We start from the raw sequence: 57,671 nt of genomic DNA, 5'->3' as shown, positions 1-57,671 counted from the left end.
CAATGAAATCGCTGATGCCTCACTAGATTATCAACCGAGTAATGGCGAAAACTAACGTTTTTTAGTCAAACCTGCTCTTAGGCGGAATTGGTTGTCAGGGTTAGGTTATTTTAATGGACGGTTGCATGGTATTTTTAAGTGATTCTGCTACACTGTAGCCTATCAATTTTGGTGAAAAAACGATAGGAAACACCATGTCTAGCGAATCACTTAATAGCCCAATCCCCCCATCCACTGGGGAAAATATCACCCAAAAATCGTTACTTATTTTTGACTTGGACGGTACGTTGATTGATAGCGTGCCAGATTTGGCTGACGCCGTCAATGCGATGCTAACCACGCTTGGCAAAGCCAACTTTAGCGAACATGTCATCCGCAACTGGGTGGGCAATGGCGGCAAAGTGCTAGTGCAACGTGCCTTATCAGGCTCACAAACTATTGACCCCAATCTCACTGAAGACGATACCAATCAGGCGCTTGCCCTGTTTTTTGACTACTACCATCAAAATACCTGTGTCAGAACCCAGCCTTATGTAGGGGTGAGTGAAGGGTTGCGTCAGCTTAAAGAGCAAGGCTATACCCTCGCTATTGCCACCAATAAACCCATTGATTTTGTTCCTGCGATTGTCGAAAAATTGGGTTGGCAAGCCCTTTTTGCCTATATTTTGGGTGGCGATAGCTTGCCTGCCAAAAAACCTGACCCGATGCCGCTACTGCACGTCTGTGACCAATTAGGCTTTAGCATCGCTCAAAGCTATATGATTGGTGACTCCAAAAACGATATTTTGGCAGGGCAAAATGCGGGCATGGATACCTTGGGATTATCATACGGCTATAACTATGGACAGGATATTCGTGACTATCACCCGACCCATACCTTTGATGACTTTGCTACGCTGACTGAGTTTTTGAGTCATGCACGAGTTTAACTATCATCTCAACTTTGACACGCTGAATTTTCGCGAGCATCCAGCGTTGTATCGGGTGGGACGCGGTGAGCAGGGCGTATTATTGGTAGAGCCGTATAAATCCGAGATTTTGCCGCATTGGCGATTTGCTACGCCAGAACTTGCGCACGAGAGCAGCGATACCATCTATGCGATGTTTTTGGACTACCTTGCTCAAGGGGATTTTGTCGGTGCTGATATGGCGCGTAAATTTATCCAAATGGGTTATACGCGCTCGCGTCGTTATGCCAATCACAAAGGGGGCAAAAAATATGACGGCGCTGTCCCTGACGCTAAAAAAGGACAAAGTGGCGCGCATGGGCGTGAGCAATTGCCACAGCAATCACAGCAGCTTGAATCCGCGCAAATCAAAGCCCAATCCGCGCAAATTTTTAAGCAAAAATGGGATGAATGCCGAGCCAATGCGGATTATAAAGCGCTAAAAAAACAGTTTGAAGCCAAATACGTCAACGACACCCAATACGATAACCTGCCGCCCACATTTTTTCGCGAGCATCCGTTTTTATAGGCTAGTTGTATGGTGAGTTAGCACGAAAATTAGGCATTCGTTAATTGACTACGATAACTTAATGCCTCTGTCAGATGCGGTGTCTGAATATTGTTACTACCTGCCAAGTCCGCAATCGTGCGGGCGACGCGAAGGACGCGATGATAGCCGCGCGCGGACAGATTCAGCCGACTTTGTGCCATTGCCAAAATACGACTTTCTGCATCGCCAAGCGGCGCAAATTGGTCAAGTTCACTGGGGGAGAGTTCATTATTGGCTTTGCCCTGTCTGGTTTGCTGACGCTGATAGGCTTGTATCACCCGCTCACGCACTACCGCAGAAGACTCACCCTTCTGTGCTGATTGCAAATCACTGGCAGGCAGGGCAGGCACGGTAATATGCAAATCAATACGGTCCAGCAAAGGTCCTGATAGTTTTTCTTGATAGCGTTTGATTTGCTCAGGTCGGCACTGGCAGCGACCTGATTTATCCCCATAGTAGCCACAGGGGCAGGGATTCATCGCTGCTACCAGCTGAAAATTGGCGGGAAAGCGTACCTGAGAGTTGGCACGGCTGATGACAATTTCTTTGTTCTCAATGGGCTGTCTGAGTACCTCAAGCACCTTGCGATCAAACTCTGGAATCTCATCCAAAAATAACACTCCCCGATTGGCGAGCGTGATTTCACCGGGTTTGGGCGACGAGCCGCCTCCCACGAGCGCCACCGCTGAGGTGGTATGATGGACTTGGCGAAAAGGGCGTGTGCCGTAGTCATAATCACTGTTGGCAATCGAGTAAATACTGGCAACTTCAAGCGCTTCATGGTCGTTGAGCGGTGGCAAAATGGTGGGTAAGCGAGATGCCATCAAGGTTTTGCCTGTCCCCGGTGAGCCACAAAACAATAGGGAATGTCCGCCTGCTGCCGCAATCTCTAGCGCACGTCTGGCTTGGTGTTGTCCTTTGACATCGGCTAAATCTAGCTGATAATTGGCTGATTGGTAAGATGCCTTGTGCTCGGCTTGGCTGAGTTGCTGCTCATTCATCAAGTGTTGGCACACAGCTTTGAGGGTATCGGCTTGCAACACCTTCACGCCATCGACTTTGACCGCTTCATCGGCATTGTCTTTGGGAACAATCAAGGTGCGCTGGTCTGCCTTGAGTGCACGTGATACTGCCAACGCCCCAGCAATGCCTCGTAAATCGCCATTGAGCGCCAATTCGCCAATAAACTCGTACTGCGCAAGCACGGTTTCATCAATTTGACCACTCGCTGCCAAGATACCTATGGCAATGGGCAAATCAAGCCGTGCGCCATCTTTGGGTAAATCCGCGGGCGCAAGGTTGATAGTTAATCTGCGATTGGGAAATTGAAAACCCGAGTTGATAATGGCAGAGCGCACCCTATCTTTACTCTCGCGCACCGCTGCTTCAGGTAAGCCGACCATGGTGACTGCAGGCAATCCTTGCGATAAATGTACTTCAACCATTACGCTTGGCGCGTTTAAACCCACCACCGAGCGCGTATATACTTGAGCAAACGACATTTTTAAAATCCTTTTTCAACCACTTGGCGGCTACCTTGACATACAGCAGGCAGTTTTTTTATGGCAGCAACTAGACAATTTTTGATAAAAAACGACTAAATCATAGCATAATTCATCTATTTTCTCATCATCGGCTATCTATGATGACTATGTTATAATCACAACCAATATTCCGAGAATTTTACGCTACACGCTATACGAGACTATTATGACAGACCAAACTCGCCCTTTATCTGACAGCGAACTGCCCACCTTTGATCGTCCTGTCGAAATCATCGAAAATCCGTATGCCAATGCCAATCGTAGCTACACGACCCAAACCCATTTGTTTAATGAAGCTATCATCAATAAATACAACCGCTCAGGTCCCCGTTATACCTCGTACCCAACCGCACTAGAATTTGCCCCGATTGCTGACGGCATGGAAGCCCGCGTTTTGGCAGAAAAAGACCCACGGGTGCCAGTGTCCTTATATTTTCACATCCCATTTTGTCGCCATCTGTGCTATTACTGCGGCTGCAATAAAATCATCACCAAGAAAAACAGTGATTCAGGCGACTATTTAGCGTATCTTTTTGCCGAAATTCGGCATAAACGCAGCTTGATGCAAGGGGACCCTATCGTCGAACAAGTGCATTTTGGCGGCGGTACACCCACCTTTTTGACCGATGATGAGCTGGTCAAATTGTGGAACTTTTTGCAAACCCAATTTACTTTTAGCGATAAACCTACCGCTGATTATTCGATTGAAATTGACCCACGCGAATTGCGTCCGACCACGCTTGAGATATTGCGTGGACTTGGGTTTAATCGGGTGAGCTTTGGTGTGCAGGATTTGCAAGAAAAAGTACAAATTGCCGTCAATCGCGTGCAGTCAGAAGAATTGATTCGAGGTGTGATGACGGAAGCTCGCCGCCTTGGGTTTCATTCTATCAATATTGACTTGATTTATGGGTTACCGCACCAAACGGTGGATAGCATGCGCAATACGGTTGAGCGCATCATTGCTATCTCACCAGACCGTCTGTCTGTTTTTAACTATGCCCATTTGCCAGAGCGATTTAAAGGTCAGCGTCAGATTAATGAAGCGGATTTGCCAAACCCTGCCGACAAACTAACCATGCTCGGTAATACCATCCATGCGCTGACTGACGCAGGCTATCAATATATCGGCATTGACCACTTTGCCAAGCCTGATGATGAGCTTGCGATTGCGCAACGTGAAGGTAAATTACACCGCAATTTTCAAGGGTATACCACGCATGGCAATTGTGATTTACTGGGGTTTGGGGTGTCGTCGATTAGCCAAATTGGTCTGCATATTTTGCAAAATCCAACGGATTTGAATGATTACCAAAATCTCATCAATGCGGGAAAATTGCCTGCGGTTAAGGTGATTTCTGCGCGCTTGCCTGACTTGCTGCGCCGTTATGTGATTATGAATCTGCTATGCCATGATTATATTGATTTTAAAGATGTGAATGCGCGCTTTAGCATTGACCCGATGACGTATTTTATTGATGAAATCCGCCAACTGGGCGAGATGCAGGCGGATAAACTGGTGGATATGGACGCCAAAGGCATTCGGGTGCTACCAAAAGGGCGACTGCTCGGACGCAATGTGGCGATGGTGTTTGATACTTATTTGGCGAGTAAAGAAGGCAATCGTTTTAGTAAGGTGATTTAAAAGGATTTTAAAATGTTTTCAAAGTTAAAAATGGTTGGTTTAACGATGGTTTTTGGCTTGTATGGTTGTCAGCAAAATACGCTTATAGAAAAAGCTGAAATTCCGCCAGCTTCCACACCAAAACCTGTTGAAATAGGTAAAGAAATTCCCGATTCAAGAGTAGCGACTTTTGTACGCCCCAAACCAAAACCCAATGAAATTCCTACTTGTATGGCAGCAGCATTAAGTGGTCGTTTAAAAGTACAAGGTAGTTGTTTGGTAATAGCGAATGGAAACGATTATACCCAACCTATTTTTGAAAAGAGTTCCATAAATTGGGATGAAGCCAGTAAAACACTTACTTTTGAAGGTAAAAAGTATAAGGAAGGCGATGAAATTCGTGTTGGAGGCGGTGGTTTACCGACTGATGAAACTTACCCAAAAAAAATGAGTATGGGTATTCCTGACTGCCCAAACTCTCATTTATTTCTTGTTTGTTAATAATAGATTTAAGGAATAAAATTGCAAATCACTAATCCAAGCCCAACGATTGCCCAAGCCGTTCACCAATTGCAAATACTGCCGCCTGCAAGTCAGCAAACAGCATTGGATTTTATCAATTTTTTGGTCACTCAAAATTTAGGAAAATCCTCACAGCCTAGCGAAAAACCAAACGCCAATTTGGGCAAATGGTTGGCAAAGGCAGTTTTACCATCAAAGATGATTTTGAGATGACCGAAGAAGAATTTATCAATCTATGAAAAAGCTGTCAAAAAAACTAAAGCCCCATTTTATCGTTGATACGCATATTTTACTATGGCTTGTTTTTAGTCCGCCGGCAAATTTAGCACGTATCAGCCATTTGGCTTAACCCTTCTTTAATTTTTGGAATAAACATGCACCCCATCGACCCTGACTTACTCAAAAAATCTGCCTACTGGCGCGAAGACATCCAGTTCACCCAAGATGTGCTTGGCAAGCCGTTTCACTTTACCAGCACTTGGGGAATTTTCTCGCCCGAAAAACTCGATGAGGGTAGTCTTATGCTGCTTGACTATATCGAGTTCAAAGCCGATGACCACTCAATCGACCTAGGCTGTGGCTATGGCGTACTGGGTATGACGGCCGCCCGCGAATGCCCAAACGGACAGCATTTGCTCATCGACAAAGACTTTGTGGCGGTAGAATACGCCAAACTTAACTGCCAAAAAAATCATTTAAATAATGCCCAAGTTCAGCTATCCAATGGCTTTCGGGATGTTGAAAAAGACAAAAAATTTAGCCTAGTCATGAGTAACTTACCTGCCAAAGCCAGTAAAGAGCAACATTATCTGTATTTGCTCGATGCCTACAATGCGATGGAGAGTGGCGCACGGTTCTATGTGGTGACCATCAACGGCCTGCGGGACTTTATGAAACGCTCATTTACTGAAGTTTTTGGCAATAGCGATAAGCTCAAACAAGGCAAAACCTATACCATCACCATGGCGGTCAAAGACTAACGCCCTTCCGCTAAATTCTGACCGTTTGGGTTTTTGATTTACTGTAGGCTCGTAACCGAATGTACAGGGTTTTGGTGACAGTGGCGACCACCTCATTCTGGTCGTCAACCACCTGTACGTCATAATTGCGGAACACCGCTTTACCATCCTTTGCTAAGGCTTTTATGGTATCGATTTCGGTGTCATCAAGGTGAAAATCGGCAAACACATCGCTTTTGCCCGCTTTAACAAAATCAATGCTCGCCGACTTATCCCATACCACGTACTCATTGCCCAATGCTTGCATCAACAAAATCATCAAAAATGGGTCGGTCATCGAATACAAACTGCCCCCAAACTGGGTGCCGACGATGTTTTGATTGAGTTTGTTTAAGGGTAAACGCACCCGAATATGGTGGTTGGCGAAATCAAGGCTGTCAACACGGATACCCGCCCCAAAATATGGCGGATAAAAGTTAAAAAACTGCTTTAACAACTTGGGGTTATGAAACGGATTAAAGTAATCTTTGGCTTGAGATTGAAAGGTTTGGCTTAGCTTAGATAGCTTGGATAAATTGGATAACATGGCAGACTCGTTTTTAACATGAAAAAAGCATTGCACAACACGCCATTGGCAAGGCAACAATGCTATTGTATGATGGATACAACTGATAGCAAAGCGTGACAAATTAATGGCAAAAGGTAAAGCAAAAAATAATGAAGATGCAGCATTCTGGGAGGCGATTTTGGCTGAAAAAGTGCCATCGCCACCGTGTGAATTGTGTGGACGTGATGAAGTTGAATTAACCCAACATCATCTGATTCCCAAATCCCGCCACGACAAAGCCCGTACCAAGCGCGAATTTAGCCGTGATGAAATGAAAAACGACATCGCCATGCTGTGTCCTGCTTGTCATGCACAAGTGCATGAAGTGTTTAGCAACCAAGAATTATCCAGCTACTACCATACGGTTGAGCGGCTTGCAGAGCATAGCGAGATGCAAAAATTCATTAACTGGATCAAAAAACGCCCCGCAGGACAAACCATTCGGGTCAAAAGCGGCAAAGATTTTTAACGAATGGATTTTTAGCAGATAGTAACTACTTGTGCAAGTTTTTTTACGATTATCATTATACCTTGCCTGCAGCTAGGACATAAGCGATTACATCGCATAATGACTTGTTAGGCGGGTAGAAGGGTTTTGTATCTGGCTGTCCCTGTTAAAGTTTAATCTTACTTGCATTGAAAAGTGATTGAATTAACTTAATATAGTATAAAAATCGTGAAATAGTAAACAAGCAATGCCCAAAAACAAAACGCCCAGTATCGACCCTGCAACCATTGAAATTGCTGCAGCGACTGCCGACCGCAAAGCGCGATTGGATCACTTGATTAAGCGCCTGCCCAACTTACCAGGCGTGTACAAAATGCTGGGCAAAAATGGCGACATCATCTATGTGGGCAAAGCCAAATCGCTCAAAAGCCGCGTCAATAGCTACTTTGCCAAAACCATCGACCATCCCAAAACGCGGGCGCTGGTGCAACGTATCGACAACATCGAAACCATCATAACCCGCTCTGAGACCGAAGCGCTGCTGCTTGAGCAAAACCTTATCAAGCTGCATCGACCGCCCTACAACGTGTTACTGCGTGATGATAAATCCTATCTATACGTGTTTATCTCAGCCGATAAACCTTATCCAAGACTTGCCTATGGGCGCGGTAAAGGCCAGCACCAAAAAGGCAGATTTTTTGGACCTTTTCCTTCGGCGCATGCTGCCAAGCAAACCTTATTAATGATGCAAAAAATGTTTATGGTGCGCCAATGTACCAATGCATTTTTTGCCCAGCGTCAACGCCCTTGCCTAGAGTACCAAATCAAACGCTGTAAAGCGCCATGTGTCGGGCTGGTATCGCCCGAAGAGTATGCCGATGACGTCAACAATACCATTCGATTTTTAAAAGGCGAAGGCACGGATTTGCAAGTCAAATTGGTAGGTAAAATGGAGCAAGCGGCTGAAGACATGAACTTTGAGCAAGCCGCCTTGTATCGCGACCAACTGTCGATGCTACGCGAAGTACAAGCCAAGCAAGCAGTATATACGGTCAAAGGTGAAGCTGATATCATCGCCATCGCCAGTCAAGCGGGCATTACCTGTGTGCATGTCATGAATGTGCGTAATGGGCAGGTTTTGGGTGGCAACAATTATTTTCCTGATGTGGATAGTGAAAACGATATAGCGGATAACTTGTCTGAGTTTGTCAGCTCATTTTATTTTCAAGTCAGTGATGATTTACCCGAAGAGCTGATTATAAGTCATGAGTTGCCCGACCAAACCGCAATGACAGAAGCCTTAATTGAAACCTTTGGCAAAAAGGTGACAATAAAAACCAAAGTTCGTGAGCAGCGCAATGAATGGCTCACCCTTGCCCAAATGAATGCCAACAACGCCCTGCAAACCAAATTGGGCGATTATTTGGAAGTCAAATCTCGCTTTAACGCGCTCAATGAGGTATTAAAAGAGGCGCTGCAAGGCAAATCGCTCGACCGTATCGAATGTTTTGATATCTCGCACACCATGGGTGAAGCCACCACCGCCAGCTGTGTGGTCGCTGACCAAGGCGGACTGCGCAAACGCGACTATCGCCAATATGCCATTCATGGCATAACGGGCGGTGACGACTATGCCGCCATGAAGCAAGTATTAAGCCGCCGCTATAGCAAACAGCCGCTGCCAGATTTATTGCTGATCGATGGCGGTAAGGGGCAGCTTAATATGGCAAAAGAGGTACTGAGCGAGCTGGGGATTTTAACCCAAACCTTGCTCGTCGGGGTAGCAAAAGGCGAAGGTCGCAAGGCTGGGCTTGAAGTACTGCATTTTATTGACCGTGAGCCGCTCGATTTGCCGGCTGATAGCAAGGCACTTCATTTGATTATGCATATCCGTGATGAAGCGCACCGCTTTGCCATTACTGCACACCGCAAAAAACGCGATAAACGCCGCTCAAGCTCGGTGCTAGAAGCTATCCCTGGGTTGGGGGAAAAACGCCGCCGAGAGTTACTCAATCATTTTGGCGGCTTGCAGCAGCTGCTTGGTGCGTCACAAGATGAAATTGGGCAAGTAAATGGCATTGGCAAGGTGATGGCCAATACCATTTATAAAGTGTTGCACGGCTGATATTAAATTTTTAGCCGTTTTTGATGAAACGGGTAGTTAACAATGATAATGACATGGCATTGTAACAATGACAGAAATTTTTTTTAAACCAATCGCAGCGGCGGATAGCGATATCTGCATGCACTGTGGCGCATGTTGCGCTAACTATCGGGTGTCTTTTTATTGGGCAGAAGGCGAGGCACTCGGTATTCCCGAAGAGATGACGGTCAAAGTCAATGATTTTTATACCTGTATGAAAGGTACCGAAACAAAGCCGGTCAGATGTATTGCATTAGCGGGCGAAGTTGGTAACTCGGTAGCCTGCCAAATCTATGATAAACGCTCAAGCACCTGCCAATCGGTACAAGTCGGTGACGAGCAATGTATCAAAGCCCGTCATCATTATGGGTTATCTAACGATATCTTTAGTCAAGCGCCTGCCTAATGGCTTTGATGGCTTTGTGATAAACGAACAGTCAGCTGTTTTTCCACTTCGGTTTTGAGCCATTGATTCAAATCCTCATTCATCAGCGTCATTGATTCGAGTAAATAGTTGTCGATATAGCCTTGTAGCTGTTTGACGATATCTTGTTTGATTTGTTCAATAGCGGGCGTGGTGGCGATAGATAGGTTGTCAATATCGGCAAGTGGGTCAGTAACGCGCGTTTCTTGGGTCAGCACTGCCGCTGTTGGGTCATCAGCTAACGGCTCAGCCTCAGCAAAGTTATCAGTGTTATCAGCGGTATCAGTGTGATCAATGGCATAGACCATCTCACTGCGATGGCGCTCAATCGTGACATCGCTGGTTGCAGTATCCGTGGTTTGCGCTTGTTCATCTAGCTCGTGATTCGCGACCTCGATTGAGCCAGTTGATAGTTGCGTCGCTGGTTTTGCAGGATTGCTTTGTTTTGCCAGATGCGCTTGTTTGGCAATGGCGCGTTCTTGCTCGAGTAGCGCAATGGCTGCGTCATCTTGTGCTTGGCGTTCGCGTTGTAGACGTTCTTCTTGCGCTTGGCGTTCTTTTTCGTTTTCTTGTGTTAACTGTGCTTGTTCAAGGCGCTGTTGTTCAAGTCGTTGTTGCTCAAGGCGTTGTTGCTCAAGGCGCTCTTTTTCCAAACGCTCGGTTTCTAGGCGTTCAGTTTCTAAGCGCTCCTGTTCCAGCCTGTGTTGTTCTAATCTTTCTTGTTCTAGGCGTTGTTCTTCAAGCTCGCGCTCACGTGCTTGTACTTGTAATTTTTCTTGGTGGTCACGCTCGATAGCCAGTAATTCTTCGACTTTATCATGCAGATTAGGCACGCTAAACTCATACTCATCAAGGTCGGTATCGGGATAAAGCAAGGTAACGATATCATCGAGTTCTTGAATAATAGCATGTTTGACAGGGGTAGGGGTGGCAAGCCAGCGCTTTGAAAATTGGTGGGAAAAGGCAAATCCTGACATGAATGGTGTCCAGCGTTAAGGATGAAATAGGATAGCCTCATTTAACGAAAAAACGGCTACAATTTCAATAGCCGTTTTCAAAATTCACACCGTTAAAATATTAATGTTATCATCGCTGTGATTGCTATTTATCGTTACTGCCATTTGGCAAACAACAGCGAGCCATTGGTGCCACCAAACCCAAAGCTGTTAGAAATCGCATGGGTTAAGTGGTCAACTTTACGGGCCGTATGCGCTACATAGTCAAGCTTGCACTCAGGGTCTTGATGATCCAAATTAATCGTCGGTGGCAATATTTGTTGTTGCAGCGCCTTAACGGTGAAAATCGCTTCGATACCGCCTGCAGCACCCAGTAGATGACCGGTCATCGATTTGGTGGAACTTACTACCATGTTCTCACCAAAGATACCCGCAATCGCGCGGCTCTCTGCCACATCACCCGCTGGGGTACTGGTGCCATGGGTATTGATATAGCCAACGTCAGTGGGGGCAATGCCAGCATCACTCAAGGCGTGACGCATCGCCATAGCCGCACCTTCACCATTTTCCGGTGGCGCGGTGATATGACTGGCATCATCACTCATGCCAAAGCCGACAAACTCTGCCAAAATCGTTGCACCGCGCGCTTTGGCGTGGGCAAGGCTTTCCATCACTAGCACGCCTGCACCATCACCCAACACAAAACCATCACGGTCTTTGTCAAATGGACGACTGGCTTTGGTGGGTGCATCGTTGCGCGTTGATAACGCTTGCATTGCTGAGAAGCCACCAATACCCAGCTGGCTTGAGGCTTTTTCACACCCCCCTGCCAAAATCACATCGGCATCGCCATACGCAATCAACCGTGCCGCCAAGCCAATCGCATGAGTCGCTGTGGTACAAGCGGTAGAAGTGGCAAGATTTAACCCTTTAATCCCATGACGAATCGCCACTTGCCCAGCTGCCATATTTACAATGGCTGAGGGCACAAAAAACGGCGAGATTTTACGCGGACCTTCGCTATTAAGTTTTACCGCTGTGTCTTCAATGGTGGTGATACCACCAATCCCTGAGCCGATAATCACCCCGATACGGTCGGGGTCAACCTGCTGTACAGGCGCGGCTTGCAACTCACTGATAAAACCTGCTTGCTTCAAGGCTTGTGCTGCTGCGGCAACGCCGTATTGTACAAAGGTGTCATACCGACGCGCGTCTTTAGCGTTCATGTACAAGCCGATATCAAACCCATCCACTGTGCCGGCGATTTGTGCGCGGTAGTCAGTGGCGTCAAAATGGCTAATCGCTTTGATACCGCTTTCGCCATTAATGAGCCGTTGCCAAGTGCTCTCTACATCGAGTCCTAGCGGGGTAATGGCTCCCATGCCGGTGATGACAATACGCTCATGGTCAGGGCGTTCGTCGTAGCGGGGCTTTTTTGGGCTAATTTTTGTGGTCATTTCATGCTCGAATTTTTGAATAATATTTTTTGAATAACATTTTATGAAAGTTTAGCAAAAATAGTGTACGAGTGTAAACACAATAACTTTAACGTCTTTAGGTTGATTGTATATATCTATAGCTAATTGAACAACATTAGCCCTTACCCAAAGATGACCGAAGCCCAGTATAAAGGCTATAAGTTAAGGGCTATAATTTAAGCGCTATAAGTAAGTGCTATCAATGTCATTGTCGACGTAAAAAATACATGCCGTGTTAAAAACACACCTGCCCCAACACCACTTTTTTATTTGCCCCTGTGACACTCGGCAAGTTACTCGGTACGTTCAAAATCGTCTGCTGAGCCAGCCACGCAAACGCTACGGCTTCGACCCATAACGGCGACAACCCAATTTTGTCGGTAGTTTGTATGCTCCAAGTGGCTAAATTATCTTGTAAACGGCTCATTAAATAGGCATTTAACGCCCCACCACCACACACAAACAGCTCGCCTTGCGCACCATCAGTGACGGACACAATGGCATCGCTGACGGATTTAGCGGTAAGCTCCACCAACGTCGCTTGCACATCGGCAGGTGAATACGCCAAAGTGGGGAATTGCTGACCCAATTGTTCTAGCATAGCGTCAAGCCAAGCCAAATTAAACTCCTCTCGACCAGTGCTTTTTGGGAACGGCTTGGCAAAAAATGGGTGGGTTAAAAGCAAATTTAATAACGGCTCAAGCACTTGCCCCGACTTCCCCCAATCGCCATTGTGATCATAAGCTTGTTGGGTATGACGCTGGCACCAACCATCAATGAGCAAATTTGCCACCCCTGTATCAAATCCAATCACATCATCACTGCCATCAAGTACCGTGATATTGGCGATACCGCCTAAATTTAAAATCACTTTTGGCATGACTTTATCGGCATGATAAGGCGGTGTAGCAAACATGGCTTGGTGAAACGCAGGCACGAGTGGCGCGCCTTGCCCACCCACTGCCATATCACGGCGCCGAAAATCGCTCACCACCGCAATAGTAGTGCGCTCAGCGAGTACATTCGGGTCAAGCAGTTGCAAGCTAAATGACCACTGTGGGCGATGGCGCACAGTTTGCCCATGACAACCAATCGCGGTTACTTCATCAGGGGTCACCTGCGCTTTCTCGAGCAATTGATTGACCAAATTTGCGGCAAACTCAGCATAAAATACACTCGCCCAACCGAATACATCCAGTTCGCTCTCGAACGCCAAATTATCATCAGCGATGAGTTGTGCCACCCCGTTTGGTTGGGTGAGCGCTAACAACACCGCGCGTAAATCAGCAGGAAACGGCTCGCTTACCGTCGCCAAAATCTCGACAGGCTCATCATTGTCTTCATCAATCTCATAAAACTGGCACAGCACCGCATCGAGTCCGTCAAGGCTAGTGCCACCCATCATGCCAATCACATACGGTGAGTCGGCAAGCGGGTTTTCTTTGATGGTCATCATATCATCCATGATATCAGTAAAATGGCTAAAAAATCCTTCATCAAAAGGCAGGTTGGCAGGTAGTCCAGTCGGCAACGTTTGGCTCATAATTATTCTCGTTAGGGCTGTCAAAGTAGAGAGTGCCTTGATTATAGCATACTAAAAGCCTGCCTTATTTTATCTGCAAATTTGCTATAATGGCTAAACTTCACTTTTTTTTCAGCCGTTTTAACCCGCGCTTTTTTCGAGGTAAGCATGACCGATTCTACTCATAGATTTTTAGCAGCAGAAGAACAACTCAAACTCATCCAACGTGGTACGCACGAAATTATTTCGCAAGACGATTTAATTAAAAAACTTAAAGAAAACCGCCCACTGCGAGTCAAAGCAGGGTTTGACCCGACTGCACCCGATTTGCACTTGGGCCATACGGTTTTAATCAATAAACTCAAGCATTTTCAGGATTTGGGACACCAAGTGTTATTTTTGATTGGGGATTATACCGCGCGCATTGGCGACCCAACGGGTAAAAATACCACTCGTCCGCCGTTGTCTGAAGAAAAAATCCTGGAGAATGCCCAAACTTATAAAGCGCAAGTATTTAAAATCCTTGACCCTGCCAAAACCCAAGTGATGTTTAACTCTGACTGGTTTAGCAAAATGTCGGCAGGCGACATGATTGGTTTGGCAAGCCAGCAAACCGTGTCTCGTATGCTCGAGCGCGATGACTTCTCAAAACGCTATGCCTCACAAACGCCGATTTCGATTCATGAATTTTTGTACCCACTGGTGCAAGGCTATGACTCAGTCGCCATGCAAGCTGATGTTGAGCTAGGTGGTACTGACCAAACCTTTAATCTACTCATGGGTCGCACCTTGCAATCCCGCTATGGTCAAACGCCACAAGTGTGTATCACTGTGCCGATTTTGGAAGGCTTAGACGGTGTACAAAAAATGAGTAAATCGCTTGGCAATTACATCGGTATTTATGACAGCGCAGGCTCCATGTACCAAAAAATCTTGTCTATGCCAGACACTTTGATTGCGCGTTATTTTGAGTTACTTAGCTTCAAACCCATGGATGAAGTCGAAGCCTTGCTAAGAGACATTGAAAACGGGCGCAATCCGCAAGAAGTCAAACGTATTTTGGCACTAGAGCTGATTGAGCGTTTCCATGACAAAGAAACCGCCGAAAATGCTCACAAATCAGCGGGCAATCGCTTGGTAGAAGGTGAGTTGCCAGTGGATTTGCCAGAGGTGACGATTAGCCTTGATGGTCAAGCGCAGTTATTTATCACCCAAGTGTTAAACCAAGCCAATTTGGTAAAAAACTCAGCGCAAGCGAAAGACTTTTTGAAAAACCAATCGGTGAAAGTGGACGGGCAGGTGGTGGATGCAGGATTTGCCCTCAGTGCAGGACAAACGGTGGTGATTCAAGCAGGCAAAAAAGCGTATGCCAAAGTGACGATTTCCTGAAGTCTATTGCTTAACCAAGGGTTTTATTTTAAAATGTAGTGACAATGTCACTACATTTTTTGCTTTTTATAGAGGTCAGTAGCTATGACACAATCAACTATGTATCAATTTCGACTTGATGCCGATGAAAAGCGCCAAGCCTTTGAAGTGTTTGATGAACTGGGTATTAAGCCTGCGCAAGCGATTCGTCTATTTTTACGTCAAGTTACGGCAACAAAGTCTATTCCGTTTGACGTCGCAATTCCTAACGCCACCACGCAACGTGCGATGCAAGACGTTGAAGCCATGATTGCAGACAAGCAAGCCCGATTTAGCAGTAACAAGGAATTGTTTGATGCCCTCGAAAAAGCCGATTAATTCAAAACGCACGAATTTACCAAGAGCCTCAGATTTTACCAAAGATTTTTTGAATGATTGGCAAAGGCTAGTGAAAACAGGACGTTATGACATGGTCAGGCTCAAAGAAGTCATGCTGTTATTAATTGCCAATAATGAGTCGTTAGGGGCAGAGTGGAAAGACCATGAACTAAAAGGAAATTGGGCAGGATTTCGAGAGTTACATGTGGGTGGCGATTTTTTATTAATCTACAAAATTCAAACCATCACAAAATTTGAGACAGTTTATTTTACTCGTGCAGGAACACATAGCGAACTATTTGAATAAAAAGGAATTTAAAAATGAAAGCCATCTTCCTCGACCGAGCCACCTTTTCCACTGATTTAGCATTAACACCCCCACACGGACTGAGCGACTATCAAGTCTATGCGCAAACGCCCAATGACCCCAAAATCATCATTGAGCGCTGCCAAGACGCGGATATTGTTATCACCAATAAAGTTGAGCTTACCGCCGAAATTATCGCGCAGCTCCCAAAGCTTAAACTCATCCAACTGACCGCCACAGGCATGAACAACGTCGATAAAGACGCTTGTGACAAACACGGCATTACTATTAAAAACGTCGCAGGCTATGCGGTCAAAAGCGTCCCCGAACATACCTTTATGCTGATACTCTCAGCCATGCGAGCGGCTCGCCATTATCATCATGAAGTGGTCAATGGAGACTGGCAAAAAGATGGTCGCTTTTGTCTGCTCGACACGCCACTCATTGACCTTGAAGGCAAAACACTGGGCATTATTGGCTATGGCACGATTGGTAAACGGGTTGGGGAAATTGCCAAAGTCTTTGGTATGACGGTATTGATAGCCGAACACCAAAACAAACCGCCAAGAAATAGCGACTATAGCGCGTTTGATGATGTCCTTGCTCAGTCCGATGTCATTACCCTACATTGTCCATTGACGGAGCAAACGCAGCATTTAGTGAATGCCGATACCATTGCCAAGATGACAAAAAAACCGTTGATTATCAATGTCGCGCGCGGTGGCGTGGTCGATAGTCAGGCAGTGGCTGATGCCGTTACACAAGGTAAATTATTAGGCTATGGGGCAGATGTGTTTGAAGATGAGCCGATTAAAGATAATGACCCATTACTCACACTTAAAGACCACCCAAGAGTGATTTTCACCCCGCATAATGCGTGGGGCAGCGTCAATGCCCAGCTTAACCTATGGGACATACTGTGTCAGCAAGTACAAGAGTTTACCCAACTCTCCCATAAGGGAAAATAATGAAAATAACGGAAAATAAATATGACAAGTAAACTGCAATTTCAGGACCTAATTATCGGCACAGGCAAAACCGCCGAGCGTGGGGCACTGATTACTGCGCATTATACAGGCTATTTGCCAGATGGCACGGTATTTGACTCATCGCATCACCGCGGGCAACCCTTTGAAGCCGTGATTGGCACAGGGCGGGTGATTAAAGGTTGGGACGTGGGCGTTTTGGGTGGCGAATACGCCCAAAAAATCGGCTATCAAGCCCAAGTTGAAAACCCTGCCCATCTCATGCCCATGCAAGTCGGTGGTAAGCGCAAACTTATCGTGCCAAGTCACTTGGCGTATGGTGAGCGCCAAATCGGGAAAATCCCGCCAAATTCAGACTTAACCTTTGACATTGAATTGTTGGATGTTAAAACTCGTGATTGAGATTAAATTGGGCATTTATCAGCACTACAAAGGCAATCTGTACCAAGTGCTGCACATCGCCAAACATAGCGAGACTGAAGAGGAATTGGTCGTCTACCGTGCGCTCTACCAAGCGTATGGGGTTTGGGTACGGCCGCTTGCGATGTTTGCCGAAACGGTGGCAGTCAATGGCGAAGCTGTGCCAAGATTTAAGCTGATAAAACCGCTAGACAGTTAAGTTTGGCGGTAATTGATAGGGGTCAATGATATAAAAATAACCGACAACAAAAAACCCCAAACTAATAAGCTTGGGGTTAATAGATGTATACCTAAGACAAATGATGGTGGCGTGGGGCAGGATCGAACTGCCGACACACGGATTTTCAATCCGTTGCTCTACCGACTGAGCTACCGCGCCATGTTTGTCAGCATCAGTATTTGAGCGGCTATTAAACTAAAAATCGCCAAAGGTGTCAAGCACTATTTTAAACTTTTTGCAAAAAGTTGCTACCGAGTGGCAAAATCTGCCTTTATATCAATTCGTACATGGCTAAAATACGATGAATGGCGCCGCAGCCGGGTACAAACTTGGTATTGCCTTTTTTGCGCTCAATGTCGGTGACTTGTTTGACGAATTTTGGGGCAAGACCGCGCCCGCGATTGGCGGGATGCAGCACAATATACTGTAACAATCGGCTAGACTCGATGCCTTCATTAAAGCAGCCCATCGCGGCAATCGGTTTTTCATTAAACATCCCCACATACAGGATATCACCTTTGGCGAAGGCTTTTTCAAAAAACGCCACAGCATCACGACCTGTAGCAAACTCAGGCGAGCTGTCGTACAATTTTTCCACCCGCAATTTGAGTTCAGGATCGTCAATGCTGTTGTTTTCAAAGTGATTGATGGCAACGGATTCTAATGGCATAAAGCCCTCCTTTTTAATTCGCGCACGTTTTGGTTAGGTCATGGTGATTTAGTATAAAATAGTCACTAGGATACCGATAAACTTGTAATTGTTATACCGTATTTTTTGATACAAATAAAAGCCTGCAATGCTTTGGCAATGCTTTAGTAAGGCTTTGGCAAGGCGCGATGGCTTTTTTGGCTTAACCAAATCTTGGACAAACTCTGTGAAATGATGATGTGTTTTTCAAAACAACCTGCTCGATGCCGTCCACTAACCGAGGGCGAAAAAGCCATCGCGGGTAGCGTATTTGGTGATACGTTACAGCTTGATAGTATACGCCTAAAAACCGCATGGTGGGTGCTTAAAGGCTATGCGGTCAGTCCCAATGGTCATGTGTATTTTCATCCAGCAGATTTTTGTGATGATTTTAGTCAGCAAAATGTCTATCTGCGCGCGTGGCTGGTGCATGAATTGACCCATGTCTGGCAAATCCAACAAGGCGTTAAGGTGTTTCGCCGCGCCCTGCTCAATCGGCGCTATAGCTACGAGCTGCAAGCGAATAAGCCATTTGGTCGTTATGGCATAGAGCAGCAAGCGCGTATGGTAGAAGATTATTATCGAAAACGTGAGCTCAAACAGGATTATGAGCCATTACTCGCCTTTATTCCGTTTGCCAGTTTACAGGCTGCCACCGCCTAGCGTTATCAACTCTCTGTGTCGCTGTCACCACCCAATGTTTGTAGCGATGGCGGTGGTTTTTTTGGCATAATTGCTTGATGGATGGGTGTCTTAAGGTTCAGTTAAGCTAAATCTGTATGATAGCCTCATCCTAAATTTGGTTATTATATAATGGCTATTTTTTGGTGCATTTAGATAAGGTGAGTAATCGTATGTCAGTGAATAACTCTCGATGGTTAGCAGGGCGTCAGCAAGGTATTAATACTAAAAGTGGCAATGCTCAAGGTATCAGTACTCAAGGTATCAATGCTTATGTGATGATGGGTATTGTCGCGCTATTTTTGACCCTGACCGCCAATATTACTTTCTTTGATAAAGCCACTGAAGTCTATCCGTTTGCCCAGCATATTGGGTTTATAGGCTCATTGCCATTGGTGCTATTCGGTGTCATGCTACTGGTTATTGTGCTGCTTAGCTATCGTTACACCCTTAAAGCGGTATTGATTTTTTTGCTATTGACCGCGGCAGTCACGGCATATTTTACTGATACTTATGGCACTGTCTATGATGTCAATATGCTACAAAACGCGCTACAAACCGATAAAGCAGAAAGCGCTGATTTGTTTAACGTCAATTTTATCTTACGGATTTTATTGCTTGGGGTATTGCCTAGTGTGTGGGTGGCGTGGCAAAAGGTCACATTTCCCCCCATCAAGCGCAGTCTATTGCAGCGCGGCTTGACGTATTTGGTCAGCCTCGGCTTGGTGGTGTTACCGATTTTGGCGATGAGTAAAAATTACGCCAGTTTTTTCCGTGAACATAAACAGCTTCGTAGCTATACCAATCCTGCCACCCCTGTATATGCACTGGGTAAACTTGCCAGTATACAGCTCAAACAAGCACAAGCTCCCAAAACACAAATCATGCATGCCACCGATGCGGTGCAGGTGAAGAACCCCACCACCCGTAAGCCAAAACTGATGGTATTGGTGGTCGGGGAAACCGCGCGCGGTGACCATGTGCAGCTAAATGGGTATAACCGAACCACCTTCCCGCAGATGGCAGCGATGGCTGGGGTAACTAATTTTAATCAAGTCATCGCCTGCGGTACCTCAACCGCTTATTCGGTGCCTTGTATGTTTAGTTATGTGGGTATGAAAGACTACGATGTGGATACCGCCAACTACCAAGAAAATGTACTTGATACTTTACATCGCCTAAAGGTCAATATCTTGTGGCGTGATAACAACTCAAGCTCAAAAGGCGTCACTAATCGTTTGCCAGCGGAGAATTTTGTCGATTATAAAACCGCGCGCAACAATACGATGTGTAATACCAACCCCTATGGCGAGTGCCGCGATGTGGGTATGCTAGTAGGCTTAGATGACTACGTCAAACAACAAGCTAACCAGAATACGCTTAACCAGGACACCCTAATTGTGCTGCACCAAATGGGTAATCACGGACCTGCGTATTTTAAACGATATGATAAGCAATTTGAAAAATTCACCCCAGTCTGCCAAACCAATGAACTTGCCAAATGCGACCCACAAAGCTTGATTAATGCCTTTGACAATGCGCTACTTGCCACGGATGACTTTTTGGCAAAAACGGTGAACTGGTTAGACAAATATGACAGCACCCACCAAGTGGCAATGCTGTATGTCAGTGACCACGGTGAAAGTCTGGGCGAAAACGGCATTTATTTACATGGCATGCCTTATAAAATCGCGCCTAAAGCGCAAAAACACGTCGCATTGATGTTTTGGGCAGGTAAGCACTCAGGCATTCAAGCAGTGCCATCTAATACCGAACTCACCCATGATGCCATTACCCCAACTTTGTTAAAACTGTTTGATGTGCGTGCGCAAACCGTACAAGGCAAACCATTATTTATCAAGTAAAGTTATCTAGTAAAGCCATTTGGGTAATTAGAGCCATTTAAGTAATGTTAGACATAAAAAGTGTGTCCAACTTCAGCGACAGTGACGGCAAGATAGATGGTTCAAAATAGATGAGTATACAAATCGCTAAATTAAAAAATTTTGCCAGTAGGCAGACCGTGCTCGGACTGGTGCTGGCGATTATCTTTACGCTAACGCTGGAGCACAGTGCCATCGATGTAGCCATCAGTCAGTATTTTTATTCCCCCACAGATGGCTGGCTGCTTGCCAAAGAATCACTACTGCCTAACTTAATTTTTTATACCCTTCCCAAAAGACTATTAATTGCGTTTGAAGTCTATATGGCAATCGCATGGCTACAACGCTATTTATTACAACGCCGTCCTTCAAGTCACTGGCTTGCCAAGCAACAGGCATGGTTTAAGCCTTTTAGCCCACTATCACTGGCTGAAATGGGCTATCTTTTAGTCGCGATGGTGTTGGTACCTTTGATTATCGCATCGCTTAAAGGGGTGACTCATGTGGTGTGTCCCAATCACTTGCAAATTTTTGGCGGTGAGTATCCCTATCTAACGATACTAGAAAACATCCAAGCCGGAACCCGCTCAAAATGTTTCCCTGCGGCGCACGCCAGTGCTGGGTTTGCCCTGTATGCTTGGGCGTTTATCCCAAGTCTTTGGCACAAGCGCTGGCAAATCGCAGCGATGGTGACGGTGATAGCTTGGCTAATGGGTGGGTATAAAATGTTGATAGGTGACCATTTTTTCAGTCATACGCTGGTATCTATGAGCTTGGCATGGGGGATTTGCGCGGCAGTGGCATGGGCTTGGTGTCGGTGTCGGTTGTATGCTAAAAATACGTCCGCAAAAAATTCATAATGCTAACAGTTGGTGGTATAAAAAAGCGTTGAGGAACACCCCACGCTTTTTTTTGGTTTCATGGTTGCATGGCTAGCTTAACCGATTGATGGTCATCACCACTTTATAGCCATCGGGATGGCTGGCAGTTAAGCGAGAAGGCAGTTTATCGTTACTGTTGCTATAGCTAAAGGTGGCTGTCCAATCGCCATTTTGGGCACTCACTAGGCGATTAGTGCTGTCTTTTTTATCATTGGCATCACTGGGCGCTGGCTGACCTTGAATCCAGTAAGGCAGCTGTGAGATGGGCGCTTGCCAACCGGTTGCACGTAATAGCAATTCTTCAGGGGTAGCGGCATTGATGGTGCCTTTTTCGTTGGTTAACGTCGCAGATTGACCATTGTAGCTGATTTTGGTTTGACCGGCATTCATCGCACCGGCAATTTCAATGGCAAAGTTTTGACCTTGCTGTGTCCAAATATAAAACGCGCTACCTGCCTGCTGCGGCGTGGTCATGCCAATTTTACCATTGATGGTAAATTGCGCGCTTGGTAGCGTACTTGTAGCCGCTTGCTGATTAGTGGTGGTCGATGGCGCTGTGGCTGTTTGGGTATTGACCACAGGGGTTGTCATCACTGTGGCGACAGGTTTGGCTGTGATGGGTTTGGTCGTTGCCTGTACTGACTGACATCCTGTTAGCAGTATACTACTGATACCCAAACAGGCAATAGTTAATCCCGTGATTTTGCTGGTGATTTTGCTGGTGATAGCTGGTAATAAATGCATAATATCCTCAAATGTTAATCAAGTTTTCATCAAATGTTAACGGGTTTTGCTCAAGCATGATGGTTTAAAAAACTGATGGGTAAACTATAAAAAATAGCTATTGTTAAGCCTGTTTTGCTTAACTGCTCAAATTGGTGAAAAAGCGGTTATTATTTATCTGTCGTTTTCCTGCCATTTATCTGTTGTTTATCTGGCTTACAACCGTCATTACTTGCTAGTCGTCATGCTTAGAGTCATGCTCAGAGACGATTTTAGGCAGTGCTATTGCAGATTTTCGGGCTGATAACCAAGTTCATTGACCAAGATTTGGTTGATGCGCTCAGCTTCTTTTTGGTTGCCCAAATTTAAGTAGGCTTGTTGTAGCAGCAAGCCGCTAATCACATCGGGTACGATATCAAAATTATCCGATAACAGACTAATGACGGTAGCGTTATTAGCCTGATGCAGCGCTTGCTGGGACAATATTTGCCGCGCCTTTAAACCGACTTCTTTGTCATTGATTAATGCCGTCAGTAGGGCGGTCACTTCTTCATTATTTTGTTTTAAATTGACCAAGGTTTGCGCATACTCGAGTTGATAATCCACGTTTGCCGGTGCAAGGCGAATCAACTCTTTTAACAATCGCAGTTTACTGGCGTAATCATCATCGGGCAGTAACAATACTTTGGCAAATAAGATATCGGTATTATTGGGTAAACTGGTTTGTGCACTATTAAGCAAGGCTAACGCTTGCGCGGTTTGGTTATTTTTTTGCAAAATATTGGCTTGCATGATGTAGCTTTGCGGCGCAAAACTGTCAAATTGTTCCCGTAATTTGACGCTACTGGCAATTGCTTCCTCAAAACGACTTTGCGAGATTAATAAATCAATCTGTTGCTGTCTGGCTTTGAGTACCAAGTCAGGTTGCATCACTTTGCCATAGTAGCCAATCGCATCATTGAGTAGGTTCTGGCGTTCGGCACTGACAGCCAAATAATAATTGGCTTGGTCCTTAAAGTTGGGGCTGGCAATCAATGCTTTGAGCAAGCGATCTGCTGCGGCGTATTTTTTCAAATCAATACCTACCAAAGCCGCCAGTAGTTTGATTTCTTCATCTGCTAAAAACTGCCGATTAGCCGTGGCATTGAGCTGTTGCCATACTTGCGCGCTTTTGCCTTGCTTTAGCATGTAGCGAATTTGATAGACGAATAGCGCTTTATTGTCAGGCACGGTTTTACGCGCCTGCGCAATAAACGCAATCACTTGATTACTGGGCGATAACGCTTGCAGGATATCTGCTTTTAAAATCAAAAAAGCCGGACTTTTTGGGTTGGTTTTAAGCGCCCGATTAATCGCCATTAACGCGGCTTTGGGCTGTTGAAACTGTAGCAGCAGACCTGCTTTCATCACCAGCAGTGAAGGGTTGTTTTTGATATCTAATCGATTGAGCGTAGCGAGCAGTTCAGCTTGGTCTTGGGTTTCGGTGGGATAAATCCCAATCAAAATCTGACTTAAATCAGCGTCAGGATCGTACTGCAAAATTTGATTGAGCTTTTCACCGGCTAATTCATACTCGTGCGCTTTGAGTGCCAAATGGGTCACATAAAAAATCGCAGGCACATGGTCAGGGTTTTGCTGCTGCCACGCATTGGCAAAAGCGAGTGACAACTGTGGTGGTTCATTTTGTAAAGATAAACCGAGTGCGCGTTCAAATACGGGGGCAGCATCCGCCAAAAAAGACTGCTGCTTATAGGTCGCTAACGCCTGATCTATACGACCGCGATCTGCGGCAAACTCTGCCATCAAAATCGCATACAGGCTTGGCTGGGTGACCGCACTGGCAACGTTTTTCCCTAGGCTTGCGGGCTGCAATATCGGCGGCGCAGGACGCCCTGTAGGTTTGGCAGCAGCTTTGTGGGTGCTGGCCACAGCACTCGGCTTATTAACAGACTGACTAGCGAATGCAAAATTTGCCCCGGCACTAAAAACCGCTGGGCTAAACAATAAACTTGCCAACGTGAGCGTAGTCGCGACTACATTTTTGCCTAAAGCGGTAAAAGGTTTAAATACATCAAGCGGTTTTAGGTTAGATTTCAGATTGGGCTTTAGATTGACAAAAAGTTGCTGCGGTGTGGATAACTGCATCGGTAAATAAATCGATAAACAATAAGGCTTGACATATTTCGACGCAAAAAAGCGTGGATTGAGGGGACAACCACGCATAGCGCAATAAGCCGATGAAATAACCGCTGGAAACAACTTTCGCATTTAGCCCGCTTGGACAGTAACGTACCTAAAAATTACAGTCACTATTACAATTAGTAACAAGTAAGATGTAACAAAATGTTCATGATAAAATTAAATTATACGGGGTCAACTGATCAAACTATGTAGAATTATGGTTAAATCGTATGGGTAAATAGCAACCAAACGAGCAGATGTGGCAGAGTTAAGTAAAAAAATATGATGATAGCTCGAATGACTGTTCAAAATGCTAGGCATGCTAGATATGTTAATGCTTCAAATTGTAATGCTTCAAAGCGTGGCTAAAGAATTTCCCTGAATCAAAAAAGCAGGATGTTTTTCATTTGTTATTAGCAATGCTATAATAATCCACTTTTCTAATTTACTTTTATTAAGTGTTTATTATTAAGTTGCTGTAGGTTTCTTTATATTGCCACTTTTCCCCCTGTGTTATCAAGCATGACAAATGTCGATAGGCTGATATAGGCTGGATGTCGCTTAGCTAGCACACTTAGCTAGCAAACTTGGGTTCACAAAAATCGGCTTTGATAAACGCGGTCATTTTTAAGGTCAGTACGTTATATGCAGCTTCTGGTTATTGGGTTAAATCATAAAACAGCACCAGTTGCCATGCGTGAGCAATTGGCGTTTGCTGCTGAAGATTTGCCGATTGCCTTAGATTCGCTCAAAGCGATCACCCAAGGCGCGGTGATTTTATCGACCTGCAACCGCACTGAAATCTATGCCCTTGCCCCCGAAGGACAGACCCTCACTAGCACGATGTCACAAGTGATTGAATGGTTAGCGGCTTTTAAAAACACGCCCATGCAAAAAATCGCGCCACACCTGTATCAATATCAAAATAACCATGCACTGCTACATTGGGTGCGGGTAGCGTCTGGGCTAGACTCGATGATTTTGGGCGAGCCGCAGATTTTGGGACAAATCAAACAGGCGGTGCGCCAATCCCGTGCCAAAGAAGCTATCTCGAGTAAGCTTAGCTGGGTGATTCAGCAAGTATTTGCCGCCGCCAAACAAGTGCGTAACGAAACGCGGGTAGGCTCACAAGCGGTATCGTTAGGCTTTGCCGCCGCCAAATTGGTGACCCAAATTTTTCAAAAACCTAGCAACAACACTTTGCTGGTGGTCGCGGCAGGTGAGATGAATCGGCTGGTTGCGACCAATATCGCAGGTTTAGGTGTCGGCAAAGTCATCATCTGTAATCGTAGCCTTAAGCGTGCCGCGCTGCTTGCCTCTGAGCTTGAAACGATTGTGCCGCAGATTGAGATTACCCCGCTTGATCAATTACCCAGCGTGTTGCCGCAAGCGGATATTGTAACTAGCTGTAGCGGTAGCTTATATACCTTGATTGATAAAACCATGGTGAAACAGGCGTTAAAACAGCGCCGTCATCAGCCCATGTTAATGATTGATTTAGCAGTCCCTCGCGATATTGACCCTACCGTCAGTGAGCTAGATGACGTGTATTTATACTCAATCGATGACTTACAACATGTGATTGCAGGCAACCTTGAACAGCGTCGCCAAGCTGCCGTAGAAGCAGAATTATTGGTGAGCCAAATCGTGGTGGCGATTGAGCGCAAATACTTGGTGCGCCAAGTGGGTCAGGATATTCAGCAGTACCGTGAGCAAGCCAAACATCACGCGGATATGATTTTAAGCCAATCCTTACAGCAGCTTGCCGATGGTCATGCAGCCGAAGCCGTGTTGACCGAACTGACCCGTAAACTCACCCAAACATTAACCCATGCACCGTCCAAACTATTGCGGGAAACGGCTAGCGAACAGCCCGTAGAAACTGTTAATTTTGTGGCACAACATCTGACCCATGCCTTTCGCAAAGACAAATGCCCCTATATCACTCATAACAACACCCTGCTTGATGACGAGCCAGCGTCAGCGTCTTTTGACAATCAATAATTTTCTTATCCTAAGCTTTTAAGCCCAAGTTTCTATTAAGCTAAGCGTAAGCCCAAGTTTTCGCTACAAGCGGTGGCTAGCTTTTTTGCATCAAATTTGTAATACTTAAAATTGCTCTGCTAACTCTGATAACAATGGCGTCGATTAGGATTTGCTATGTTTACTTGCCCACCGATACTACCGTATTTTACCCCACTGCCTGCGCTTAGCTTGCAAGGCGAAGCCAATCTTGGCATACCCGCTTGGTTAGCAGCAGTGGAAGCGGACTTGGATAAGGCGCTGGCATCTGGCACACCGATTCGCCAAGTCGTCATGGGGCGCTGCTGTGCGATTGATAGCATGATGGCAGCCTTATTTGAGTTGTATGAGCTCGATCAAACTGATTTAACGCTGTTTGCCACAGGGGGGTATGGGCGTGGGGAATTGCACCCGTTTTCAGATGTGGATTTATTGCTGTTAAGTCCAAACCCGATTGATGAGGCCTTGAATCAAAAAATTTCCCCGTTCGTCGCGAGGCTCTGGGATATTGGGATTGATCCGGCTTTGGTGGTGCGCTCTGTTGAAGAGTGTGATGAGGCTTGTCACGATGATATCACGGTCGCAACAAGTCTGTTAGAAGCACGAATTTTGGCGGGCAACGTTGCCCAAGCTGGGTTGCCGATGCAGCTACTCAATAAAAACTGGTCACAAACCAAGTTTTATGAGGCCAAAATGGCAGAAGCCAAAGCGCGCTATGTTAAACATAATTCGACGGAGTATAACCTAGAGCCTGACCTGAAAAACGCGCCAGGGGGCTTGCGAGATATTCATACTGTCGGCTGGATTAGTAAGCGCTATTTTCGCGTGACAAACTTGTTTGGACTGGTGCAGCAAGAATTTATTACCGAAAAAGAATTTGATGAGCTGCAAGAAGCGGAAGATTTTTTGTGGTTGATTCGCCATCATCTGCACAAAATTGCCAAACGCAATGAAAACCGTGTTTTATTTGACTATCAGCGCCTAATTGCTGAGCGCATCGGTTACCGTGACAATTCGCATCCCAATGCCGCAGTCGAGCAGTTTATGCGCGATTATTACCGTTATGCCATGTCAAACTCAACATTGTCTGAGATGCTCACCCAGCACTACTATGAAACGTTGATTGAGGCGCGCTTACCCGATGAACAGCGCCCAGTACATAAGGTGATTAATGAGCGCTTCAAACTGGTCGGTAATCGCATTGCGGTGACGCATACGCGGGTGTTTGCCCAGCATCCGACCGCGATTTTAGAAATGTTTTTGTTGATGGGTCAGCAAAATATTCGCCATATTCGTACCCGCACGCTACGGATTTTGAAAATCGCTGCGCGCGGCATTGATGAGCATTTTCGCAATGACCCTGCCAACAAAGCCATGTTTATGGACAATCTCAAAGAGCAAAATCTGCTATTTTGGCGACTGCGAGTCATGAAGCGTTATGGTGTGCTAGGTAGCTATTTGCCTGCTTTTGGGCAAATTACGGGTTTGATGCAATATGACTTGTTCCACCGTTATACGGTGGATGCCCATATTTTGATGTTGATACGTATGTTGCACCGCTTTACCGATGACAATTATGTTGATACCTATCCGCTTGTCAGTGGTATCTACCGCCGTATTGACCGTAAAGAGATGCTGGTGTTGGCAGCGATTTTCCATGATATTGCCAAAGGTCGGGGCGGTGACCACAGTGAACTTGGCGAGCAAGATGCCATTAAGTTTTGCTTGTCACATGGCTTGAGCCAAGCCGATGCTGAACTTGTCGGCTGGTTGGTGTCTCAGCATTTATTGATGTCGATGACCGCGCAGAAAAAAGACATCTCTGACCCCGAAGTTGTCGCAGAATTCGCCGATAAAGTCGGGAATGTGACTTATTTGAATTATTTGTATGTGCTCACCGTTGCCGATATGAATGCCACCAACCCACAGCTTTGGAACAGTTGGCGCGCAACCTTGATGCGTCAACTATATACCCAAACCCGCCGTATCCTGCGAGCTGATATCGATGCGCCGATGAACCGCCAAGACATGATTGCCAGTAACAAGCAAAGTGCCCGTGATTTGCTAGCGGGTGATAATGGCTTGGCTGACATTGAAAACCTGTGGGAGGGGCTAGGGGAAGAGTATTTTTTGCGTGAAGTCCCAAGCGATATTGTTTGGCATTCCAAAGCCATCATGGCGCATGATGAGGCACAAAAACAACGCACAGAGAGCGAGCAACCTGAGCCGCTGATTATTTTGCGTGAACATCGCGAGTTGGCACTCGATGCCGTGCAAGTGTTTATCTACACCCATGACCAATCCAATTTATTTGCGGTGACCATGACCGTGTTTGACCAAATGGATTTGGACGTACTCGATGCGCGCGTCATCACCGCTTCGCGAGATTTTGCCCTAGATTCTTACGTACTGCTTGACAGACATGGCACGCTACTCACCGATACCGAGCGCCAAACTGACCTCGTTGAGCGTCTAAAACAAGCCTTTACTAGTCCAACGCTGCCTGAGGTGGCACAGCGACGCATGCCTAGACAGCTCAAGCATTTTCATGTGCCCACCAAAGTGTCTTTTAGTTTTAACCCGCAATCCAATCAGCATATGATGATTTTGGAAACCCTTGACCAGCCAGCCTTGCTTGCGCGTGTGGGGCAGGTGTTTTTGGCGCATGATATTGAAGTGCATTTTGCCCGCATTACCACATTGGGTGAGCGCGCCGAAGATATGTTCTTTATCACTGACCATGAAGACAAACCGCTATCGGATGAGCGACTAGAAAAACTCAAACAGGCATTGGTAGAAACGCTGAATGTCAGTTAACTTGTCAGTGGAAAAAGTCGAAAGTCGGCGGCAAGCAAATCCAATCGTAAGTCTAAGCGCAAGCGCAATTACAAGTAAGCTCTGTGTTTGATTACTTTTGGGTGCGCGCCAAATACACCATTAGGCAAACCATGGCAATGAGCGCGATACCTGCCCCTACATAACCCACCATAGCCAGTCCTAGGCTTGCAATCACCAATCCACCGACGAACGCGCCGCCGCCGATACCGATGTTATAAATCCCTGAAAAAATTGACATCGCTACATCAGTGGCATTCGGCGCAAGCTGCAATACGCGTAGCTGAAAAGCAAGGCTAATCGCCGTAATTGCCAAGCCCCATAGCAAGGCTAGGGCAAGCCACAAGATTGGCACATGGGGCAGCCAAGCAGATGCTAGTAACGAAAACAGCAGCGTTGCCATCGCGCTAATCAAAAACGCCCGTGGAAAACGGTCATAAAAGTGCCCAAATAGCCAGCTCGCTAGCAAACCTGCCACCCCAAAACTAAGCAAAATCACTGTAGCAAATTGCTGACTAAACTGACTAATCGTCAGCATATAAGGCTCAATATAACTATACGCCGTAAAGTGTGCCGTCACACATAGCACAGTGAGTGTATAGACAGTGAGCAAGGGGATATTGTTGAAGATACTGGGTAAACTTGCGGCTGAGCCGACATCTTTGCTCGGCAGTTTTGGTAAAATCCACCACACCATAATCATTGCCAAGAGCGCAGCCACACCAATCGTGCCAAACGTCATCCGCCACCCAAGCCACTGCCCAATCATCCGACCTAACGGCAGCCCAAGCACCGTCGCTAGCGCGCTACCCATGGATAGTAGCCCCAAGGCCTTGGTTTGACGATCTTTGGGCGCAATACGTACTACAAGGCTTGCGGTAATTGACCAAAACACTGCATGTGCTAGCGCAATCAATGCTCGCCCAACCAACAGCATGGCAAAACTTTGCGCCATCACCGACACCGCATGCCCCCCGATAAAGATAACAAATAATGCTATCAATAGCTTACGGCGTTCGATACGGGCAGTGACAAGCATGGCAGGGAGCGACAAAATAGCCACAATCCAAGCATAGATAGTGATCATATGCCCCACCGTTTCTACCGGCATGGCAAAGCTATGACCAATGTCAGAGAGCAGCGCAATCGGCACAAATTCGGTGGTATTAAAAATAAATGCCGAAATCGCCATGACAATCACGCGCCACTGGCGAATTTGGTTGGGATAGTTGGGGTTGGACTGGGTGTGTTGACGTAACTGGTGAAAATGACTCATTGCGGACAGGATGGCTAAGGCTGATGGCATACCTTAGCGGCTCACTCTATAAAATAAAAGCAATTTTACGTTATTTTATGATGAAAATAGCTTTGGCAGTAAAAAATCGACTTATAGGCTAGCGCGCCAACCCCAACCCACCAAAAAAGCAATACTCACTAGCCAAGCCACATAGGGATAAGGGGTCAGAAAACTGGCAGTCAATCCGACTATTTACCTTTGGACAAAATCGCCACTTGGCGGATATAAGTGTGTAAATCCGCCACACTCTCTTCCATCAGTTCATCATCTTGGGTGTATTCGGCGTAGGCAATCCAAATCAGCAGCTGCTTGATGGTGTTGAATTCACTGTCAAAAAAAGTTTTGGTAAATTGTTTTAAGGTATTGTCATCTTGCAAATTTAGGCGCGTTTGCCAACTTTCAATTTTGGCTTGTTGCTCAGGGCTAAAAGTATGGCGAAATAAAAATTCGACAATCGCATGCGGTTCTTCTTCAGCCAGCAATTTGCCCAAACGCTTGATGTGACGTTTACGTGCTTCATGGCTGGTGATATCGGCAAGCTGCAGCAAGTCATCCAAAAAAAACTCACTGGCAGGCAGTGCCTTCATTTGTTTTTTTGACAAATTGGCAAGCGGCTCAGCCAGTCGCTGTAGGCGCTCATGGGCTTTTTTTAGTTCGGTACGGCTAACCGCCATATCCATTTGGTCAAAATTAATCATTTATTAATCTCAAAGTTATCAATCATCAGTAAAAAGTTGATTCAAAACGTGCTACCAGCGATTTTTTTCACGGTGCTTGATACGTACCACCATCTCTTTGGGTAGCGACTGGGTCAGTGACTCACCCAACTTTTCTGCGATATACACAGAGCGGTGTTTGCCCCCAGTACAGCCGATAGCGATGGTCACGGTATGGCGATTGTTGTGCAAAAAAGGCGGTAACCATTTTTTAAAAAAAGCGATAATATCATTCGCCATGTCATCGACTTCGCTGTAGTCATCAAAAAATGCTTTGACATCATCATCTAGCCCTGTCTGGTTGCGCAGTTCAATTTTCCAATGGGGGTTTGGTAGGGTGCGCACATCAAAGATAAAATCGGCATCAATCGGTGCCCCATATTTAAACCCAAAGGATAAAATATTGACGGTTACCGCATTATCCACACCCAAATGATCGCGAATGACTTCTTTGAGTTGGTGGATATTAAGTAGGCTTGTGTCAATCTTGATATCAGCGCGAATAGCAATGGGTTCTAAGATATCGATTTCTTTTTTGATGGCATTGGGTAGATTGCCCGATACCGCCATTAACGGATGCAGACGGCGCGTGGCGTCAAACCGTGCCACCAGGACGCTTTCCTGGGCAGTCACATACAGTATTTTAATCGCCGGTTTGCTATAAGTCTCTATCAGCTTATGATAGACCTCAGCAAACCGCGATAAGTCCGCCTGTGGTGAGCGTACATCCACACCAATGGCGATTTTATAAATTTGGCTGTCATGTACAAGTTTATCAATGGCACTAGGGACTAGCGAGAGTGGCAAATTATCAATTGGATAATAGCCAAAGTCTTCCATAATATTGAGAACCGATGTCTTACCCGAGCCTGAACGTCCTGAAACAATGATAACTTGTAGCTTTGACATAGTTAATCCTTCACAGATGCGGTGGTAAGTTGTTGATTAAAATCGCTAGCCGATGGCTGATTCAGTTCCTGATTCAGTTCGCGACTAAACTCTAGGTTATCTAAAAGCCGTGTTTTCTTGCCCAAAAAAGCGGCGGTCAAAATTACCAAATCTTTATCAGTGGGCTTCGGCGGTTGTAATAAGCGATTTTTAACTGCCAAATAATCCACTTTAAAGCCTGAATCAGCCACCGTCACGCGATTTAACTTATCAATTGCGCCGGCAATAATCTTGTCAAAATCGGCAAAATTGGCAGTTTTTAACTCACTGGCAAGCTGTTGCAAGCTTTTTTGTAAGGTGGGGGCAAGTTGACGTTCTGCTTCGCTTAGGTATTGATTGCGAGACGATAATGCCAAACCGTCCTCAGCCCGTACGATATCCACCCCGACAATCTCAATGGGGAAATTGAGCTCAGCGACCAACTGGCGGATAATGGCAAGTTGTTGATAGTCTTTTTTGCCAAATACAGCGATGTCAGGTTGGACGATATTAAACAGTTTACTCACCACCAAGCCGACACCATCAAAGTGGGTGGGGCGAGTGTTGGCACACAAGATTTTGCTGATATCGCCTGACAGCACTTGCACGTTGTTAGGGTAGGTCGGGTACATTTGTTCCACGCTTGGGGCAAATACAAAATTTGCCCCCGCATCGGTAAGTTTTGCCACATCAGCCGCTAGCGTGCGTGGGTAGGTATCAAAGTCTTCACCCACACCAAATTGGGTTGGGTTAACAAACACACTGACCACCACGATATCGGCAAGTTCCTTGGCTTTTTTGACGAGGGTCACGTGACCGCTGTGCAAATTACCCATCGTGGGAACCAGCGCTATCTTTGGCGCAGCCGCTTGATGGCGTAAAGGTTTTAAGGTGTCACGTAATGCGCTGATGGTATGAAATACTTGCATTTTTTTGCCTTTATGATTACTAAAAACTATGCGCTGGCGTTGGGAACGTACGGTCTTTGACCGCCTGATGATAGGCTTTAAACGCCCCGGTGATATCCTTGGTTTCGTTATGCTCGTCGGTCAAAAAGTCTTTGACAAACTTGGCAGGTTTACGGGTATATACCCCAAGCATATCGTGCATGACCAGCACTTGACCATCACACGCCACGCCCGCACCGATACCAATCACTGGCACGGGGAAAGTGTCACGCACTTTTTTGGCAAGCTCAGCAGGGACACATTCGAGCAGTAAAATGGCGGCGCCCGCCTCTACCACTGCTTGACAGTCAGCCATAAGTTTTTCCGCCTGAGCATCGGTTTTGCCTTGTACTTTGTAGCCACCAAACACATTCACGGATTGCGGCGTCAAACCTAGATGCACGCACGTCGGCACGCCGTTGTTGGCAAGCACTGACACAATTGTGGCAAGCTCGGCACCGCCTTCGATTTTGACCACATGCGCGCCTGCTTGCATCACCGCTTGGCTGGCATCGAGTGCGCGCTCCAGCGTCGCAACGCTCATAAAAGGTAAATCACATAAAATCAGTGCATGACTGTTGGCACGAGCCACGTTTTGGGTATGATATACCATGTCTGCGATTGTGACCGGCAAGGTTGAGGTTTGTCCTTGCACTACCATGCCAAGGCTATCGCCAATCAAAATCGTATCAATCGCTGCAACTTGCATGGCTGCTGCAAAACTTGCGTCATAACATGTCAAGCACGAGAACGTCTCGCCATTGGCTTTGAGTTTGTTTAAGGTGGATAAGGTCACAGGTAATTTAGGCTTGGTCGTCGTTGCGGCAGATGTTGACTCAGTTGTTGAATCAGGGTTAGATTCTAGGTTGCTAACGTAGCTCATGCGGTTTCCTTTAAAAAGCAAGGTTAAAAGAATCAAGGGTAAAAGAAGTAAAGCTAAAAGAAGCAAGGGCAAAAGAAACAGGCAAATACAAGAAATAGGAAAAACAAAAAACGTCAAACGTTACTTTATCAATGGTTTAATTTTTTGCGATTTCAAATCCATAGCGCCCATAATTTGTTAATTTTTACAAAAATCAATGTTAACTGATATGGGTTAAAGCACGGTTAATTTTTCCAAGCCCTGCCACTGTTGACTGGTCGGTAAATCTGCCAATTTTTGCCCATTTACCATAAGGGTTGGGTCAAGCTCTAGCATCGGAATTAGCACAAAATTACGCGCAAATAAGCCCTTATGTGGCACGGTTAAACGCGCATGGTTGATTGTGTCATCGCCATACAACAATACATCGACATCCAAACTACGCTCACCCCAGTGACGCAAACGCGTGCGCTTGGCAGCGCTCTCCAAACTTTGGCAAAAATCCAATAGCGCTAAGGGCGCCAAATCGGTATCAACTTTTACCACCGCATTAAAAAAATCGGGCTGGTCGGTGACCCCAAAGGCTTTGGATTGATACAGTGAGGATGCGGTAACATTGGCAAAGTGCGGCGATGCGTAAAACGCCGCAATAGCATTGGCAATATGCTGCTTTGGCGTACCAAGCGCGTTTGCGATATTGCCACCCAAACCGATATAGCAGGTAATCATGGCTGATGACCGTCGATTTTGACCGCGCGTTTGCGAGTGCGTTTTGCCGCTGCCTCGTCCTTAGTCACCGCTTCTGCTGGGACTTTACTATCAGTAACCGCTTTTTTACGCGTCCGTGGCGCTCGCTTTGGCTTTGGCTGTACCATGACATTTGCCGTGATATTTTCAACCGCTGATTCATTTTGTGGCGAATCATTGACGGTCTTAGTCACTGTATGAGTGTCGGTAACGCTGTTATTTTCACTGCTAAGGCTGACAGATTCGCCACGCAAATCACTAGCGGATGTTGCGATATCCGCTTGCTGACGTTGCTCCAAAATCGACCAGTTTGAGCTAGGGGTACGTCGCGTACGTTTGGCAGGTACACTGGCTGCCGATAAATAGGCTTTGTCGCGTTTGCGTGAGCGACCTAGGTTCGAATTATTTGGGTGTGAACTATTTGGGCGTGCGCTTGTCTCAGTATAAGCTGATACTGAAGCAGAAACTGTCGGCTGATATGGGTGGTCATCGTTTTGTGGCGCTGTGATTGGCGCTACAATCAGTGACTTAGCGGGTGCTGAGTTGGTGTGACTGGCAAGCGATAATTGCTGCAGCTGGGCTTTTTCAAGTTGCTGCTGCTGTGTTGGTTTGTGCGCTTTGCTAGACAGCGCTGTATCTTGCAGCAGTTCATGCTCGATTTGGCTATTTGCTGCCAACGGCAAACGACGTCGTTCGCGGCGGCGCTGTCCATGACTCAAATCGCTACCCATGTCTGCCTCATTATCACGCACCGTATCGCTAGTTTGGTAAGCAACACTGTCGTCCTCAAAACTGGTTTGATTGACAATATTGGCAAAGCGCAAACGTACCGATTCAAGGTCAAACTCATCAATCGCTTGCTGCTGCTGCTTGGCACCTAGGGTTTGAAACCACGCCCACCAATGCCCCATGCCATTGGTGCTTTCATCATCCAACGTAATCGCTGCGCCATGCTGCTTGGCAAGCGCTTGGTTTTTGGCTTCCACTTGCTCACGCATCATCAAAAAGTCATAGGCAGCCCGAAAACGTGGGTTTTCAAACAGCTTTTGCAGATTTTTTTTGCGCGGCTGGGCAAGTCTTGGCTGCATGAGCCAAATATCTTTAATAAACTGCTCGGCAAACTTGGGCATGGCTGTGTGCTGGCGCTGCTTATCCAAGACTTTATTGGCGGCTTGGTTTTGCGCGTCGCTAAACGGTGTGTTCTTTTTAAACTTATCCAATAAATACAGATAGTTTTCCCACAAAATAGTCGCATAAAAAAACGCAGGGTTAATGCTTTTACCACTACCTATGCGCCTATCGGTGTTTATGGTGACTTGGTTGAGTAGCGGTGTCACGGTTGTCGGTGGGTAAAACAACAATTGAGAAAACGCACCATAATCAAATAGCAGCGGTAACATCGGCACCAAGTAGCCGCCTGTGAACATTTTTTGCGTTTCATCGTACAAGCGGTGAGGGGATACTTGCGCCAATAATGCCCAGTTTTGCGCGTTGAATTGTTGGTTTAAGGCGTTATCAAAATCAAACTGCAATTTTGCTTTAAAACGCAGGGCACGTAACAGACGTACAGGGTCTTCTTCCACCCGTTTTTGGGTGTCACCGAGCAGACGAATGGTGCGGTTTTCAATATCGTTGAGACCCCCACAAAAATCATAAACGATGTCGTCAAATGGCTGATAGTACAGGGCATTGATACTAAAATCGCGGCGCACCACATCCTGATAGATATCACCCCACACATTGTCACGCATGATCATGCCGTCTTCGGTGAGATGATTGTTGTCCTTAGGCGGCGCGCGAAAGGTGGCAACTTCAATCATATCGCGACCAGAATACACATGACACAGCTGAAAACGCCTTCCGATGATGCGGCAGCGTTTGCCAAATACTTCTTTGATTTGGTTGGGGGTGGCGTTGGTCACAGCATCAAAGTCTTTGGGCTTTAAGCCTAACAAGGCATCACGCACCCCACCACCGACGATGTAGGCTTCAAAACCCGCCTGCGTCAGTGTGCTAATCACTTCTTTGATGGAGTTAGGTAAATCAGCTTTGTTTAAGCCCAGTTTTTTGGCATCACGCCGAGCCGACTGTCTATCTAAAATATAATCGGTTGGGATATTGCCAGCAGCGGTTGCCGTGCTAGGTGATTTGCGAGTTTTTTTTGCCATGTATAGTAACCAAAATCCATGAAAACGGCAGAAATTTATTAGCGGTTAGTGTACCAAATTTCTGCCTAACTAGGGATATTAATTCACGGTTACAAAAAATCCAGTGAGCGAAAATATTGTCTACTGATTGATTATCTGTAGGACGTGAGCGCTACAGGATGAGACGGTTTGCTTGCTAGTACAGAATATATAAAAGATGAGAATAGGCTTGTGATAATTGCCCATGCTTTGCTATCACTATTGGGTGGTAATGCGGTGGCGATTTTTATCGACAGTCGCTTTACCGATACCTTTGACGTTGGCTAGGTCATCCGCTGTGGCAAACGGCGCTATCATTTGCCGGTATAAAATAATTTGCTGGGCTTTTTTGGCGCCGATACCATCAAGCTGTGTAAGCTGTGCTTCACTGGCGGTATTGATATTAATCACTTTGGGCGAATTGGCAAGGACATTTGCAGAGGATTTTTTGGTATTACCGTTAGTCCCCGTCAAATTTGTCACTGCCAAAAAAGCCTGCTCGGGCGTCATGGTTGGGGTACAAATTGGTTGGGCATAAGCAATGCCACAGTAAACTACAAAAGCATTGGTAAGCAAAACGTTTTTTAACCATCGGCTAATCATTATTGAAACCTAAATCTTCTTGTATTGCTTTTTTGGTTTTTGCCAAGAATGGGGCTTGAGAAATAAACACAATAGACCACTGAAATGCGCCTTTTTGATTATATTCTTCCGCAATATAGTGATACTGATAATAACGCAAACTAAATGCCACGCTTAACCATATCATTAACATGGCAATAAAATACATTGGGTTTGGGGTTTTTCCCTTAAAATACTGATAAAAAATCAAAGCAGCCAATGCAAACAAGCTGAAAAACCAAAATACCGCCCCAATCCCCCAAACAACTATTTTCCCACTTGACATATAATGGACTTGGTATGATTGAGAAAAACTAAATCCGCTTAACACTAACATAAATAAAGCTAATGATACCATCAAAAAATTTGCGTGATTTGTTTGAGTGAGTATTTTGATAAATAGAAACAGAAATATAAAATTGGCATATATGGCTAATATTCCATAGTAACCTTTTATAAGGGCGAAAGGTGAGTAGATTGTCCCAAAAAGAACAACCGCAATTCCAGGCAAAATGCCCCCGCTCATAGTAGAAAAATCGATAGCGGGTAGTAGCAGTGAAAGCGAATAAGTCGCACCAATGAAGAATAGTAATAGGCTATACCTTTTTCCATTAGTGTTCAGATTTAATAATAGTGGCTTTAAGTCATTAAGGTTTGTCATGTTTTTCCTTTAACTTTGCCAAATCCCACAAGTTATCCATTTCTGCTAAGCTAGCAGTTTCAGGGGTTTTACCCATTTTAGCGAGCTCATCTTCAATAAAGCCAAAACGAGAGCGAAATTTATGCACGGTGGTCAAAGTTGCTTTTTCGCTATCAATGCCCAGTTTGCGGGCAATGTTAACTAGGGCAAAAAAACAATCCCCCAGTTCTTTTTCTAGCAGCGCTTTTTGCTCAGGCGTCGGTTTTTGACCATCGATTGGTAAGATTTCTTTGAGCTCTGCCACTTCTTCATCCAATTTGTCCACCGCACCCGACACCACATCCCAGTCAAAACCGACTTTATTGGCAGTTTTTTGTAGTTGTTGCGCTTGCATTAACGCTGAGCCTGCCTTGACCGCATCAAGGGTGCGGCGATGTTTTACCAGTTTACCCCGTTTGGCTTTTTCGGCATTTTCCAAGGCTTTGATTTCATCCCAGCGTTTTTTGACATCTTCATCGGTTTTTAGATTTTCTTTGTCAAACACATGCGGGTGACGGCGAATGAGTTTTTGTTGTAAGGTGAAAATCACCTCACTGATATCAAACTGCTGCTGCTCTTGGTATAGACAAGTGTGAAAAACCACTTGTAGCAGCACATCGCCAAGCTCACCCTTGATGTCGTCAATGTCGCCCGATTGTATGGCTTCGACGAGCTCATAGGTTTCTTCTAGGGCATAGGGAATGAGGCTGTCGTTGGTTTGTTTTTTATCCCAAGGGCAGTCTTGGCGCAGTCGTGCCATTAAGGCAATGAGGTCGGCAAAATTGGAAGTTGGTTGCATCGTTATCTCTAAAGGGTGATTGATAGTAAATGATGAAAAATTCACAATATAATTGACCTAGCTATTTTAGCGCATTTGACATGGCAATCTAAGTCCATTGGTAAGTATTTGCCTTGACAGTCTAGATGCCTAAAATACAGAGGCTTTAAATACAAATACTTAAAACACAGAGGCTGCAAAATAATCGTTGTCATCGCTATGCCATTTTGTCAAACTATAGTGATATTGGCAAAAACTTACCTAATTTAAAAATATAAGAAATATCAATGCTGAAAATAAGCGACGGTGTCGCTAATTTTTGCTGCGATTCGTAAGGTTCCATCACCCATGATTACAACTATTTTTGTCATTGGGGCAGGCTATGTCGGTCTGTCCAATGCGGTACTTTTAGCCCAGCCAAAACTTGCTAACCAAGTCACCTTGGTCGATATCGACGCCCAAAAGATTGCCCAATTACAACAGCAAGCGTCGCCGATTGACGATGCGTTGATTGCGCAGTTCTTGGCAACCCAGTCCTTGAATTTAGCGGCGCAGTTGGTAAGTGAGGCGGATTTTTCAACCGCAGATTTGGTGATTATTGCCACACCGACCAACTACGATGTCGCCACTGGCAAATTCGATACCTCATCGGTGGAAGCCAGTATCCAAACCGTACGCGCTCACAACGTACAAGTGCCGATTGTGATCAAATCGACTGTGCCGATTGGATTTACCGTTGACATGCAGGCAAAATTTGATACGCGTATTTTGTTTATGCCGGAGTTTTTGCGGGAGGGCAAAGCGTTATATGACAACCTGCATCCGTCACGTATTATCGTTGGCTGTGATATAAACCATGTGCCAGCGCTGCAAGATGTTTGCCACCAACTAATCGTCCAATACCAAACTGCCAGCGAACAAACTGACACGCTAAGCCAAACACCAAGCCAAATTATGCCGCCCACCGAGGCGGAGGCGGTCAAACTATTTGCCAATAGCTACCTTGCCACACGTATTGCATTTTTTAACGAGTTAGATAGCTTTGCCGAAAGCATGGGGCTTGATAGTGAGTCGATTATCACCGGTGTGAGCTTAGACCCGCGGATTGGCATGCATTACAACAACCCATCATTTGGGTATGGTGGCTATTGTCTACCCAAAGATACTCAACAGCTCAAAGCCAATTATGAAGGGATTCCTGCCAATGTGATTCATGCGGTGGTGGATGCCAACAATACCCGCAAACGCTTTGTTGCCCGTCAAATTATCGCCAAGCAGCCTAATACCGTGGGTGTGTACCGCTTGAGCATGAAAAAAGATGCCGATAACTTTAGAGATTCTGCAATTTTGGACATTATTGAACTGCTCAAACAACATGCCATTGATGTAAAAATCTATGAGCCCAGTCTGTCGTCACCGCAGTTTATGGATTGTCCCGTAGTCAATGATTTAGCGAGTTTTTTGGAAACGAGCGATGTGATTGTCGCGAACCGATTACATCCCGAATTAGCGCACGTCAAGACAAAAGTGTATAGCCGCGATGTGTTTGGTGATAGCTGATCATTGCCAGTGAATAACTGATTGTGAATAATTAACAGTTAATTGAATGACATTCTTAATTCTTAATCCCATGAGCCACGTATATGAATGATTTTTCTCCCATCACAATTTCGTCTTTTAAAGCCTATGACATCCGCGGCGAACTCGGTAAAAATCTTGACGAGGACATTGCCTACCGTATCGGACGTGCTTTCGCTCAATTTTTAAGTGCACCGCTATCAAATCAGCAAAAATCAGCGATTGTGATTGGCTGTGATATCCGCCCCAGTAGTGAAGCCCTTAAAAAAGCCACCATTCAAGGCATATTAGATGCGGGCATCGATGTGATTGATTTGGGCATGACAGGCACTGAAGAAGTGTATTTTGCCACCAGTCACTATGGCGCGATTGGCGGTATTGAAGTGACCGCCAGTCACAACCCCATCAATTATAACGGGCTAAAATTGGTGCGTGAACAGTCCAAACCTATTAGCGCGGATACCGGCTTGGCAGACATTCAACAAATCGCAGAAAAAGGCGCATTTAAAGCGGCAGCCAGTAAAGGCGAGTATCAGTTAAAAGCAGACAAAACCGCCTATATCGACCATCTGATAAGCTATATTGACGTCAACGCGTTACGACCTTTGACAGTGGTCGTCAACTGTGGCAACGGTAGTGCCGCGCCAACGATTGATTTGCTTGAGCAGCGTCTACAAGCTGCCAACGCGCCTATTAATTTTGTCAAAATCAATCATGCGCCCGATGGCAGTTTTCCCAATGGTATTCCCAATCCCATGATTATTGCCAACCGTAAAGTGACGGCAGACAAGCTGTTGGCAGAGAAAGCGGACTTAGCGATTGCGTTTGATGGCGATTTTGACCGCTGTTTTTTCTTTGATGAAAACGCTCGATTTTTGGAGGGCACCTATGTAGTAGGGGTGCTTGCCAAAGCTTTCTTGGATAAAAACCCTGCCGAGGCGATTGTCTATGACCCGCGCAATATCTTAAATACCGAAAGCGTCATCGCGGCGGCCGGTGGCAAAGCGATCATCAGTAAGTCAGGGCATTCTTTTATCAAACAAGTCATGCGTGAAAACAACGCAGTGTATGGCGGCGAGATGTCTGCGCATCATTATTTTCGCGATTTTAACTACTGCGATAGTGGCATGATTCCTTGGTTATTGGTGATTGAATTGCTATCAAAATCAGGCAAAACAGAGGCGCCAAAAAAACTGTCGCAACTGGTTGATGAGATGATTGCCGCTTTTCCCATCTCAGGTGAGATTAACTTTAAATTAGACGGTATCACTGCGCCCGCAGTATTGGCAAAACTTGAAGAGAGCTACCCACAATTTGATAGCCAAACGGCGACCCTCGATAAACTTGATGGCTTGTCGGTCAATTTTCCACGCTGGCGCTTTAACGTCCGCGCTTCTAACACCGAGCCACTGATTCGTCTCAATGTCGAAGCAAGCGGTGATAAAACGCTATTGGATGAAAAAACCAAACAGCTAGAAAATTGGATTGTGGCACAAGGCGGCACGCCAGCCGACCACTAGGTTTTATTAACTACCATAAAAAAGCCGCTCCTATAAAAAAAGCCGTTTCAATGCTAATTCATTGAAACGGCTTTTTTACTATTTAAGCTAAAACCATCTAGGCTAAAACTATTAATCCTCAGCAAATGGCTGTCGGATTATTTACCACCACGCTCAGCACGGGCTTTATTGATGAGATAGTTAACCACTTGTGGCACTTTACCATCCTCACCCTCAACAACGTATTTGCCATCAACCACAACCGCAGGTACCCCTGATAGTTGGAAGCGCTGCGCCGCATCTTTTGAGCGTGCGATACGGGTATTCACTGCAAAAGAATTGTACATGCTGTTAAATTTATTGATATCCACGCCTTTTGATGCGTACCATTGACCGATAGAGGCTTGATCAAACAATTTTTGACGGTCTTTTTGAATGGCGTCAAACATCGCTTGGTGGGTTTTGCCTTGATAACCTAACAACTGCGCAGCATAAAAACCGCGCGCGTTTTGTTCCCACACAGGGTTCATCGCAGCTGGTGTCTGCATAAATACCACATCAGCGGGCAATTTTTTCGACCACTGTGCCATGTAAGGTTCTAATTTGTAGCAGTGTGGGCAACCATACCAAAAAAATTCACGAACAATGATTTTATTGCCTTCAATTTTTTCTGGGTTTGCAAGCACCTTATAGTCTTGACCCGCTACAAAATCTGCAGCTTGGGTTGATAAACTGGTCAAGCCGATAGCGGCGGCGATTGCGGTCATTGCTAATTTTTTCATGGTTGCCTCATTAACAGTCAAATCATAGGGTCTAGCACGGCTCATATCTTATAGTATCTTATAAAGAATAGTATCTTATAAAGAATAGTATCTTATAGAAAATCGCTTGCTAGCAGGGCTCAAAATACGAAAATACCTGCGCGTTATACTATCATAAATTGAGGACGTGCCTAAGTGTAATCCTTTGTAAACTAAAAAAAACTACAGTGGTGAAAAACATAAGCAATATGTTAGTTAAATTTTCTAAATTACAAAGTATGCTTTTTAAGTTTATTTTATTAGTACTGTCCAAAATTGGGCAGTTATGCGGCTGGGTAGTAATCAGCTATTTTACGCTACAATTTTACGCTATCAGCCTGCCACATAAATTCTACAGCGCATGGGCTAAAAACTGTTAGAATAAGGCTATTTTTGATAGCAATTGTGGTTAGCAAGCAACCGCATTTCAAAAAACGCGATAACACGCTATTGAAGTAACGCTATTAAAATAAAAAGTATCGAATTAAAAAAATAGCGAAGTAAAAATCAAACGGAACTATCATCATGACACAACCGAACCTACAGCAAAACGTCGACTTACAAGAAGTACAAAAATTCACCGACCTTGCCAATGAATGGTGGGACAAATCAGGCGCGTTTGCCACCTTGCACCAAATCAATCCGCTACGCTTAAACTGGATTGAACAGCAAACCATCGCCCGCCAGCAATCAGGCTTAACAGGCAAAAAAGTGTTAGACGTCGGCTGTGGTGGTGGTATTTTGTCGCATAGTATGGCAGTGCGCGGTGCCACGGTGACGGGTATTGATTTGGGAGAGGCGAACATCAAGGCAGCACAAATCCATGCCGAGCAAACTAGCCAAGCGATTGATTTTGCTTGTGTTGCGGTAGAAGATTTTGCCAAAGCGCATGCTGGTGAGTTTGATGTGGTGACTTGTATGGAAATGCTCGAGCACGTGCCAGACCCGCAGTCCATTATCAATGCTTGTTTTACCCTGCTCAAACCCAATGGCGTATTGGTACTATCGACCATCAATCGCAACCCAAAATCCTACCTGTTTGCGGTGATTGGCGCTGAATACTTATTACGCTTGTTGCCACGCGGCACACATGATTATGAAAAATTCATCACCCCAGCTGAGCTAGATCGTTTTGCCCAGCGCGCAGGCTGCAAACGCCAAGATTTAATTGGTTTACATTACAATCCCCTTATCAAGCACTATTGGCTGGCACAAAATGTTGACGTTAACTACATGATGGCAGTCTACAAACCTCAGTAGTTGGCTTTACTTAAATATTAATTGTTGATTTGAGCAAAAAATGACTGAAAAATGCCAAGCTGTATTGTTTGATCTTGATGGTACCTTGATTGATACCGCACCTGATTTTGTCCGCATTATTAAAGTGATGTGCGCCAAACATCAGCACCCAGCGCCCAGTGATACTGCCATTCGCGAGCAAGTTTCTGCAGGCGCCAGAGCGATGGTCAAGCTGATGTTTGGCGAGCTTGCCAATGTGGCTGAGGATGAACCAACCTTGTTGGCTTATCGGCAAGAGTTTTTGGACACCTATGAAGCTGATATCTGTGTCGATAGCCGCTTGTTTGATGGGCTTGATTCGCTGTTAAAAAATTTGGAATCACACGGCATTGTATGGGGCATTGTCACCAATAAGCCACGTTATTTGGCGGAAAATTTATTAGAGAGACTTCAGCTAACTGAGCGCTGTGCTGTACTGGTATGCCCTGATGATGTCAAACACACCAAACCTGACCCAGAGCCCATGTATTTGGCAGTAGCGCGTTTGAATCAACAACTTGGGCGTCAGTTACAGCCTAAAAATTGTGTGTATGTCGGTGACCATATTCGTGACATTCAAGCGGGCAATGCGGCGAACATGCGCACGATTTTGGCAGCTTATGGTTACATTCCCCCTGAAGACCAAGCGGATTTGGGCAGTTGGGGCGCAGACAACATCATCCATAGTGTCGCTGAATTGACCGCTTTGCTGGGCGATTGGACGGATGCTTGAGCGGACACTTGAACAAGCGACTAGGCGGTTGATGCATAAACAAGGTGTTAACAATTTGACCAATTTTTAGGAAATTTTTTAGCAAGCTTTTGAGAAAAATTTTGAGGAAACTATGACTTTAGCAACGCATGATGATATCCGTAACTTTATCCCACCTGCCGACTGCCTAACGGGCAAAAATATCCTTGTCACAGGGGCAGGTGATGGCATCGGTAAAGCAGCAGCGCTAAGCTATGCAAAATATGGCGCGACTGTGCTACTACTTGGCAAAACCGCGAGCAAGCTTGAAGCCGTGTATGACCTAATTGAAGCAGAAGGCGGTGCACAGCCTGCCATGTTACTGATGAATTTAGAGAGCGCAAGCTACACAGAAATGCAGCAATTGGCGATTTTGATTGAGCGTGAAGTCGGGCATTTGGACGGTGTTTTACACAATGCAGGGTTGCTCGGTGTATTGACCCCACTTGAGATGTATGACCCGATTATTTTTGAGCAAGTGATGAAAGTCAATTTTAATGCCACCTTTACCCTTACCCAAGCTTTGCTACCGCTACTCAAATCTGCGCAAAGCGGCTCAGTGGTTTTTACCTCTAGTAGTGTTGGCAGCCGTCCACGCGCATTTTGGGGGGCGTATGCGCTGTCAAAATTGGCGGTAGAAGGGATGAGCGATATTTTTACCCAAGAAACCCAAAAGACCACCACCCTGCGTTTTAACTGCATCAATCCCGGTGCCACGCGTACCCAAATGCGTGCTGCTGCTTATCCGAGCGAAAACCCCAACACCTTGCTTGCGCCAGAAGACTTGATGAGTGCGTATGTTGCCTTGATGAGTGATGAAGCGGCAGGTATCAAAGGTCAGGTGATTGATTTACAGCCACAATAAAATGGCGCGATAACGGCTTTAATACGCTATTGAAATTTGACAAAATCACTACCATATTATGATTAACCTATTAAAATCTAAGGAAAAATATGGCAAGTGGTTGGGCTGCGGATGGCGCAGAAAACGAGCAAATTGAAGCGACTATTAATGACGCGATTGAACGGGCAAAACGGGCATTGCCACAGGGCGAGAGTCTAACCCATTGTGAGGAGTGCGATGCCCCGATTCCCGAAGCACGGCGTCTTGCCATGCCTGGGGTGCGCTTGTGCGTGCGTTGTCAACAATCCCTAGAACAGCATCAGCAAAAAGTTGAGCTATTTAATCGCCGTGGTAGTAAGGATAGCCAATTGCGCTAAGCGTATTGGCGAATGCTGTAGTTCATAACAATGACAGCTTATAAAAATTTTTCAAGCGGCAGGTGCGATAGCATCCATACTAGCGTACGCTGCCAAGCCTTGGTTTGTGGCTCTTCATCATACGTGACGATTTGACCGTTTTCGAGCGTTGACCACTGAATATTGTCATCTTTGAGCGACAAGGTGTAGCTGGTTGTTGGCAAGGCCTGCAAAAATTCATTGCGGATTTTGTTGGCAAGTACAGGGTGGGCGATGGCAACGCCAAGTTCGGTATTGGTCAAGGCTGAACGCGGATCAAAGTTGAATGAGCCGATATACACCTTTTCACCATCGCTTTCAAACGTTTTGGCATGCAAGCTGGTTGCAGAGCTTCCTGTCAAGTATGAATCACGCAGATTGTCTTTGATGGCATTGGGCTTTAATTCATATAGCTTGACCCCAGCTTTGAGTAAGTCTTTGCGGTGTTTGGCATAGCCAGAATGTACGAGCTTGACATCGGTGGCGCTCATGGCATTGGTTAAAATATTCACCGCTACGCCTTTTTTTGCAAGGTTGATAAAATAGTCTTTGCCTTGCTCCGTGGGTACAAAATACGCAGAGATTAAATTGAGTTCACGACTGATTTTACCTAAGCTTTGGTTGATGTCTAACCCTTGGGTATTGGCTTTGCTGCCCAGTTTGTCAGGATTGTCCGTCAATAGCTGGACGTTTGCCCAGTAGAGCGGCAGTTTTCGTTGTTTGATTTGGTTGACAAAGTCGATTGCCACCAAGCGCTTTAGATAGTCGTTTTTCAGCTTTAGCACAGGGTCGAGTTGTTGCGACGCAGGTTTATCGGCTTTTTGGGTTTTTGGAATAAACACTTGGTTTAGGGCGGATGCCTTAGGTTTTTTGACCAAATCGGTGATAAGAAAAGCCAGTTTATGGTTCCAATATTGGTCAAATGCTTGTGACATTTGCGGCACAATATGCCCAACCATCAGCACATCTAGGTCAGAAAATACTATCTCTTGGTTTAAAGAAAAATACTCATCCCCGATATTACGCCCGCCTGTGATGGTGATTTGGCTATCAGCGGTGATAGATTTGTTGTGCATACGATGATTGAGCCGCTCAAAATCGCCCACAAACCCTAGCCAGCGCCACGAGCGAAAACGATTGGGGTTCATCAATCTCACTTCAATATTGGGGTGTTCATTGAGTACCCACAGCGTTGGGTCGAGACCACGGGTATTATTGTCATCTATCAATAATCGCACGCGCACACCGCGCTCTGCCGCTTCTTTGATGGCTTGGAACATCAGATTGCCAGTGATGTCGTTATTCCAAATATAATACTGCACATCTAGCGTTTTCTCTGCGGTGCTAATGAGCAGCATACGTGCGGCAAACGCATCCATGCCATCGGGCAAGGGATAAACGCCCGTTTTTTGTGGATTGCTTTTAACCAATTCTGCGATGCCATCGGCCATGCTTTGCGAGCCAAATTGGCGAAAACGGCTGGAGGGCTCATCAGGTGGCATATCGGTTGCCACCGTTTTTTGATGGTCTTTGGTAATGACAGCGGTTTGATACGTGCTGGATTTGCCCGTGTTGACAGGCAGACGACCCCACCAGGCGATAAAAAACAAAATCGCCATAGCTACCAAAAATAGGCTGGCTAAAAAAATAAGACGACGTTTGAACAGGGGTCTTAGCATGATGGCACCCACCAAGGTCAATTAAGCCATGGGTTAAATTAGTTAAATTGACGCCCAATAAATTTGACGGTTTCATCCTTGGCTTTTTTGACGGCAAGCTTGCGGTTTTGTCCCAGCAGTAATTTGATTTGCCACAGTTTTTCTTGATACAAGGTTGTTGCAGGCGTGTGATACATGGCATTGATGATGCGTTTGCTCGCCAAGACGGCATCGGGGGAGCGATTACTTAATTCTGTGACCAAATTCTTCGCAACTGCCATTGGCGTGTCGCTTAGATGGCTGACCACACCGTAGTCAAAGGCCTGCTGACCATCAAAAATCCGTGCGGTCATCGCTAACTCCTTGGCGATGTCCGCGCGTAGCACCCCCATCGCAGACCGGGTCAATCCCATATCCGCTACCAGTCCCCATTTGGCTTCCATAATGGCAAATTGGCAATCCGCTGTGGCGATACGGATATCGGTCGCCAGTGCCAACTGTAGTCCTGCGCCAAGGCAATGTCCATGCAATATACTGATGACAGGCATCGGCAGTTCTCGCCACACAAGGCACACTTTTTGAAATTTACTTTGAAACGGTTTGATAAGCTCCCAAGCGACCTGTTTTAGGTTTTTTGGGTTGTTTAAATCCGCCAAATCAATGCCGGTAGAAAAGCTTTTACCTTCACCTGCCAAAATCACCGCCCGCACGTCCGTCCATGTGGTGAGCAGGTGGGCTAAATCAGTGAGTTTATCCATCAACGCAAAACTTAACGCATTGCGCTTGTCAATCCGTGTCAGCCAAACAATGACGCTATCATCACCGCTAAGTTCCAACCGCACATCGGGCGCAAGGTTATCGTTTGCCGCTTTGATCCGCTGCGCTAAAGACACAGCAGTAGCACGCTGATAAAATGGCAAAAACCCTACACCCGGCAATATTTTTGATACCGACAAAACCGACATACGCATCCTTAAAATTTAACTGTCCCAATAAACTTAAAAAAATGTTGCGAAAACGCAAAGATTTGCAATCATTAATCTCACTTTACTGATTTTGTTGGTTGGGCACAAGAGGCGATATCGGACGATACGTTTAAGAAAGGTAACGTGGAATAGTAAGTATGCCAAACCTAGGTGGCATTGTGGTGATGGGTGTCAAATCATCTTCCAAGTCATGTCGTTTTCTTTGAGCTGGGCATATTTGAGTGCAGGGAATTGGCTCAAATCAGCCTGTGCCAAGTTATCGAGCGCTTGTAGCATTTGCTCATAATAAGGCGCCAAAATGGCAAATTGCGCAGGCGAGCTATTGTTGATATTTAGCAAGCACTTGTCTTCAAGATTTTGACTGGCTTGACGTAGCTGTGGTACGCCCGTATAACGACTCGCCCCTAAAATGCGATGCGCCACGTGGGATAAGGCTTGCCTGTCGTGGCGCTGCCAAGCCTGCTGCAAGTCACTTTTTTCCTGCTCAATTGATTCAATCAGCAGGGTAATTAAATTGGCTGCCAAATCAGGCTTACCTGCTACCCGCATCACCGCATCATCCCAATCAATGACCGCAAGACTTGCTAGTGACTCGGCGCTATGCTGACTGCTGACCGATGGTAGGCTTGGCAAATTAGCGTTGTCATCGGTGGTAGTTGCTGAGGCGGCTAATGGCGTATGAGCAAATACGGCACTCTCTTTGGGGGTTGCAGGTGCAGTACGCAGGTTATTTGCCCTAGACGCTATAGGCGCTATCGACCGCACTGAGCTAGGTGAGTTGATAGCAGACATGTCAGAAGCCACATCAGCGGTTGAGTCAAAAGTCACATCAGCGGATACGGACGTGCTGTGTTTACCCAACCAGCGTTGCAGGATTTGCAATAACTGGGCTTGACTGATTGGCTTGCCCACATAGTCATCAATCCCAGACGCCAATAATTTATCGCGTTCATCCGATAGACTATGCGCGGTCAGGGCAATAATCGGAATATGTTTATGTCCTGCTTGCGTTTCAACCTTACGGATTTGGATGGCGGCTTCACTGCCTGACATTCTTGGCATTTGAATGTCCATAAATATCAAATCCACAGCGGTATCGCTTTGTGACTGGTGGGTAGTGATGTATTCAATGGCATCAAACCCACTATTAACCGTCACCACATTAATGCTCAGCTCAGCCAATAACGCTTCTAGTACCAACAAATTGGGCAGATGGTCATCCACGGCAAGCACAGTAAAGCCATGCCACTGCGGCAGTGTGGGCTCTTGGCTGCTGGCAGAATTGCTATCGAGCAGCTGATAAAGTTGGCGGCGATCGAGCGGCTGATACAAGGCTTGTGCCTGGTAACGCGACAACAATTCTGGCTCAAGATTGACTTGATAGCCAAATAGTAGCAATTTACCAGCATAATGTAAGCGTACTTGTTTGAGCAGCGACGTGGTATCCTCAGTGGTGCCATTGTCCACGATGACCCAATCCCAATGATTGCCTGTTTCTTTGAGCGATTCAAGTAGGCTGGCTAGCGTACTTGCGGTAGTAATGGCGATCGGTAATTCACGCAGCGAGCCTTTTAACACTTGTAAGCTTGCAAGATGGTCAATCCAAACCAAGATATTTACCGCAGCAGTGGTATCAGCCGCCACATAACCGGCATCGCTTTTTGGCGGGACGATGGCGGGTAACTGCCAAATGGGGTCATGGATAAGCAGGCGCTGCTGCTCTTGGTTACTGATGCTCATCGGCAAAGTAAACCAAAACGTCGTGCCTTTGATTTTGTGCGATTGGCTCGCATCACCCGCTTGCTCAGTGGCGTTGTCATAAAAACCAATATTGCCGCCCATCAGATAGGTAAGCTGTTTTGAAATCACCAATCCCAGCCCCGTACCGCCGTACTGACGAGTAATCGAAGGATCGCCTTGGGAAAAACTTTGGAACAGCACTTTTTGATGCTCAGGCGAAATCCCGCGTCCTGTGTCTTGCACACTGATATGAATTAAATCATCGATGTCATCATCCAGACTGACCCGCACAATGACCTCGCCATCATCGGTAAATTTGATGGCGTTATTGACAAGATTGGTCAAAACCTGCTTGGTGCGTAACGCATCCCCCACTAGATAATGCGGCACATCGTCATAGAAGAACACCGCCAGGCGTAAATCTTTCTCTGCCGCCAGTGGCGATAGCATATCCACCACATCGTAGATACTGGCATACAGGTCAAATTCATGACTATCCAGTACCAGTTTGCCGGCTTCAATCTTAGAAAAATCAAGCACATCATTAACCAGTGCTAATAGGTGCGCTGAAGATTTACGAATCGTTTGCACGTACAAGTCTTGCTCGGCATTTAAGCCGCCATGACGGGATAATAGGTTGATAAACCCATCAATACTGTTAAGTGGGGTGCGTAATTCGTGGCTGATATTGGCTAAAAATGCCGATTTGGTTTGACTGGCTGAAACCGCGGCATCACGCGCATTGCGAATTGAGATGTTTTGCATTTCCATCTCATCAAAAGCCAATCGCAAATCATCTTCGGTCTGTTCGGCGTGATTTTTGAGCTCTTGGAAACTTTTATGCAGACGTCTTAAGGTCTTGACCAAATCCTGTTGCAGTTGGTTGATTTCACCACTGGCGTTGATGGTCATCGGTTTATACAGGTTGTTGGCGTTGGTGCGCTGCAAATGTAACCGCATCTCATAAATCGGCGCAATCCAGCGTCTGGCATATATGTGGGTGGTCAATAGCAGCAGTAAAATAGTAAAGAGTCCGGTAATCGCTAACGCTAACATCACTTGATAGCGAGCCACTTGTAGCGGCTCATTATCAATATTGACAATAAGCCATAAGGTCGGTAGTGGGGCAGTCGCATTGGCGGGCGCGCTTAGTACCAATTTTCGACCAAATAAGCTACTGCCCTTGCTATTAAACAGGCTTTTGGATTGGGTGTTGAGCTGCGTCAGCAAATAAGTTTGCTGCGTATTGCTTTGCGCTTGCAGGTGTCGTCCCAAAAAAGGCAACAAGCGCGGATTGGGCTGTTGTGACAAATCACCAAAACTGACCAACACTTTACTTTGTTCGTTGACAATCGCCACGCCTTGCAAGTGTTTGTCGTTGATGGCATTTTGTAGGGCAAATTTCACATTGGCTTGTAGCGCCGCCAATTCTTTGGGTGACAGCTCAGCTTTATTTGCGCTGCCTTTGTTTAAGTTATCTTTATTTAAGCCATCTTTACTTGAGCTATTATTGCTATTAGGCTGAGTGCTAGTTGTAGATAGCGCTTGGTTGATTTTAATCAGATTCGTCTGCATAGAAGCGGCGACAGGCTGCAGAGTCACCAGCAAATTATCCGCGGTTGATTGCTGAATGGTACGCGCAGCACGGCTGGTATCCGATAACACCAAAAAACCACCTGTCAACGCGAGTGCGCTAATCGGCAAAAACACCAACAGTATCAACTGTCCATAAGCGGTGGAAAAATCCAAGTGAAATCGTTTGCTCACATTGCTAGCCTTGCATCAGCCTAATTTAGGCATCAGATTTTTTATCAGGGTTTTGGGGTATAGCGTTTCATTTTATAGGATTTTAGCCAATTTTGCTTGTGTCGCTGGGGTTTTTGTCGCAAGTAAATTTTTGACAAGTCTATACCCCAGCAAAAAATCGAGATAAAATCAGATGGGGTAGCGGTTGAAAAATGACTGGCACAATAATCATGATTCGCCACTGACGGGTGATACGAATTTTGCTAAACTACGCGCGCAATCTAAAAAATTTACTGTTAAAAAAACTAATTAACGCTAGCTAATCTATAAGCTAGACTAAATGCGTCTACTCAAAACTCGTATTATCAAAAGTTCATGGCCAAAAACTAAGGTTGTCTTATGACCCATAATAATTTCATCACTGAAACCAGCACGCTCAATGACTGCATTGGACATACGCCACTGGTCAAGCTGGCGCGATTTGCACCGCAAACCGACCAAGGCACAGCCACCCTGCTTGCCAAACTTGAAGGCAACAATCCAGCGGGCTCAGTGAAAGACCGCCCTGCCTATAACATGTTTTATCAAGCGGAACTGCGTGGCACTATCAAGCCAGGCGACACCATCATTGAGGCTACCAGTGGCAATACAGGCATCGCCCTTGCCATGGTCGCAGCAATGCGCGGCTATGCGATGACGCTGATTATGCCTAGCAACTCTACCCAAGAGCGTAAAGACGCTATGGCAGCGTATGGGGCGACACTGATTGAAGTCGATAACATGGAATCGGCACGCGATCTTGCCCAGCAAATGCAGGCAGAAGGCAAAGGCATCGTACTCGACCAGTTTAACAACCCTGACAACAAACAAGCGCATTATCTGACCACAGGTCCTGAGATTTGGCAGCAAACCAATGGCACGATTACCCACTTTATTAGCTCAATGGGTACCACAGGCACCATCATGGGCGTGTCCAAATACCTAAAAGAACAAAACCCAAACGTGCAAATTATCGGTTTACAGCCCGCTGAAGGCGCTAATATCGCAGGGATTCGCCGATGGCCAGCCGCCTATTTACCAAAGATTTTTGAGCCAAGTTTGGTCGATAGGGTGATGGACATCGAGCAGCACGATGCGGAAGTGTTTATGCGTAAGCTTGCTCGCGAAGAAGGAATTTTTGCGGGGGTGTCATCAGGTGGTGCGGCATGGGCAGCGTACCAAATCGCTAAAGAACACCCGGATGCGGTGATTGCATTTATCGTCTGTGACCGTGGCGATCGTTATCTATCAACAGGGTTGTTTGGTGTTAAAGATGACGCTTAATACTCAATAACCTAAAGCAGAAACTAACAAGGAAGTATTATGGCTACGCCATCGCCGATTTTAGTATTTGATATCGAAACCATACCCGATGTTGCCACAGGCAAGCGGCTATACCCTGAGTTGGCTGGGTTATCGGATAACGATGCCATGACCAAGCTTATGGCACTGCGTGAGCAAGATGTTGGGCATCCTTTTATGCCCCTGCCTTTGCACAAAATCGCCTGTCTTTCGGTGTTGTGGGTGGCGGGTGGCAAAATGACCCTCAAATCGCTGTCGCTGGCTGAGCATAGCGAAGCGCAAATGATTCAAACCTTTTTTAATGCCATCGAAAAAAATCCATTGTTGGTGAGCTGGAATGGCAAGGGCTTTGATATACCCGTCATGGTATATCGGGCGTTACAGCATGGTCTAACCGCGCCCAAGCTGTTTAGCCAAACCGGTGAGATGAGATACAACAACTATATCAACCGCTATCATGACCGTCATACCGATTTGATGGTGAAGCTTGCCATGAATAGCACGTCGCAAAAACTCGATGTCGTCGCATCCCTATGCGGCTTTGCAGGCAAACAAGCGTTGGACGGCTATGATGTGGTGCCTATGGTGCAAGCAGAGGCATGGGATAAGCTCACCACCTATTGTGAAAGTGATGTGCTCAATACTTGGCTGATTTTTTTGCGCCACCAACGATTGACGGGACAATTTTCAGCTGAGCAAAGTGAGCAATGGGAATCCACCACCCGAGACTATCTGCAATCGTTCACCAATCAAGACAATAGCCTGCGCCATGATAAGTTTTTGCAAGCGTGGCAACCTGCTAGCAATTTAGCCGCTGACCAACATGTCACTGATATTGCCATCACCCAGCCGCCATCTGATACCCCAATAACCCAAGTAGAATCACCATGAATACGATTTTTCCACCCAGCCAAGTGGTGGCATTGCCCATCCATCAATCTGAGCAAACTTTTCCTGTCCGCCGTGTGTATTGCGTGGGGCGCAACTATGCCGACCACGCCCGCGAAATGGGTAGTGACCCAGACCGTGAGCCGCCATTTTTCTTTTGTAAAGCCGGTGACAGCGAGTCGATTATTGCGGTTCGACCCGATAGCGTTGCCCACTTGCCTTATCCGACTAAAACGCAAGCGCTACATTATGAAGTAGAATTGGTGGTTGCGATTGGCAAAGAGGGCGCCAATGTGAGTGTAGCACAGGCACATAACTTGATTTTTGGCTATGCCGTGGGGCTCGACATGACGCGCCGTGACTTGCAAAACGCCATGAAGCAAAACGGTCGCCCGTGGGAGATTGGCAAGGCGTTTGACTATTCGGCACCGATTGGCGAAATTTATCCCGTTGCTAGCGTTGCTCAGATACAACAAGCAAATATTTCACTGGCGGTGAATGGGGAGCCTAGACAACAAGGCAATATCAATCAGTTAATCTGGAATGTGGCAGAGACCATTGCCAATTTATCGGATTTTTTTGAACTCAAAGCAGGGGATTTGATTTTTACAGGGACGCCAGCGGGCGTCGGTGCGGTGGTCAAAAGCGATACCATACTGGCGCAAATTGACGGACTGGGTAACATTGAATTGCTGGTGGTTTAGAATTAAGTGATGTTAATCATGAAAAAATTAATATTAGCACTTATGTTGTTTATGGGTTTGACATGTCATGCAGAGACAAAAAATTCTGACATTGAAAAAATTCTTGTCAATTCATATTTTGAAAAACCTATTGATAAATCACAAGTTGCTTCTTTAGACCAACAAATTATTTTATCCAATTTTGCGGTATCTGCCACAGGCTATTTTTATCACCGCTGCTCTAAAATTTCATCTGATTATGCTGATAAAATTCAGTTTGTAACAGATAATTTATTAACAATTTTTCCAACGATACAAAGCGATTTGGCTCAAACGCATCAATGGCAAGATAATTTTGAAAAATTGGATAAAAAGGCATTGGCTACATTTGGAGTCATTACCGCAGTTAATCGCCTTGACGAGAATTTTATCAATGAACCGTTAATTGAAAAATCGCTATGTGATGGTTTTATTAACAATTATGGGGGTAACACTGCTAAACAGGCTTGGTTACATTATTACCAACAAGCATTGCCTGTTTTGATTGATGAATTTAATCGAGTGTATATAAAATAAACTAGGCGAGAATTACCTAGCCTAATTGTCCATAATTAAGTAATAAAACAAAATTCAATATATCGTTGTAGGTCGTGTTATGCTGTCGCTAACACGACCTACAACGATATTATCATTTAACATGGTATCACTACTTAAATTATTAAATCACCTTTTCCACTTTAAACCCCATTTTTTGCATGAGTTCAGCTTTATCAAACGGCGCAAGGCTGGCACGAGTAAATGGCTTGTCTTTAAGATAAGTTCTTGTCACCCGCTGTAAGTCATCAAGGCTGACCGCCAAGATTTTGGCACGCATCGCTTGTTGCCACTCTTTGCCGCGACCATGTAACTCAGCAAACAGCGCCTTGACCGCTTCACCCGCAGGACTTGCGGGCTTATCCATTCCTGCCATCAATCCTAAAATCGCTTCTTCAATCCAAGCATCGGTTTTTTCGCCTGTGGTTTGCGCGAGTAACCAATCAATACTACCCAAAAAATCATCAAACGTGGCTTGGTCACGCGGGTCACGGTAGCTATAAAACTTGAAAGAGCAAGCATTGCTATCATAGCTCGCGCCGCCGCCATATGCCCCGCCTTGCTCACGAATGGTACGATGCAGATAGTTGTTGCGTAGTACGCTTGAGAGCACCATCAAGGCAGGGGCATCGGGATGGTTGGTCGGCACGGCGTCAAAGACAAGCGCATGATGAAACACATTGGTTTGCGCAAGCCACGCGATATCGCTACCGTCAGTGGTAATGGGCGATTCGATTAAAGTAGCGGTAGGCTCATCAACAGGGGCTTGCCAGCTCTCGCTGATTGCTTGCTGCAGCGTCGGTAATACCTCTGCTTCGGCGATGATGAGCGCTTGTTTTGGCAGGGCTTTGATGTAGCGATGTAAACTGGCTAAGCGCTCTCCGAGCTTTTGCCACGCACTGCTATCTTGCTCCGCTTGCTGCAAAAATTCAGTTAAGCTATTTAATGCAGGCAAACCACCGCGTACATATTCAAGACGGGCGATTTTACTGGTGTTACGGCTCGCTGTTTGCATGGCATACGCATGACCTGCATTGGCAAGGCGCGATTGCCAGCCCATTTGTTTTTGGGTCAGTAGCTCTTCCATTCGCGCATATTCAGTAAAAATAGTGTCGTTGAGCACTTCTTTAACCAGCTCAATCGCTTCAAATTTACGTGACAATGAACGGGTAGCGACCACTAAGAAGCTATCCATTTTTTCGGGGTTGTCAGGTGACGTGCGCTGGCTGATTCTGACCGTCACACCGCTTGAATGGCGTGCTTGCCGCGCTTGAAATGCCAAGGCATCGTGTTTGCGCGTGCCTACTTCACTAATCAAGCTCAGATAGGTTGGTAAATCTGGGTGATTGATAAGCGCTTCATGACCTTCTAGGGGTATAATCACTTGATAATAGTACAGACCATTGGTGCCTGCTTCATATTCATACAACGTACTTGGCACACCACTTAAAGTGATATCGCGTTTTGTACCTGTTTTAAATTGAATTTGGGCAGGAATATCCGCCAATCCCACTTTGGGTAGCAAATCCACATCATCAGGCGTAGCTTGGCGCTCGGCAAGGGCTTTGGCTTGGGCGATGAGCGCATTACGCGTGTCATCGGTGAGTGCCGCTGCGATGGTGTCAAGTTTGGCTTGCTCATCCTTGGCTTGTTGCTCAGATTTGCTGGCATCAGGGATGAGTGTCAAGCGCACGCGATGCGGATTGTCGAGCAAAAATTTGCGAATCAAATCGGCGATAAAATCCGGGTTTTGTACTTGCTCACGTAGCCAGTTTAGGTTTTCATCGATATCCCACACATGCATGGGGTCGCCGTCGTGGATAGCCGTACTAA

The 57,671-nt window shown here is 45.9% G+C and carries 54 protein-coding genes and 1 tRNA gene (2 of these 55 cut by a window edge); 31 read left to right on the top strand and 24 right to left on the bottom strand.

Annotated elements, in window-relative coordinates; all coding sequences use genetic code 11:
- The 3 genes from phoU to ACAM39_RS11240 all read left to right on the top strand — a co-directional run.
- A protein-coding gene (phoU, locus tag ACAM39_RS11250) for a phosphate signaling complex protein PhoU (RefSeq protein ID WP_076775614.1) crosses the window boundary here: on the top strand, positions 1 to 55 show its end. Its footprint begins 716 nt before the window's first position; the window shows 55 of its 771 coding nt (coding positions 717-771); its start codon lies beyond the left edge, outside the window; its stop codon occupies positions 53 to 55.
- Positions 56 to 194: 139 nt separating this feature from the next.
- Positions 195 to 929 (top strand): phosphoglycolate phosphatase, encoded by a 735-nt coding sequence (locus ACAM39_RS11245; RefSeq protein ID WP_369627737.1) that lies wholly within the window; start codon positions 195 to 197, stop codon positions 927 to 929.
- Entirely contained in the window at positions 916 to 1,476 is a 561-nt protein-coding gene (locus ACAM39_RS11240) for a DUF4385 domain-containing protein (RefSeq protein WP_369627736.1), read from the top strand. Before ACAM39_RS11245 ends, ACAM39_RS11240 begins: the two co-directional genes overlap by 14 nt.
- A gap of 29 nt (positions 1,477 to 1,505) precedes the next feature.
- On the opposite strand, the gene ACAM39_RS11235 is transcribed toward ACAM39_RS11240, so the two are convergent.
- Positions 1,506 to 2,999 (bottom strand): YifB family Mg chelatase-like AAA ATPase, encoded by a 1,494-nt coding sequence (locus tag ACAM39_RS11235; RefSeq protein ID WP_369627735.1) that lies wholly within the window; start codon positions 2,997 to 2,999, stop codon positions 1,506 to 1,508.
- 208 nt (positions 3,000 to 3,207) lie between these two features.
- Between ACAM39_RS11235 and hemN the strand changes: the two genes are divergently transcribed.
- From hemN to ACAM39_RS11215, 4 genes are all read left to right on the top strand, one after another.
- Entirely contained in the window at positions 3,208 to 4,686 is a 1,479-nt protein-coding gene (gene hemN / locus ACAM39_RS11230; RefSeq protein ID WP_369627734.1) for an oxygen-independent coproporphyrinogen III oxidase, read from the top strand.
- A 12-nt stretch (positions 4,687 to 4,698) separates the two neighbouring features.
- Complete coding sequence (locus tag ACAM39_RS11225; RefSeq protein ID WP_314027285.1) at positions 4,699 to 5,166, top strand: hypothetical protein; 468 nt, start codon at positions 4,699 to 4,701, stop codon at positions 5,164 to 5,166.
- Between the two features lie 21 nt (positions 5,167 to 5,187).
- On the top strand, positions 5,188 to 5,400 hold the full coding sequence (locus tag ACAM39_RS11220; protein WP_128681029.1) for a hypothetical protein: 213 nt from the start codon (positions 5,188 to 5,190) through the stop codon (positions 5,398 to 5,400).
- 161 nt (positions 5,401 to 5,561) lie between these two features.
- A complete protein-coding gene (locus ACAM39_RS11215) occupies positions 5,562 to 6,167 on the top strand; it encodes a class I SAM-dependent methyltransferase (protein ID WP_369627733.1) in 606 nt (201 codons plus the stop codon).
- A 10-nt stretch (positions 6,168 to 6,177) separates the two neighbouring features.
- On the opposite strand, the gene ACAM39_RS11210 is transcribed toward ACAM39_RS11215, so the two are convergent.
- The gene (locus tag ACAM39_RS11210; protein ID WP_369627732.1) at positions 6,178 to 6,732 is read right to left on the bottom strand and encodes a DUF4442 domain-containing protein; all 555 of its coding nucleotides are present in this window, start codon (positions 6,730 to 6,732) and stop codon (positions 6,178 to 6,180) included.
- A gap of 106 nt (positions 6,733 to 6,838) precedes the next feature.
- Between ACAM39_RS11210 and ACAM39_RS11205 the strand changes: the two genes are divergently transcribed.
- From ACAM39_RS11205 to ACAM39_RS11195, 3 genes are all read left to right on the top strand, one after another.
- Entirely contained in the window at positions 6,839 to 7,222 is a 384-nt protein-coding gene (locus ACAM39_RS11205) for an HNH endonuclease (protein ID WP_369627731.1), read from the top strand.
- A gap of 226 nt (positions 7,223 to 7,448) precedes the next feature.
- Positions 7,449 to 9,326 carry an excinuclease ABC subunit UvrC gene (gene uvrC / locus ACAM39_RS11200; protein ID WP_369627730.1) on the top strand — a complete coding sequence of 626 codons (1,878 nt, stop codon included), beginning with the start codon at positions 7,449 to 7,451 and terminating at the stop codon, positions 9,324 to 9,326.
- Between the two features lie 67 nt (positions 9,327 to 9,393).
- A complete protein-coding gene (locus ACAM39_RS11195; RefSeq protein ID WP_369627729.1) occupies positions 9,394 to 9,750 on the top strand; it encodes a YkgJ family cysteine cluster protein in 357 nt (118 codons plus the stop codon).
- Here ACAM39_RS11195 and ACAM39_RS11190 read toward each other — a convergent pair.
- From ACAM39_RS11190 to ACAM39_RS11180, 3 genes are all read right to left on the bottom strand, one after another.
- Positions 9,747 to 10,745, bottom strand: a complete 999-nt coding sequence (locus ACAM39_RS11190) for a hypothetical protein (RefSeq protein WP_369627728.1) — start codon at positions 10,743 to 10,745, stop codon at positions 9,747 to 9,749. The genes ACAM39_RS11195 and ACAM39_RS11190 overlap by 4 nt on opposite strands.
- 134 nt (positions 10,746 to 10,879) lie before the next feature.
- Complete coding sequence (gene fabF, locus ACAM39_RS11185) at positions 10,880 to 12,181, bottom strand: beta-ketoacyl-ACP synthase II (RefSeq protein ID WP_369627727.1); 1,302 nt, start codon at positions 12,179 to 12,181, stop codon at positions 10,880 to 10,882.
- Positions 12,182 to 12,437: 256 nt separating this feature from the next.
- Entirely contained in the window at positions 12,438 to 13,667 is a 1,230-nt protein-coding gene (locus ACAM39_RS11180) for an anhydro-N-acetylmuramic acid kinase (RefSeq protein WP_369628613.1), read from the bottom strand.
- 225 nt (positions 13,668 to 13,892) lie between these two features.
- Between ACAM39_RS11180 and tyrS the strand changes: the two genes are divergently transcribed.
- From tyrS to ACAM39_RS11150, 6 genes are all read left to right on the top strand, one after another.
- Entirely contained in the window at positions 13,893 to 15,113 is a 1,221-nt protein-coding gene (gene tyrS / locus ACAM39_RS11175; RefSeq protein ID WP_369627726.1) for a tyrosine--tRNA ligase, read from the top strand.
- A gap of 84 nt (positions 15,114 to 15,197) precedes the next feature.
- A complete protein-coding gene (locus ACAM39_RS11170) occupies positions 15,198 to 15,470 on the top strand; it encodes a type II toxin-antitoxin system RelB/DinJ family antitoxin (RefSeq protein WP_369627725.1) in 273 nt (90 codons plus the stop codon).
- A complete protein-coding gene (locus ACAM39_RS11165; RefSeq protein WP_369627724.1) occupies positions 15,448 to 15,777 on the top strand; it encodes a type II toxin-antitoxin system YafQ family toxin in 330 nt (109 codons plus the stop codon). Before ACAM39_RS11170 ends, ACAM39_RS11165 begins: the two co-directional genes overlap by 23 nt.
- 14 nt (positions 15,778 to 15,791) lie before the next feature.
- A complete protein-coding gene (locus ACAM39_RS11160) occupies positions 15,792 to 16,745 on the top strand; it encodes a D-2-hydroxyacid dehydrogenase (protein ID WP_201665254.1) in 954 nt (317 codons plus the stop codon).
- A 21-nt stretch (positions 16,746 to 16,766) separates the two neighbouring features.
- Complete coding sequence (locus ACAM39_RS11155; RefSeq protein WP_201665256.1) at positions 16,767 to 17,165, top strand: FKBP-type peptidyl-prolyl cis-trans isomerase; 399 nt, start codon at positions 16,767 to 16,769, stop codon at positions 17,163 to 17,165.
- Entirely contained in the window at positions 17,146 to 17,382 is a 237-nt protein-coding gene (locus ACAM39_RS11150; protein ID WP_227523078.1) for a DUF1653 domain-containing protein, read from the top strand. Before ACAM39_RS11155 ends, ACAM39_RS11150 begins: the two co-directional genes overlap by 20 nt.
- Positions 17,383 to 17,486: 104 nt before the next feature.
- Here ACAM39_RS11150 and ACAM39_RS11145 read toward each other — a convergent pair.
- Both ACAM39_RS11145 and ACAM39_RS11140 read right to left on the bottom strand, forming a co-directional pair.
- A tRNA-Phe gene (locus ACAM39_RS11145) sits at positions 17,487 to 17,562 on the bottom strand.
- 112 nt (positions 17,563 to 17,674) lie between these two features.
- On the bottom strand, positions 17,675 to 18,073 hold the full coding sequence (locus ACAM39_RS11140; protein ID WP_369627723.1) for a hypothetical protein: 399 nt from the start codon (positions 18,071 to 18,073) through the stop codon (positions 17,675 to 17,677).
- Positions 18,074 to 18,289: 216 nt separating this feature from the next.
- Between ACAM39_RS11140 and ACAM39_RS11135 the strand changes: the two genes are divergently transcribed.
- The 3 genes from ACAM39_RS11135 to ACAM39_RS11125 all read left to right on the top strand — a co-directional run bounded on the left by ACAM39_RS11135 (position 18,290) and on the right by ACAM39_RS11125 (position 21,515).
- Positions 18,290 to 18,754: a type IV secretion protein Rhs gene (locus ACAM39_RS11135; protein WP_369627722.1), complete on the top strand. Its 465-nt coding sequence runs from the start codon at positions 18,290 to 18,292 to the stop codon at positions 18,752 to 18,754.
- Positions 18,755 to 18,945: 191 nt separating this feature from the next.
- Positions 18,946 to 20,637 carry a phosphoethanolamine transferase gene (locus ACAM39_RS11130; RefSeq protein ID WP_369627721.1) on the top strand — a complete coding sequence of 564 codons (1,692 nt, stop codon included), beginning with the start codon at positions 18,946 to 18,948 and terminating at the stop codon, positions 20,635 to 20,637.
- 110 nt (positions 20,638 to 20,747) lie between these two features.
- Positions 20,748 to 21,515 (top strand): PAP2 family lipid A phosphatase, encoded by a 768-nt coding sequence (locus ACAM39_RS11125; protein WP_369627720.1) that lies wholly within the window; start codon positions 20,748 to 20,750, stop codon positions 21,513 to 21,515.
- Positions 21,516 to 21,587: 72 nt separating this feature from the next.
- Here the strand turns inward: ACAM39_RS11125 and lolB are convergent, their stop codons facing one another.
- Both lolB and ACAM39_RS11115 read right to left on the bottom strand, forming a co-directional pair.
- A complete protein-coding gene (gene lolB / locus ACAM39_RS11120) occupies positions 21,588 to 22,280 on the bottom strand; it encodes a lipoprotein insertase outer membrane protein LolB (protein WP_100270734.1) in 693 nt (230 codons plus the stop codon).
- Positions 22,281 to 22,541: 261 nt separating this feature from the next.
- A complete protein-coding gene (locus ACAM39_RS11115; protein ID WP_369627719.1) occupies positions 22,542 to 24,527 on the bottom strand; it encodes a tetratricopeptide repeat protein in 1,986 nt (661 codons plus the stop codon).
- 558 nt (positions 24,528 to 25,085) lie between these two features.
- Here ACAM39_RS11115 and hemA point away from each other — a divergent pair.
- Together hemA and glnD are read left to right on the top strand one after the other, a co-directional pair.
- A complete protein-coding gene (hemA, locus tag ACAM39_RS11110; RefSeq protein ID WP_369627718.1) occupies positions 25,086 to 26,444 on the top strand; it encodes a glutamyl-tRNA reductase in 1,359 nt (452 codons plus the stop codon).
- Positions 26,445 to 26,600: 156 nt separating this feature from the next.
- Positions 26,601 to 29,279: a [protein-PII] uridylyltransferase gene (gene glnD / locus ACAM39_RS11105; RefSeq protein WP_369627717.1), complete on the top strand. Its 2,679-nt coding sequence runs from the start codon at positions 26,601 to 26,603 to the stop codon at positions 29,277 to 29,279.
- A gap of 91 nt (positions 29,280 to 29,370) precedes the next feature.
- On the opposite strand, the gene ACAM39_RS11100 is transcribed toward glnD, so the two are convergent.
- The 10 genes from ACAM39_RS11100 to mazG all read right to left on the bottom strand — a co-directional run bounded on the left by ACAM39_RS11100 (position 29,371) and on the right by mazG (position 39,078).
- The gene (locus ACAM39_RS11100; RefSeq protein WP_369627716.1) at positions 29,371 to 30,603 is read right to left on the bottom strand and encodes a sugar transporter; all 1,233 of its coding nucleotides are present in this window, start codon (positions 30,601 to 30,603) and stop codon (positions 29,371 to 29,373) included.
- 179 nt (positions 30,604 to 30,782) lie between these two features.
- On the bottom strand, positions 30,783 to 31,292 hold the full coding sequence (gene yjgA / locus ACAM39_RS11095; RefSeq protein WP_313426082.1) for a ribosome biogenesis factor YjgA: 510 nt from the start codon (positions 31,290 to 31,292) through the stop codon (positions 30,783 to 30,785).
- 51 nt (positions 31,293 to 31,343) lie between these two features.
- Positions 31,344 to 32,219, bottom strand: coding sequence for an RNase adapter RapZ (gene rapZ / locus ACAM39_RS11090; protein ID WP_369627715.1), 876 nt, complete (start codon positions 32,217 to 32,219; stop codon positions 31,344 to 31,346).
- A gap of 2 nt (positions 32,220 to 32,221) precedes the next feature.
- A complete protein-coding gene (panC, locus tag ACAM39_RS11085) occupies positions 32,222 to 33,166 on the bottom strand; it encodes a pantoate--beta-alanine ligase (protein ID WP_369627714.1) in 945 nt (314 codons plus the stop codon).
- Between the two features lie 19 nt (positions 33,167 to 33,185).
- Positions 33,186 to 34,067, bottom strand: a complete 882-nt coding sequence (panB, locus tag ACAM39_RS11080) for a 3-methyl-2-oxobutanoate hydroxymethyltransferase (protein WP_369627713.1) — start codon at positions 34,065 to 34,067, stop codon at positions 33,186 to 33,188.
- Between the two features lie 213 nt (positions 34,068 to 34,280).
- Positions 34,281 to 34,775, bottom strand: coding sequence for a 2-amino-4-hydroxy-6-hydroxymethyldihydropteridine diphosphokinase (gene folK, locus ACAM39_RS11075; RefSeq protein WP_369627712.1), 495 nt, complete (start codon positions 34,773 to 34,775; stop codon positions 34,281 to 34,283).
- Entirely contained in the window at positions 34,772 to 36,961 is a 2,190-nt protein-coding gene (gene pcnB / locus ACAM39_RS11070; protein WP_369627711.1) for a polynucleotide adenylyltransferase PcnB, read from the bottom strand. The genes folK and pcnB overlap by 4 nt, the downstream gene beginning before the upstream one ends.
- 237 nt (positions 36,962 to 37,198) lie before the next feature.
- Positions 37,199 to 37,582, bottom strand: coding sequence for a ComEA family DNA-binding protein (locus ACAM39_RS11065; protein ID WP_369627710.1), 384 nt, complete (start codon positions 37,580 to 37,582; stop codon positions 37,199 to 37,201).
- A complete protein-coding gene (locus ACAM39_RS11060) occupies positions 37,575 to 38,261 on the bottom strand; it encodes a hypothetical protein (RefSeq protein WP_050325281.1) in 687 nt (228 codons plus the stop codon). The genes ACAM39_RS11065 and ACAM39_RS11060 overlap by 8 nt, the downstream gene beginning before the upstream one ends.
- Positions 38,248 to 39,078: a nucleoside triphosphate pyrophosphohydrolase gene (gene mazG, locus ACAM39_RS11055; RefSeq protein ID WP_369627709.1), complete on the bottom strand. Its 831-nt coding sequence runs from the start codon at positions 39,076 to 39,078 to the stop codon at positions 38,248 to 38,250. The genes ACAM39_RS11060 and mazG overlap by 14 nt, the downstream gene beginning before the upstream one ends.
- 327 nt (positions 39,079 to 39,405) lie before the next feature.
- Between mazG and ACAM39_RS11050 the strand changes: the two genes are divergently transcribed.
- Positions 39,406 to 40,617, top strand: coding sequence for a nucleotide sugar dehydrogenase (locus ACAM39_RS11050; RefSeq protein ID WP_312534256.1), 1,212 nt, complete (start codon positions 39,406 to 39,408; stop codon positions 40,615 to 40,617).
- Positions 40,618 to 40,700: 83 nt separating this feature from the next.
- A complete protein-coding gene (locus ACAM39_RS11045; RefSeq protein WP_369627708.1) occupies positions 40,701 to 42,155 on the top strand; it encodes a phosphohexomutase domain-containing protein in 1,455 nt (484 codons plus the stop codon).
- 137 nt (positions 42,156 to 42,292) lie between these two features.
- Here the strand turns inward: ACAM39_RS11045 and ACAM39_RS11040 are convergent, their stop codons facing one another.
- The gene (locus tag ACAM39_RS11040) at positions 42,293 to 42,916 is read right to left on the bottom strand and encodes a thiol:disulfide interchange protein DsbA/DsbL (protein WP_040403627.1); all 624 of its coding nucleotides are present in this window, start codon (positions 42,914 to 42,916) and stop codon (positions 42,293 to 42,295) included.
- A gap of 543 nt (positions 42,917 to 43,459) precedes the next feature.
- Here ACAM39_RS11040 and ubiG point away from each other — a divergent pair.
- From ubiG to ACAM39_RS11020, 4 genes are all read left to right on the top strand, one after another.
- Positions 43,460 to 44,194 carry a bifunctional 2-polyprenyl-6-hydroxyphenol methylase/3-demethylubiquinol 3-O-methyltransferase UbiG gene (gene ubiG / locus ACAM39_RS11035; protein WP_007116237.1) on the top strand — a complete coding sequence of 245 codons (735 nt, stop codon included), beginning with the start codon at positions 43,460 to 43,462 and terminating at the stop codon, positions 44,192 to 44,194.
- Positions 44,195 to 44,234: 40 nt separating this feature from the next.
- Complete coding sequence (locus tag ACAM39_RS11030; protein ID WP_369627707.1) at positions 44,235 to 44,945, top strand: HAD family hydrolase; 711 nt, start codon at positions 44,235 to 44,237, stop codon at positions 44,943 to 44,945.
- Between the two features lie 112 nt (positions 44,946 to 45,057).
- Complete coding sequence (locus ACAM39_RS11025) at positions 45,058 to 45,828, top strand: YciK family oxidoreductase (RefSeq protein ID WP_369627706.1); 771 nt, start codon at positions 45,058 to 45,060, stop codon at positions 45,826 to 45,828.
- Between the two features lie 89 nt (positions 45,829 to 45,917).
- Positions 45,918 to 46,184: a DksA/TraR family C4-type zinc finger protein gene (locus ACAM39_RS11020; RefSeq protein WP_007116234.1), complete on the top strand. Its 267-nt coding sequence runs from the start codon at positions 45,918 to 45,920 to the stop codon at positions 46,182 to 46,184.
- A gap of 38 nt (positions 46,185 to 46,222) precedes the next feature.
- On the opposite strand, the gene ACAM39_RS11015 is transcribed toward ACAM39_RS11020, so the two are convergent.
- The 3 genes from ACAM39_RS11015 to ACAM39_RS11005 all read right to left on the bottom strand — a co-directional run bounded on the left by ACAM39_RS11015 (position 46,223) and on the right by ACAM39_RS11005 (position 52,353).
- Complete coding sequence (locus ACAM39_RS11015) at positions 46,223 to 47,881, bottom strand: phospholipase D family protein (RefSeq protein WP_369627705.1); 1,659 nt, start codon at positions 47,879 to 47,881, stop codon at positions 46,223 to 46,225.
- 38 nt (positions 47,882 to 47,919) lie between these two features.
- Complete coding sequence (locus tag ACAM39_RS11010; RefSeq protein WP_312539986.1) at positions 47,920 to 48,825, bottom strand: crotonase/enoyl-CoA hydratase family protein; 906 nt, start codon at positions 48,823 to 48,825, stop codon at positions 47,920 to 47,922.
- Positions 48,826 to 49,017: 192 nt separating this feature from the next.
- Entirely contained in the window at positions 49,018 to 52,353 is a 3,336-nt protein-coding gene (locus ACAM39_RS11005; protein ID WP_369627704.1) for an ATP-binding protein, read from the bottom strand.
- Between the two features lie 378 nt (positions 52,354 to 52,731).
- On the opposite strand from ACAM39_RS11005, the gene cysM reads away from it, so the two are divergent.
- Genes cysM through ACAM39_RS10985 form a run of 4 tightly spaced genes read left to right on the top strand, consistent with a single transcriptional unit; the run spans position 52,732 to position 55,820 of the window.
- Positions 52,732 to 53,655: a cysteine synthase CysM gene (gene cysM, locus ACAM39_RS11000; protein WP_219299785.1), complete on the top strand. Its 924-nt coding sequence runs from the start codon at positions 52,732 to 52,734 to the stop codon at positions 53,653 to 53,655.
- A 39-nt stretch (positions 53,656 to 53,694) separates the two neighbouring features.
- Positions 53,695 to 54,564: a 3'-5' exonuclease gene (locus ACAM39_RS10995; protein ID WP_369627703.1), complete on the top strand. Its 870-nt coding sequence runs from the start codon at positions 53,695 to 53,697 to the stop codon at positions 54,562 to 54,564.
- Complete coding sequence (locus ACAM39_RS10990; protein ID WP_369627702.1) at positions 54,561 to 55,265, top strand: fumarylacetoacetate hydrolase family protein; 705 nt, start codon at positions 54,561 to 54,563, stop codon at positions 55,263 to 55,265. The genes ACAM39_RS10995 and ACAM39_RS10990 overlap by 4 nt, the downstream gene beginning before the upstream one ends.
- A gap of 18 nt (positions 55,266 to 55,283) precedes the next feature.
- Positions 55,284 to 55,820: a hypothetical protein gene (locus tag ACAM39_RS10985; protein ID WP_369627701.1), complete on the top strand. Its 537-nt coding sequence runs from the start codon at positions 55,284 to 55,286 to the stop codon at positions 55,818 to 55,820.
- Between the two features lie 142 nt (positions 55,821 to 55,962).
- Here ACAM39_RS10985 and ACAM39_RS10980 read toward each other — a convergent pair whose 3' ends face one another.
- Positions 55,963 to 57,671 carry the 3' portion of an insulinase family protein gene (locus ACAM39_RS10980; protein ID WP_369627700.1) on the bottom strand. It continues 1,258 nt past the right edge of the window, so the window shows 1,709 of its 2,967 coding nt (coding positions 1,259-2,967); its start codon lies off the right edge, out of view; the stop codon is at positions 55,963 to 55,965.

The organism is Moraxella sp. K02 (assembly GCF_041154755.1).
Classification (GTDB): Bacteria; Pseudomonadota; Gammaproteobacteria; order Pseudomonadales; family Moraxellaceae; genus Faucicola.
Note: the sequence above shows the minus strand (reverse complement) of the source record. Positions and strands in the feature narration are given on the sequence as shown.

Excerpts from the sequence above, each read along its gene's own strand:
- ACAM39_RS11245 (WP_369627737.1), top strand. The coding sequence starts at position 195 with ATGTCTAGCGAATCACTTAATAGCCCAATCCCCCCATCCACTGGGGAA.
- ACAM39_RS11240 (WP_369627736.1), top strand. The coding sequence starts at position 916 with ATGCACGAGTTTAACTATCATCTCAACTTTGACACGCTGAATTTTCGC.
- ACAM39_RS11235 (WP_369627735.1), bottom strand. The coding sequence starts at position 2,999 with ATGTCGTTTGCTCAAGTATATACGCGCTCGGTGGTGGGTTTAAACGCG.
- hemN (WP_369627734.1), top strand. The coding sequence starts at position 3,208 with ATGACAGACCAAACTCGCCCTTTATCTGACAGCGAACTGCCCACCTTT.
- ACAM39_RS11225 (WP_314027285.1), top strand. The coding sequence starts at position 4,699 with ATGTTTTCAAAGTTAAAAATGGTTGGTTTAACGATGGTTTTTGGCTTG.
- ACAM39_RS11215 (WP_369627733.1), top strand. The coding sequence starts at position 5,562 with ATGCACCCCATCGACCCTGACTTACTCAAAAAATCTGCCTACTGGCGC.
- ACAM39_RS11210 (WP_369627732.1), bottom strand. The coding sequence starts at position 6,732 with ATGTTATCCAATTTATCCAAGCTATCTAAGCTAAGCCAAACCTTTCAA.
- ACAM39_RS11205 (WP_369627731.1), top strand. The coding sequence starts at position 6,839 with ATGGCAAAAGGTAAAGCAAAAAATAATGAAGATGCAGCATTCTGGGAG.
- uvrC (WP_369627730.1), top strand. The coding sequence starts at position 7,449 with ATGCCCAAAAACAAAACGCCCAGTATCGACCCTGCAACCATTGAAATT.
- ACAM39_RS11195 (WP_369627729.1), top strand. The coding sequence starts at position 9,394 with ATGACAGAAATTTTTTTTAAACCAATCGCAGCGGCGGATAGCGATATC.
- ACAM39_RS11190 (WP_369627728.1), bottom strand. The coding sequence starts at position 10,745 with ATGTCAGGATTTGCCTTTTCCCACCAATTTTCAAAGCGCTGGCTTGCC.
- fabF (WP_369627727.1), bottom strand. The coding sequence starts at position 12,181 with ATGACCACAAAAATTAGCCCAAAAAAGCCCCGCTACGACGAACGCCCT.
- ACAM39_RS11180 (WP_369628613.1), bottom strand. The coding sequence starts at position 13,667 with ATGGATGATATGATGACCATCAAAGAAAACCCGCTTGCCGACTCACCG.
- tyrS (WP_369627726.1), top strand. The coding sequence starts at position 13,893 with ATGACCGATTCTACTCATAGATTTTTAGCAGCAGAAGAACAACTCAAA.
- ACAM39_RS11170 (WP_369627725.1), top strand. The coding sequence starts at position 15,198 with ATGACACAATCAACTATGTATCAATTTCGACTTGATGCCGATGAAAAG.
- ACAM39_RS11165 (WP_369627724.1), top strand. The coding sequence starts at position 15,448 with ATGCCCTCGAAAAAGCCGATTAATTCAAAACGCACGAATTTACCAAGA.
- ACAM39_RS11160 (WP_201665254.1), top strand. The coding sequence starts at position 15,792 with ATGAAAGCCATCTTCCTCGACCGAGCCACCTTTTCCACTGATTTAGCA.
- ACAM39_RS11155 (WP_201665256.1), top strand. The coding sequence starts at position 16,767 with ATGACAAGTAAACTGCAATTTCAGGACCTAATTATCGGCACAGGCAAA.
- ACAM39_RS11150 (WP_227523078.1), top strand. The coding sequence starts at position 17,146 with ATGTTAAAACTCGTGATTGAGATTAAATTGGGCATTTATCAGCACTAC.
- ACAM39_RS11140 (WP_369627723.1), bottom strand. The coding sequence starts at position 18,073 with ATGCCATTAGAATCCGTTGCCATCAATCACTTTGAAAACAACAGCATT.
- ACAM39_RS11135 (WP_369627722.1), top strand. The coding sequence starts at position 18,290 with ATGTGTTTTTCAAAACAACCTGCTCGATGCCGTCCACTAACCGAGGGC.
- ACAM39_RS11130 (WP_369627721.1), top strand. The coding sequence starts at position 18,946 with ATGTCAGTGAATAACTCTCGATGGTTAGCAGGGCGTCAGCAAGGTATT.
- ACAM39_RS11125 (WP_369627720.1), top strand. The coding sequence starts at position 20,748 with ATGAGTATACAAATCGCTAAATTAAAAAATTTTGCCAGTAGGCAGACC.
- lolB (WP_100270734.1), bottom strand. The coding sequence starts at position 22,280 with ATGCATTTATTACCAGCTATCACCAGCAAAATCACCAGCAAAATCACG.
- ACAM39_RS11115 (WP_369627719.1), bottom strand. The coding sequence starts at position 24,527 with ATGCGAAAGTTGTTTCCAGCGGTTATTTCATCGGCTTATTGCGCTATG.
- hemA (WP_369627718.1), top strand. The coding sequence starts at position 25,086 with ATGCAGCTTCTGGTTATTGGGTTAAATCATAAAACAGCACCAGTTGCC.
- glnD (WP_369627717.1), top strand. The coding sequence starts at position 26,601 with ATGTTTACTTGCCCACCGATACTACCGTATTTTACCCCACTGCCTGCG.
- ACAM39_RS11100 (WP_369627716.1), bottom strand. The coding sequence starts at position 30,603 with ATGCCATCAGCCTTAGCCATCCTGTCCGCAATGAGTCATTTTCACCAG.
- yjgA (WP_313426082.1), bottom strand. The coding sequence starts at position 31,292 with ATGATTAATTTTGACCAAATGGATATGGCGGTTAGCCGTACCGAACTA.
- rapZ (WP_369627715.1), bottom strand. The coding sequence starts at position 32,219 with ATGTCAAAGCTACAAGTTATCATTGTTTCAGGACGTTCAGGCTCGGGT.
- panC (WP_369627714.1), bottom strand. The coding sequence starts at position 33,166 with ATGCAAGTATTTCATACCATCAGCGCATTACGTGACACCTTAAAACCT.
- panB (WP_369627713.1), bottom strand. The coding sequence starts at position 34,067 with ATGAGCTACGTTAGCAACCTAGAATCTAACCCTGATTCAACAACTGAG.
- folK (WP_369627712.1), bottom strand. The coding sequence starts at position 34,775 with ATGATTACCTGCTATATCGGTTTGGGTGGCAATATCGCAAACGCGCTT.
- pcnB (WP_369627711.1), bottom strand. The coding sequence starts at position 36,961 with ATGGCAAAAAAAACTCGCAAATCACCTAGCACGGCAACCGCTGCTGGC.
- ACAM39_RS11065 (WP_369627710.1), bottom strand. The coding sequence starts at position 37,582 with ATGATTAGCCGATGGTTAAAAAACGTTTTGCTTACCAATGCTTTTGTA.
- ACAM39_RS11060 (WP_050325281.1), bottom strand. The coding sequence starts at position 38,261 with ATGACAAACCTTAATGACTTAAAGCCACTATTATTAAATCTGAACACT.
- mazG (WP_369627709.1), bottom strand. The coding sequence starts at position 39,078 with ATGCAACCAACTTCCAATTTTGCCGACCTCATTGCCTTAATGGCACGA.
- ACAM39_RS11050 (WP_312534256.1), top strand. The coding sequence starts at position 39,406 with ATGATTACAACTATTTTTGTCATTGGGGCAGGCTATGTCGGTCTGTCC.
- ACAM39_RS11045 (WP_369627708.1), top strand. The coding sequence starts at position 40,701 with ATGAATGATTTTTCTCCCATCACAATTTCGTCTTTTAAAGCCTATGAC.
- ACAM39_RS11040 (WP_040403627.1), bottom strand. The coding sequence starts at position 42,916 with ATGAAAAAATTAGCAATGACCGCAATCGCCGCCGCTATCGGCTTGACC.
- ubiG (WP_007116237.1), top strand. The coding sequence starts at position 43,460 with ATGACACAACCGAACCTACAGCAAAACGTCGACTTACAAGAAGTACAA.
- ACAM39_RS11030 (WP_369627707.1), top strand. The coding sequence starts at position 44,235 with ATGACTGAAAAATGCCAAGCTGTATTGTTTGATCTTGATGGTACCTTG.
- ACAM39_RS11025 (WP_369627706.1), top strand. The coding sequence starts at position 45,058 with ATGACTTTAGCAACGCATGATGATATCCGTAACTTTATCCCACCTGCC.
- ACAM39_RS11020 (WP_007116234.1), top strand. The coding sequence starts at position 45,918 with ATGGCAAGTGGTTGGGCTGCGGATGGCGCAGAAAACGAGCAAATTGAA.
- ACAM39_RS11015 (WP_369627705.1), bottom strand. The coding sequence starts at position 47,881 with ATGCTAAGACCCCTGTTCAAACGTCGTCTTATTTTTTTAGCCAGCCTA.
- ACAM39_RS11010 (WP_312539986.1), bottom strand. The coding sequence starts at position 48,825 with ATGTCGGTTTTGTCGGTATCAAAAATATTGCCGGGTGTAGGGTTTTTG.
- cysM (WP_219299785.1), top strand. The coding sequence starts at position 52,732 with ATGACCCATAATAATTTCATCACTGAAACCAGCACGCTCAATGACTGC.
- ACAM39_RS10995 (WP_369627703.1), top strand. The coding sequence starts at position 53,695 with ATGGCTACGCCATCGCCGATTTTAGTATTTGATATCGAAACCATACCC.
- ACAM39_RS10990 (WP_369627702.1), top strand. The coding sequence starts at position 54,561 with ATGAATACGATTTTTCCACCCAGCCAAGTGGTGGCATTGCCCATCCAT.
- ACAM39_RS10985 (WP_369627701.1), top strand. The coding sequence starts at position 55,284 with ATGAAAAAATTAATATTAGCACTTATGTTGTTTATGGGTTTGACATGT.